Here is a 54,268-nt window from a genome sequence, read left to right on the forward strand (position 1 = left end):
GCCTTGCCGCCCCGCAGGCCTGGGACTGGCCCTATATCTCCGAACAGCTCAAGGAGGCGCGCTACGCCTTCAGCGAGCAGGAGCTCAAGCAATACTTCACGGCGCCCAAGGTGCTGGCCGGGCTGTTCAAGATCGTCGAGACGCTGTTCGAGGTCGCCATCCGCCGCGACCAGGCCCCCGTATGGAACGACGCCGTCGAGTTCTACCGCATAGAGCGGAACGGTGCCAATGGCCCCGAACTGGTGGGCCAGTTCTACCTGGACCAGCCCGCGCGCCAAGGCAAACGCGGCGGCGCCTGGATGGACGACGCGCGCACCCGCTGGCTGCGCCCCGATACGGATCGGCTGCAGACCCCCGTGGCGTACCTGGTGTGCAATTTCGCAGGCGGCGTGGAGGGCCGTCCGCCGCTGCTCACGCACGACGACGTGATCACGCTGTTCCACGAGTTCGGCCACGGCCTGCACCACATGCTCACCCAGGTCAACGAACGCGATGTCTCGGGCATCAGCGGCGTGGAATGGGACGCCGTGGAGCTGCCCAGCCAGTTCATGGAGAACTTCTGCTGGGAATGGGAGGTGCTGCGGCACATGACCGCCCATGTCGAGACCGGCGAGCCCCTGCCGCGCGCGCTCTACGACAAGATGATCGCCGCCAAGAACTTTCAGGCCGGCATGCAGACCCTGCGCCAGATCGAGTTCGCGCTGTTCGACATGCTGCTGCACACCGAGCACGACCCGAAGGACGACCCGCTGCCGCTGCTCGAACGCGTGCGCGACGAGGTTGCCGTGCTCAGGCCCCCGGCCTTCAGCCGCACGGCCCACAGCTTCAGTCATATCTTCGCGGGCGGCTACGCCGCCGGCTACTACAGCTACAAATGGGCCGAGGTGCTCTCCGCCGATGCCTACGCGGCCTTCGAGGAAACCGCAGGCGCCGATGGCGAGCCCAGCCTGGAGACCGGCCGGCGCTACCGCCAGAGCATCCTGGAGGCCGGCGGCAGCCGCCCCGCCATGGAGTCCTTCAAGGCCTTCCGCGGGCGCGAGCCCCAACTCGACGCACTGCTGCGCCACCAGGGCATGGCATAGTAAAAAGTGAGCTGCCAGCGCTTGCCAGTCAATGAATTGAGGCTGTTTTCTATCTAACCACCTGATTCAGCAAGCGCTAACAGCTATGATTTTATGGCCCAGGGCCAAGAATAGGAGTGCCTGCATGACCCTCATTCGCCATGCCGCCACGGCGGCCGCCTGCACGCTGCTGGCCCTGGCCGCGCAGGCCCAGCAGGTCTACCGCAGCGTGGGGCCGGACGGCAAGGTCACGTTCTCCGACCGCGCGCCCGCCACTGGCGCCGACGCAACCCAGATCGGCAGCGGCCAGCGCGCCAGCGGCAGCAACGACACCCTGCCCTACCCGCTGCGCCAGATCGCCGCGCGCTTTCCCGTGACGCTGTACACCGGCAGCGACTGCATGCCCTGCAACAGCGCGCGCAACCTGCTCATCAACCGCGGCATACCGTTCACGGAGCGCACCGTGGCCAGCAACGAGGACATCGATGCGCTCAGGCGCCTCAGCGGTGACGCCAGCCTGCCCTTTGGCAGCATAGGCGGCCAGCAGCTCAAGGGATTCTCGGACAGCGAATGGAGCCAGTACCTGGACGCGGCCGGCTACCCCGCGCAGTCTCAGCTGCCCCCCAGCTACCGCCGCCCGCCACCCCAGCCCTTGGTCGCCGTGCCGGCCAAGCCGGCTGTGAGCGCGACTGAAAATGCCGTACCGCCCGCCCCGCCTCCGGCACCGGCCACGGGCCGCACGCCGACCAATCCGGCCGGCATCGTCTTCTGAACTATTTCAGAACGTCAGCGTGCGCACGCCCTGCGCCGTGCCCAGCAGGCACACATGGGCCTTCTGGTGCGCAAACACGCCCACGGTGACCACGCCGGGCCACTGGTTCACCTCGCTCTCGAAGGCCAGCGGCTCGGTGATGGAAAGGCCGCGCACATCCAGGATGTGCTGGCCGTTGTCGGTCACCAGCGGCCGGCCATCCTTCAGGCGCAGCGTGGCCTGCCCGCCCAGGGCTTCGAAGCGGCGCGCGATCTGCGCCGCGGCCATGGGAATCACCTCCACCGGCAGCGGGAAGGCTCCCAGCACCTGGACCAGCTTGGAATCGTCCGCGATGCAGACAAAGCGCCGCGCCAGCGCCGCCACGATCTTCTCGCGCGTGAGCGCCGCACCGCCGCCCTTGACCATGTGGCCGCGGCCGTCGATCTCGTCGGCGCCGTCGATGTAGACCGACAGCGCGTCCACCTCGTTGGCATCGAACACGGGAATGCCCAGCGCCTTGAGCCGGGCGGTGCTGGCCTCGGAGCTGGACACCGCGCCGCGGATGCGCTCCCTCATCGAGGCCAGCGCGTCGATGAATTTGTTCACCGTGGAGCCCGTACCCACGCCCACGATCTCGCCGGGCACGACATATTGCAGCGCGGCCTGGCCTACCAGGGTCTTGAGTTCGTCTTGAGAGAGAGAGTTGGGTGCAGTCATGGGAGAAAATCGCAAGTGAATCTTGAATTATCCCCATGTCCCTACTCCCCTACGCCCTCGCCCGCCCTTTTCTCTTCGGCATGGATGCCGAAGCCGCCCACGAACTGACCATGGACATGCTGGCGCGCGGCCAGCACACCCCCCTGCAATGGGCTTGGTGCAATGAAACCGTAAGCGACCCCATCACACTCGCCGGCCTGCGCTTTCCCAACCGTGTGGGCCTGGCCGCGGGGCTGGACAAGAATGCGCGCTGCATCGACGCGCTGGCCGCCATGGGTTTCGGCTTCGTCGAGGTCGGCACCGTGACCCCCAAGGCCCAGCCGGGCAACCCCAAGCCGCGCATGTTCCGCCTGCCCGCGGCACGCGCCCTCATCAACCGCCTGGGTTTCAACAACGAGGGGCTGGACGCCTTCATCGCCAACGTGCGCCGCTCCCAGGTACGTGCCCAGGGCAAGCCGCTGCTGCTGGGCCTGAACATCGGCAAGAACGCCAGCACGCCCATCGAACAGGCCACGAGCGACTACCTCAGCTGCCTGGAGGGCGTGTACCCGCACGCCGACTATGTGACGGTGAACATCAGCTCGCCCAACACCCAGAACCTGCGCGCCCTGCAAAGCGACGAGGCCCTTGACGCACTGCTGGGCGCGATTGCCGAGCACCGCGAGCGGCTGGCCGGGCGCGAAGGCCGGCGCGTGCCCATCTTCGTGAAGATCGCCCCCGACCTCACCGAGGAGCAGGTCGCCGTGATCGCCGCCACGCTGCAGCGCCACGGCATGGATGGCGTGGTCGCCACCAACACCACCATCACCCGCGACGCCGTGCAGGGCCTGGCCCACGCGGGCGAGGCCGGGGGCCTGAGCGGCGCGCCGGTGCGCGAAGCCAGCAACGCCGTCATCCGCCAACTGCGCGCCGCGCTGGGCCCGGCGTTTCCCATCATCGGCGTGGGCGGCGTCATGAGCGCCGAAGATGCCGTGGGCAAGATCCGCGCGGGGGCCGACGTGGTACAGATCTACACCGGCCTGATCTACGAGGGCCCGGCCCTGGTCGGCCGCGCGGCCCGCGCCATACAGGCCATGCGCTGATACCTGCCCCAAAAACACAAGGGCCGCACATGGCGGCCCTTGGGCAATCAGAGGCAGCAGATCATCCGCGCCGCATGCGCAAGATGGCAGGCAGCACGACACCGGCCCAGCGTATCACGCGATGAGGGCCTGCCAGTGCGGCAACGCCGAGCGCGGCCGCAACCGCCAGTGGATGCAGGCGGGCAAAACTCAAAAGGCGCGCGGGCAGCGGATCGGCAGGGTTCACGCGCCCCTGCGCGGCCGCCGTGGCACGTGCCTGGCGCAGGGCATCGCGCCGTGCACGCAGGCGCTCGCGCTGGGCAAGAATGCGATCCAGCACCTGTTGCTGCTGCGGCGTGGGCGGTGGGGGGGTGGGCATCAGAGCTGCTCCTTGATCACGCGCCAGTCCTGCGCCAGCTCGCGGCGCGTAAGCGCAAAGGCATTGCGCGCCTGGCGCGCCAGGGCCACCAAGGCCACCAGCACGCCGCCGCAGGCCACGAACCACATGCCCGCCAGCACCCAGGCCACCAGCGCACGCTGGGGCGTGTCCCAGAACTGCACCAGCACGGCCGCCGACAGCAGCAGCAGGCTCACCACGGCCAGGGCGCCGAAGACCACCAGCAGCAGCGCCAGCAGCGCCAGGCGGCGCTTGTGGTCGGCCCACTCCAGGCGCGCCAGCTCCATGCGGTCCTCTACCGCCATTGCCCCCTCAGAAACGGCCGCGCGCCAGCGTCCGGCCAAGCCTTGCAGGTTCAGCAGCGAAGTCCAGTTGATGCGCCCCATGGGTGAACTGCCGGCAGGTGGCGCTCAACGGCGCGCCAGCAGAAAGCCCACCAGCGCGCCCACGGCCAGCGCGGCACTGGCCACGCGCCAGGGCTCATCGTGGGCATAGCGGTCTGCTGCGCGGGCGGCATCCTTGGCCTGGTCGGCAGCCTGGTGCGCGGCGCGCACGGTGGCATCGCGCACGGACTGGATGCCATCGTCCAAGCGCTGGCGCAGTTGCTTGATCTCGGGGATGCCGTCCAGATCGCGGCTCGCCAGCAGGCCGCGCAGATCGCCGACGAGCTTCTCAAGCTCGCCCTGGGTAGTGGAGATGGTTTCGGATACGGAGGACATAGACAAGCCTTTCATAGCAGGAAACAACGGCAACACGCCAGCCATGGCGAACATGTAGGCGGACGCTTCATCTTAGCCCAGCCAGTCGGTTTCCCAAATGATTCATGGCCGCAATCTGATGTTTGCCGCGCCATCGGCACGCCCTGCGCTTCACTCGTCCAGCATGTCCCGCACATGCGCGCCAATGGCCAGCGCACTGGTCAGGCCGGGCGATTCGATACCAAACAGGTTGACCAGGCCGGCCACGCCATGCTGGCGCGGCCCTTGGATCAGAAAGTCGGCCGCCGGCTCCTGCGGCCCGTGGATCTTCGGGCGAATGCCCGCATAGCCCGCGGCCAGGGCGCCGTCGCGCAGGCCCGGCCAGTACTTGCGCACCTCGGCATAAAAGGCCGCGCCACGGCTCGCGTCCACCACCAGATCGTCGGGGCCGTCCACCCACTGCACATCCGGCCCGAACTTGGCCTGGCCACCCAGGTCCAGCGTCAGGTGCACGCCCAGCCCGGCGGCCTCGGGCACAGGGTAAATCAGGTGATCAAACGGTGCGCGGCCCGAGAGCGTGAAATAGTTGCCCTTGGCATACGCTGCCTGCGGCACATGGGCGGGATCTAGTCCCGAGAAGCTGCGCGCCAGGTCCGGCGCATACAGGCCGGCCGCATTCACCACCGTGCGGGCGCTGATGCGGGTACCATCCATTGCTTCAAGATAAATAGCATCTGGCGCGCACTGGGCATTGGCCAGGGGCGAATTCAATGCCAAAATGCCGCCGGCATTCTCCAGGTCGCCGAGCAGCGCCAGCATGAGCGCGTGGCTGTCCACAATGCCCGTGCTGGGGGACAGCAGTGCGGCCACGCATTCGAGCTCGGGCTCCAACGCCCTGGCCTCCTCGCGCGTAAGCCACTCAAGGTCATGCACGCCATTGGCGGCCGCACGCTGCCGGATACCCTCGAGTTGCGCCTGCTGCTCGGCCGAGGTGGCCACGATGAGCTTGCCGCAGCGCCGGTGCGGCAGGCCACGCTCGCCGCAATAGCCGTACAGCATGGCCTTGCCCTGCACGCACAGGCGCGCCTTGAGCGAACCCTGGGGGTAGTAAATGCCGGCGTGTATCACCTCGCTGTTGCGCGAACTGGTTTCCGTGCCGATGGCGTTGGCCGCCTCCAGCACCAGCACCTCGCGCCCGGCCAGGGCCAGCGCACGCGCCACGGCCAGGCCCACCACACCTGCGCCGATAACGACGCAATCCACCATGTCGCTCATCGATTCCCCCGTCCAGATTCAAGCAGTGTTACGGATTAGGAAGCAAAAAACCCCTTGCAGGCAAGCCTTGCAAGGGGTTTATCTGGTGGGTGATACATGGATCGAACATGTGACCCCTGCCGTGTGAAGGCAGTGCTCTACCGCTGAGCTAATCACCCTTTGGCAAGACCCTTTGACGGGGCCATGCCACTGGAAAACTGGTGGGTGATACATGGATCGAACATGTGACCCCTGCCGTGTGAAGGCAGTGCTCTACCGCTGAGCTAATCACCCGTGTCGTTATTGCGACAGCCTGCGATTATGGCATAGCTTTTAGGCGGCCTCAGCAAGTTCGCCAAATAGTTTTGCCACCGCTGGATTTGTCGATCTGCGCAAGCAGGTCTTCGTGTTCTGCCAGTTCCTGCTCGTTGGCTGCCAGCACCGGCAATGCCAGGGCGCTCAGGTCCACGGCCGCGACCCTCACGCCGCCCTCGCCCTCGGGAGCATCGTCCATGATCAGCAGCGCATCCTGGCCGCGGGTCAGGTTGATGTAGACGTCGGCGAGCAGTTCGGCGTCCAGCAGGGCGCCATGGAGCTGGCGGCCCGAGTTGTCGACCTCCAGGCGGTCGCACAGCGCGTCCAGCGAGTTGCGCTTGCCCGGGAACATCTCCTTGGCCATGGCCAGGGTGTCGGTGATGCGGTCCACATACGTGGCCAGCGGCGGCAGGCCGACGAGTTCCAGCTCCTTGTTCAGGAAGCCGATGTCAAAGCCCGCGTTGTGGATGATGAGCTCGGCACCCTGCAGGTACTCCAGGATGTCCTTGACGCACTCGGCAAACCTGGGCTTGTCCTTGAGGAACTCGTTGCTGATGCCGTGTACCTTGAGCGCGTCCTCGTGGCTGTCGCGTTCGGGATTGAAGTACAGGTGCAGGTTGTTGCCGCTGAGCTTACGGCTCAGCAACTCCACGCAACCGAGCTCGATGATGCGGTCACCGCCCTCGGCCGACAGGCCCGTGGTTTCGGTGTCCAGCACGATCTGGCGCGTCATACGTGCCCCCACGCTCGGCACTTCGTGTCCTCGCTGCCCCCCAAGGGGGCGCGAGCTTGCTTGGGGCGGCCCGGCGCTGCGCTCATCAGTGATTCTCCCTGGCGTGGTTGATGGTGTACCTGGGGATTTCCACCGTCACGTCGGCCTGCGCCAGGATGGCCTGGCAGGACAGGCGCGACTGCGGCTCCAGGCCCCAGGCGCGGTCGAGCAGGTCTTCCTCCTCCTCCTCGGCCTCGCCCAGCGACGCGAAGCCCTGGCGCACGATGACGTGGCAGGTGGTGCAGGCGCAGCTCATGTCGCAGGCATGCTCGATCATGATGTCGTTGTCCAGCAGCGCCTCGCAGATCGAGGTGCCTGCGGGCGCGGTGATCTCGGCGCCCTCGGGGCAGTATTCGTGGTGGGGCAGGATTTTGATGACGGGCATGGCAGCCTGAAATTTGGAAAAGGAATTTAGAGCGCGCTGACGTTCTTGCCGGCCAGTGCGTCACGTATGCCGCGGTTCATGCGCCGGGCGGCGAAGGCCTCGGTGCCCCTGGCCAGGGCGCCGGTTGCGGCCTCGACGGCGGCGGCATCCTGGCCCGCCTCCAGCACCGCACCCAGCGCCTGCATCAGGGCTTCGATGGCCGTGCGCTCATCGGGCGTGAGCAGGTCGCCATCGGCGTCCAGCGCGCTCTTCGTGGCGATCAGCAGGCGATCGGCATCGACGCATGCCTCCACCAGCGCACGTGCCTGCATGTCCTGCTCGGCCGTGGCAAAGCCGTCCTGCAGCATGCGGGCGATCTGCTCGTCGGAGAGGCCGTAGGAGGGCTTGACGTCGATGCGCGCCTCCACGCCGCTGATCTGCTCGCACGCGCTCACGCTGAGCAGGCCGTCGGCATCCACGGTGAAGGTCACGCGGATGCGCGCCGCGCCCGCAGCCATGGGCGGGATGCCGCGCAGCTCGAAGCGCGCCAGGCTGCGGCAGTCCTGCACCAGGTCGCGCTCGCCCTGCACCACATGCAGGGCCAGGGCCGTCTGCCCGTCCTTGTAGGTGGTGAAGTCTTGCGCCTTGGCCGTGGGAATGGTCTCGTTGCGGCCAACGATGCGCTCCACCAGGCCACCCATGGTCTCCAGCCCCAGCGACAGCGGGATCACGTCGAGCAGCAGCAGGTCGCCGGCGGAGTCGTTGCCGGCCAGCTGGTTGGCCTGGATGGCCGCGCCCAGGGCGACCACCTCGTCGGGGTTCAGGTTGGTCAGGGGCTCGCAGCCGAAGAAATCGGCCACCGCCTCGCGCACCTGGGGCATGCGGGTGGAACCACCCACCAGCACCACGCCCTGCACCTCCTCGCGCCCGATCTGCGCGTCGCGCAACGCGCGGCGCACGGCCGAGAGCGAACGCTGAGTGAGTGCGGCCGTAACCATCGCGAAGTCCGAACGTTTAACGTCAAATCTGGCATTAACACCCGCCAAATCTGCGCTGAAAGCTACAACTTCAGAAGCAGTAAGAGCTTCTTTGCAGGCGCGGGCCGCCAGGCGCACCGCCGCCTTGTCCTCGGGTGTACGCGCCTGCAGGCCCAGTTGCTGCAGCACCCAGTCGGCGAGCAGCGCATCGTAGTCGTCCCCCCCCAGGGCCGAGTCGCCCCCGGTGGCGATGACCTCGAACACGCCCTGGGTGAGGCGCAATATGGAAATGTCGAAGGTGCCGCCACCCAGGTCGTACACGGCGTAGACGCCCTCGGCGGCGTTGTCCAGGCCGTAGGCGATGGCGGCGGCCGTGGGCTCGTTGATCAGGCGCAGCAGGTTCAGGCCGGCCAGGCGCGCCGCGTCCTTGGTGGCCTGGCGCTGCGCATCGTCGAAGTAGGCCGGCACGGTGATGACGGCGCCGTAGATGTCGCTGTCAAAGCTGTCCTCGGCGCGAAAGCGCAGCGTGGCCAGGATCTCGGCGCTGACCTCGACGGGCGACTTCGTGCCCGCGGCCGTGGCCAGGGTCAACATGCCGCCCACGCCCTGGGCAGGAACGAAGTCGTAGGGAAGTTTCTCGTGCCCGGCAATGTCCGCCAGGCCCCGCCCCATGAAGCGCTTGACGGATGCCAGCGTATTCGCCGGGTCCAGCGTCTGCGCCGCGGCGGCCTCGTGCCCGATGTGGCGCGCACCGCCCGCAAGGTAGCGCACGATCGAGGGCAGCAGCACCCTGCCCTGCGCGTCCGGCAGGCATTCGGCCACGCCATTGCGCACCGCGGCCACCAGCGAGTGCGTGGTGCCCAGGTCTATGCCCACGGCAATGCGCCGCTGGTGCGGGTCGGGGGACTGGCCGGGTTCGGAGATCTGCAGAAGCGCCATGGAGTGAGTCAGGGGCAAAGTGGTGAAGGCAATTCGTTATTGTCCCAGTTGCTCGCGGCGCGAATCGATGTCCTGCGCAAATCGCGCAATGAACATGAGGGATCTGACCTCGCGCGCCGCGCCGGCCCAGTCCTGGCGCACATCGATCAGCTCGCCGCAGCGCGCCAGGGCGGCGCTTCGGGCCGCCTGCGTCTCATCGTCCAGGGCGTCGAGCTCGGCCGCGCCGGCTGCCTCGTCCAGCGCCTCGCGCCACTGCATCTGCTGCATCAGAAAGGCCGCGGGCATGGCCGTGTTGTCCTCGGCGCGTATCGGTGCGCCGTGCAGTTCGCACAGGTAGGCGGCGCGCCTGAGCGGGTCCTTCAGCCGCTGGTAGGCCTCGTTGATGCGCACCGACCACTGCATGGCCACGCGCTGCGCGGCCGCGCCCTGGGCGGCGAAGCGGTCGGGGTGGGCCTCGCGCTGCAGGTCCTTCCAGCGCGCATCCAGCGCGGTCCGGTCCTGGGCGAAGCGGCGCGGCACGCCAAAAAGTTCGAAGTCGTCGGATTGGAGGTTCATGGCAATAAAAAACCGCCAGCACGGGCAGCGGTGGCGGTTGGTACGGGGCGCAATGGCAGCCTCAAACGCGGAAGCTCTCTCCACAACCGCAGCGGTCGCGCTCGTTGGGGTTGATGAAGCGAAAGCCCTCGTTCAAGCCCTCGCGCACAAAGTCGAGCTCGGTGCCGTCGATGTAGGCCAGGCTCTTGGGGTCGATCAGCACCTTGACACCGTGGGCCTCGAAGACGATGTCCTCGGGCGCCTGCTCGTCCACATATTCGAGCTTGTAGGCCAGGCCCGAGCAGCCCGTGGTCTTGACGCCCAGGCGCACGCCCACGCCCTTGCCACGGCGGGCCAGGTAGCGGGTTACATGCCGGGCAGCGGCTTCGGTCAGCGTGATGGCCATGGTCGTATCAGGCGGCTTCCACGGCCGCTTCGTGCTTGGCCTTGTAGTCGTTCACGGCGGCCTTGATGGCGTCCTCAGCCAGGATGGAGCAGTGAATCTTCACCGGCGGCAATGCCAGCTCTTCGGCGATCTGGCTGTTCTTCAGCTGCGCCGCCTCGTCCAGCGTCTTGCCCTTGACCCATTCGGTCACCAGCGACGACGAGGCGATGGCCGAGCCGCAGCCATAGGTCTTGAAGCGCGCGTCCTCGATCACGCCGGTGTCGGGGTTCACCTTGATCTGCAGCTTCATCACGTCGCCGCAGGCGGGCGCGCCCACCATGCCGGTACCCACCGAGTCGTCACCCTTGTCGAACGAGCCGACGTTGCGGGGGTTTTCGTAATGGTCGATGACTTTGTCGGAATAGGCCATAATTTACTCCTGTTTTAATAGCTTCCAGCGCTTTATATATAAGGGCTGGAGGCCAATTCAATACATATTCTTAGTGCGCTGCCCATTGGATGGTGCTCAGGTCCACGCCATCCTGGTACATCTCCCACAGCGGGCTGAGTTCGCGCAGCTTGGCCACGTTGTGGCGGATGGTGCTGATCGCGTAGTCGATCTCTTCCTCGGTCGTGAAGCGGCCGATGGTCATGCGCAGGCTGCTGTGGGCCAGCTCGTCGCTGCGGCCCAGGGCGCGCAGCACGTAGCTGGGCTCCAGGCTGGCCGAGGTGCAGGCCGAGCCGCTGGAGACCGCCAGGCCCTTGATGCCCATGATCAGCGACTCGCCCTCGACGTAGTTGAAGCTCATGTTCAGGTTCTGCGGCACACGGTGCTCCAGGCTGCCGTTAATGAACACCTGCTCGATGTCCTTCAGGCCGTCAAGCAGGCGCTGCTGCAGCACGCGGGCCCTGGCGTTCACCTCGTGCATCTCGGCCTTGATGAGGCGGAAGGCCTCGCCCATGCCCACGATCTGATGCGTGGGCAGCGTGCCGGAGCGCATGCCGCGCTCGTGGCCGCCACCGTGCATCTGCGCCTCCAGGCGCACGCGGGGCTTGCGGCGCACATACAGAGCACCCACGCCCTTGGGGCCGTAGGTCTTGTGCGCGGTCATGCTCATCAGGTCGATGGGCAGCTTCTGCATGTCGATCTCGACGCGTCCCGTAGCCTGGGCGGCATCCACATGCAGCAGGATGCCTTTTTCGCGGCAGATCGCGCCAATCGCGGGAATGTCCTGGATCACGCCGATTTCGTTGTTCACGAACAGCACGCTGACCAGGATGGTGTCGGGGCGCAGGGCCGCCTTGAAGGCGTCCAGATCCAGCAGGCCATCGGGCTGCACGTCCATGTAGGTCACCTCAAAGCCCTGGCGCTCCAGTTCGCGCATGGTGTCCAGCACGGCCTTGTGCTCGGTCTTGAGCGTGATGAGGTGCTTGCCCTTGCCCTGGTAGAAGTGCGCGGCGCCCTTGAGCGCCAGGTTGATGGACTCGGTGGCGCCGCTGGTCCAGACGATCTCGCGCGGGTCGGCGCCGATCAGGTCGGCCACATGGCCACGGGCTTTTTCCACGGCCTCTTCGGCCTCCCAGCCCCAGGCATGGCTGCGCGACGCCGGATTGCCGAAATGCTCGCGCAACCACGGAATCATGGCGTCGACGACGCGCTGATCCACAGGGGTCGTGGCACCGTAGTCAAGGTATATGGGGAAATGCGGGGTCATGTCCATGGTTGGCTCAAGTACAAGGCTCTGGCTGACGCGAGTCAGAAATCAAACGGAATAATGCGGTCACGGCCCTGCGCCCTGGCTTGCGCCATCGCCGGGCACTGGGTAAGCAGACTCAGGACTTGGCGAACGCGTTGCCCAAGGCAAACACCGAGTTCGGCGCATTCACGCGGATCGGCTTGACCACCGGGGTGGTGGAAATCGCGCGGCGCGTGACGGGCCGGTCCTCGATCTGCACGCCCTTGGCGAGCTGGTCGTCCACCAGCTTTTGCAGCGTGACCGAATCCAGGAACTCCACCATGCGCTGGTTCAGCGTGGCCCACAGCTCGTGCGTCATGCAGCGGCCGGCCTCGCCCAGGCAGTTTTCCTTGCCGCCGCACTGGGTGGCGTCGATGGGCTCATCGACCGAGACAATGATGTCGGCCACGGTGATATCACCTGCCTTGCGCGCCAGCGTGTAACCCCCACCGGGGCCGCGCGTGGACTCCACCAGTTCATGGCGACGCAGCTTGCCAAACAGCTGCTCCAGATAGGACAGCGAAATTTGCTGGCGCTGGCTGATTGCGGCCAGCGTGACGGGGCCATTATTTTGGCGCAGTGCCAAGTCAATCATGGCAGTGACCGCAAAACGGCCTTTGGTGGTGAGACGCATCGTGAGCTCCTTGTCTAGGTCTAGGCGTGATCGTGATAGAAAAACACCGCAAGGCTGGTTGAACCACGCCCGGGCACCGTCCCCGCCCTTTTCCCTGGGGCATTGCGACCGTGGCCGCCGCTCCAAGGCCCCTGCACGCTATGGGCTTATTAGTTGAGTAGTCAGTGGGAGTATAGCACAAATCCCTAGCGATTTTGTCGGGTAACTAGACTGGCCGGTCGCCTTCTCGCCTGGGCGGTCGCCAAATTGACTCATTCAGGCGCCACATGGTCGCCGCCATGGGCGCCAAAAACCCGGTCCTTCAGCCGCGCCAGCTCATCGCGCACGCGTGCGGCCTGTTCGAACTCCAGGTTGCGCGCATGTTCCAGCATGCGCTTTTCCAGGCGCTTGATCTCGCGCGCGATGTCCTTCTCGGACATCTCGTCGAGCTCGGCACGGCGCGCCGCCTCCTGCTCCAGGCGCAGCGCCTCCTGGCCCGTCTTTTCGCTGTAGACGCCGTCAATCAGGTCTCTTACCTGCTTGACGATGCTGCGCGGCGTGATGCCCTGCTCCTGGTTGTGGGCGATCTGCCGGGCGCGCCGGCGTTCCGTTTCGCCGATGGCCTTCTTCATCGAATCCGTCACGCGGTCGGCATAGAGGATGGCCTTGCCATGCAGGTTGCGCGCCGCCCGGCCTATGGTCTGGATCAGGCTGCGCTCGGCGCGCAAAAAACCTTCCTTGTCGGCATCCAGGATCGCCACCAGCGACACCTCGGGAATGTCCAGGCCTTCCCTCAGCAGGTTGATGCCGACCAGCACGTCGAACGCCCCCAGGCGCAGGTCGCGGATGATTTCCACGCGCTCCACGGTGTCGATGTCCGAGTGCAGGTAGCGCACCTTCACGCCGTTGTCCGAGAGGTAATCGGTGAGCTGCTCGGCCATGCGTTTGGTGAGCGTGGTGATGAGCACGCGCTGACGCTGCTGCGCGCGCAGGCGGATTTCCTGCAGCACATCGTCCACCTGATGCGTGGCCGGGCGCACCTCCACCTCGGGGTCGACCAGGCCCGTGGGGCGCACCACCTGATCGACGACCTGGCCGGAATGTTGCTTCTCGTAGTCCGCCGGCGTGGCCGAAACAAAGATCACCTGGCGCATCCGGCCCTCGAACTCCTCGAACTTGAGCGGCCGGTTATCCAGCGCCGAAGGCAGGCGAAAGCCATACTCCACCAGCGTGGTCTTGCGCGAGCGGTCGCCGTTGTACATGGCGTTGAGCTGGCCGATCATCTGGTGGCTCTCGTCGAGGAACATCAGCGCGTCCGCCGGCAGGTAGTCGGTGAGCGTGGAAGGCGGCTCGCCCGGCGCCGCACCCGAGAGGTGGCGCGAGTAATTCTCGATGCCCTTGCAGTGCCCCACCTCGCTGAGCATCTCCAGGTCGAAGCGCGTGCGCTGCTCCAGGCGCTGGGCCTCGACCAGCTTGCCCTCCTTGGCAAAAAACTCCAGGCGCTCGCGCAGCTCTTCCTTGATGGTCTCCACTGCCCCCAGCACCACGTCGCGCGGCGTCACGTAGTGGCTGCTGGGGTAGACCGTGAAGCGCGGGATCTTCTGCTGTATGCGCCCGGTGAGCGGGTCGAACAGCTGCAGGCTCTCGACCTCGTCGTCGAACAGCTCTATGCGCACGGCAAGCTCGGAATGCTCGGCCGGGAACACGTCGATGGTGTCGCCGCGCACGCGGAACTTGCCGCGCGTGAAGTCCTGGTCGTTGCGCTGGTATTGCATGCGGATCAGCTGGGCGATCGCCTCGCGCTGGCCCAGCTTGTCGCCCACGCGCAGCGTCATCACCATGCGGTGGTAGCTCTCGGGGTTGCCAATGCCGTAGATGGCCGAGACGGTGGCGACGATGACCACGTCGCGCCGCTCCAAGAGGCTCTTGGTGCAGCTCAATCGCATCTGCTCGATGTGCTCGTTGATGGCGCTGTCCTTCTCGATGAACAGGTCGCGCTGTGGCACGTAGGCCTCGGGCTGGTAATAGTCGTAGTAGCTGACGAAGTACTCCACCGCGTTCTTCGGGAAGAACTCGCGGAACTCGCTGTAGAGCTGCGCCGCCAGCGTCTTGTTCGGCGCGAACACGATGGCCGGGCGCCCTAAGCGCGCGATCACGTTGGCCATGGTGAAGGTCTTGCCCGAGCCCGTCACGCCCAGCAGGGTCTGGAACACCTCGCCATCCTGCACCCCCTCCACCAGCTTGGCGATGGCGCCCGGCTGGTCGCCAGCGGGCGGATAGGGCTGGAACAGCTGGAACGGTGAACCAGGAAACTGGACGAACTGCCCCTGCGCGGCTGCGGCGGGTTCTGTGCTGACTTCATGCATGGCGGCGGTCAACGGCGCGCACCAGCGGCCGTTAAAATTGCGGGTTGACCCGAAAGCCTACTGCACATGGGGTCACGCCAGCCGATTTCCACCCCAGCCTCCCCTCAAGGACTCTTCATGTCTCTGTTCACCGCCGTCGAAATGGCCCCTCGCGACCCCATCCTGGGTCTGAACGAACAATTCAACGCCGATCCCAACCCCGCCAAGGTCAACCTGGGCGTGGGCGTGTACTTCGACGACAACGGCAAGCTGCCGCTGCTGCAGTGCGTGCAGACCGCCGAGAAGGCCATGATGGACAAGCCCGCGGCGCGCGGCTACCTGCCCATCGACGGCATTGCCGCCTACGACTCGGCCGTCAAGGGCCTGGTCTTCGGCGCCGACTCCGAGCCCGTCACCAGCGGCCGCGTGGCCACCGTGCAGGCCATCGGCGGCACGGGCGGCCTGAAGATCGGCGCCGACTTCCTGAAGAAGGTCAGCCCCGACGCCAAGGTGCTGATCTCCGACCCGAGCTGGGAAAACCACCGCGCGCTGTTCACCAATGCCGGCTTCACGGTCGAGACCTACGCCTACTACGACGCGGTGCAGCGCGGCGTGAACTTCGACGGCATGCTGGCCAGCCTGAATGCCGCCGCCCCCGGCACCATCGTCGTGCTGCACGCCTGCTGCCACAACCCCACGGGCTACGACATCACGCCCGCGCAGTGGGACCAGGTCATCGCCGCCGTCAAGGCGCGCGGCCTGACGCCCTTCCTGGACATGGCCTACCAGGGCTTCGGCAACGGCATTGCCGAGGATGGCGCGGTGATCCAGAAGTTCGTCGCCGCCGGCCTGAGCTTCTTCGTCTCCACCTCGTTCTCCAAGAGCTTCAGTCTCTACGGCGAGCGCGTGGGCGCCCTGTCGGTGCTGTGCGCGGACAAGGAAGAGGCCGCGCGCGTGCTCAGCCAGCTCAAGATCGCCATCCGCACCAACTACTCGAATCCGCCCACGCACGGCGGCGCGGTGGTGGCCGCGGTGCTGAACAACCCCGAGCTGCGCGCCCTGTGGGAAAAGGAACTGGGTGAAATGCGCGTGCGCATCAAGGCCATGCGCCAAAAGCTCGTCGATGGCCTGCAGGCCGCCGGCGTCAAGCAGGACATGGGCTTCATGACGCAGCAGATCGGCATGTTCAGCTACTCGGGCCTGACCAAGGACCAGATGGTGCGCCTGAGGAGCGAGTTCGGCGTGTACGGCACCGACACCGGCCGCATCTGCGTGGCCGCGCTCAACAGCAAGAACATCGACTATGTCTGCCAGTCGATTGCCAAGGTGATCTGAGCGCCGCTGGCGCCCCCAGCAATAAAAAACCGCCCTCGGGCTAATGCCAGTCAGTTAAGAGTTTGCTGGCATTTTCTTTGTGGGGAACTTGCTGCGAGATCGCTTGACCTCACGCGGGAAGCTTCGCCCGCTACGGCGTGCAGGAAGTACGAAGTAGCGTGCCTGTTCAAGCAGCAGTTGCAGGTGTCTCGGCAATGCTCCCGCGCGAGCCAGATGCACGGTGTTGAGTGCGCCAATGATGGCATGCTTGGCTGTGTGGAAGCTGATGCGTACCGGCTCAACCTTCACATGCTGGGCCATCAAGCGCATCCAGCGCCTGAGCAAGGTATGCGCAATCAATACGCCCCAGACCTCCTGTTTGACCAACTCCGGCTGCTTGCTGCGCAGCACGCCTGCGCCCTGTTGCAGCGACTGCTTGATCTCACGAAAGCCAAGTTCAATCTCCCAGCGCTGGCAATACATCTGTGCCAGTTGCGATGCGCCAAAGCGTTCGGAGTCGAGCATCGAGGTGATGAAGCGCCTGCTCTTGCCTTGCACCTCGGTCTGGATCAGGCGCGCTTGCCAGTGGCTTGGCAGTTCGGGGCAAAGTTTCCTGGCACGCTGCGAGATGGGCATGCGGATCAACCAGTCGCCCGCGCCCAGACATTGCACGACTTCATGGCGCAAGTTGTCTCTGGCCCGCATGAGCCAGTGGCGTTGCTCGCCTGCGCCCTGCCAGTCGAGCAGGAATGCCGCAGAGAAGTACGCCCGGTCAAACAAAGTGATGGAGTGATCCAGGCCACGCAGCCCAGCAGCAAGCGTCAGCTCCCCTTGGGTGTAGTCACCCAGTTGTGCATCGAGTAGTTCGTGGCTATCGGTGTCCAGCAGGCACACAGCCCGCACCATGGGCCAGGGCTGGGGACCGTACTGCGTCTGACCACTTCCCAGCACTTGGCGGTTGTCTGCGCTGTTGGGCGCAGACCAGACAACGCCATCGACGGCCAGCACGCGCAAGCGCTCTTCGTGCACGGGATGCGATCTGCCCCAGGCCTGCGTGAGCAGCGCAAACAAGTGCTCCAAGGGTTGCGAGCCCAGCCGCTGGCGAACCTGTACGCTGCTGCTGGGAGCTGGTAACTCTTGCCCCTCAAGGGTCAAGGCCATCTCCTGCACCACCTGCCACATGGGCATGTGGCGAAACAAGGCCAGTCCAATGACCAGCCAGATGGCGTGATCTGCAGGCAGCTTGCGCCGACGTATGGATGCCTTGCCGCTGGCATGCAGTGCTTGCTCGATCCACAGTGGATCAATCAGCGCGCCCAACTCAGTCATCGCGTGAGCGGGCAACCCTGCCCAGCTCTCATCCAAGGAGTTTTGCAGTACGGAAGTCAAACGAAAAAGGGAGCATGACGAACATGCTCCCTTTTTACCCGCCTGTGGCGATCTGCTGTCTTAACTGACTGGCATTAGCCCTCGGGCGGTTTTTTTATATGTTTCCAGCCCCAAACACCCTACTGACAAGCGATGACAGCTATCAATATTGATAGCAACAGCGGCGCCGCGTGGGCCAGGGCCGGGCTCAACGCTGCTTGCGCGGCGGCAGGCCCGTGTGCTGGGTCAGGATCTGGCCGGGCCGAGGCTGGGCACCAGCCTTGCCCGCCGGTTTACCCGCACCGCGCCCGGCAGTCTGCGCCCCGGCCTTGGGCTTGGCCGTGTTGGCACGTGCCTGATCCAGGGCCATGGTCGGGATGACGTGGTACTTGGCCTTGTCCCCCTTGTGGCATTGCCCCGACAGCGGCTGGTAGGTGGGAATGAGGTGGTGCTTGCCGTTGCCGATGAGATCCGCGCGCCCCATGGCCTTGAGGGCGTCGCGCAGCAGCGGCCAGTTGTTCGGATCGTGATAGCGCAGAAAGGCCTTGTGCAGGCGCCGGCGCTTCTCGCCGCGCACCACGTCCACCTTTTCGCCACGTTCATCGCGGTGCACGCCCTTCAGGGTGTTGATGCCGGTGTGGTACATGGCCGTGGCCGTGGCCATGGTGCTGGGGTAGAAGGTCTGCACCTGGTCGGCGCGAAAGCCGTTTTTCTTCAGCCAGATGGCGAGGTTCATCATGTCCTCGTCGCTGGTGCCGGGGTGGGCGGCGATGAAGTACGGGATCAGGAACTGCTTCTTGCCCGCCTCCTGCGTGTACTTCTCGAACATCACCTTGAACTTGTCGTAGTTGCCGATGCCCGGCTTCATCATCTTGGTGAGCGGGCCGGCTTCGGTGTGCTCGGGGGCGATCTTCAGGTAGCCACCCACATGGTGCTGCACCAGTTCCTTGACGTACTCTGGCGACTGGATCGCCAGGTCGTAGCGCAGGCCCGAGCCGATGAGGATCTTCTTGATGCCCTTGATGCCCCGGCCCTTCTTGTAGATGCTGATGAGCGGGTCGTGGTTCGTCGTCAGGTTCTGGCAGATGCCGGGGTAGACACAGCTGGGTTTGCGGCAGGCGGCCTCGATCTCGGGCGTCCGGCAGCCCAGGCGGTACATGTTGGCCGTGGGGCCGCCCAGGTCGGAGATGGTGCCGGTGAAGCCCTGCACCTTGTCGCGCACGTCCTCGATCTCGCGCAGGATGGAGTCCTCGGAGCGGCTCTGGATGATGCGCCCTTCGTGCTCGGTGATGGAGCAGAAGGTGCAGCCGCCAAAGCAGCCGCGCATGATGTTGATGGAGAAGCGGATCACCTCCCAGGCCGGGATCTTGGTGGCGCCGTCATGGCGGCCGTGCTCGTCGGCGTAGCGCGGGTGCGGGCTGCGCGCGTAGGGCAGGTCGAAGATATGGTCCATCTCCGCCGTGGTGAGCGGGATGGGCGGCGGGTTCAGCCACACGTCGCGCGCCGTGGCGCCCTCGCCATGCGCCTGCACCAGGGCGCGGGCGTTGCCGGGGTTGGTCTCCAGGTGCATCACCCGGTTGGCGTGGGCATAGAGCACGGGGTCGCTTTTCACCTGCTCGTAGCTGGGCAGGCGGATGACGGTGCGCTCCGGCGGCGGGCGTTTGCCCTTGCCTTGCAGGGCCGGATTGGGCATGAATTGCAGCGGCTTCTCGCCATTTTTTAATTCATTTTGGCCCGTAGCACCCGTGGAACAAGCGCTGGTAGCTATTGAATTGGAAGCATCTTCCTTGGCGCAGCTGCCGCCCTGCGCGGCTGCCTGCTCGCTGGTGGTCTGGTAGGGGTTGATGTGATCCTCCACCGGGCCGGGCTGGTCCACCGCGGTGGAGTCGAGCTCGAACCAGCCCTCGGGCGCGTGGCGCTGCACGAAGGCCGTGCCGCGCACATCGGTGATGCGCTCCACCGGCTCGCGCGCGGCCAGGCGGTGGGCGATCTCGACCAGGGCGCGCTCGGCGTTGCCGTAGAGCAGCAGGTCGCATTTGCTATCGACCACGATGGAGCGGCGCACCTTGTCGCTCCAGTAGTCGTAATGCGCGATGCGGCGCAGGCTGCCTTCGATGCCACCGAGGACGATGGGCACCTCCTTGTACGCCTCGCGGCAGCGCTGGCTGTAGACGATGGCGGCGCGGTCCGGGCGGCGGTTGCCCTCGGCGCCGGGGGTGTAGGCGTCGTCGCTGCGGATCTTGCGATCGGCCGTGTAGCGGTTGATCATGGAATCCATGTTGCCCGCCGTCACGCCCCAGAACAGGTTCGGCTTGCCCAGCGCCTTGAAGGGCTCCGCGCTCTGCCAGTCGGGCTGGGCGATGATGCCCACGCGAAAGCCCTGCGCCTCCAGGGTGCGGCCGATCACGGCCATGCCGAAGCTCGGGTGGTCCACATAGGCGTCGCCCGTCACCAGCACGATGTCGCAGCTGTCCCAGCCCAGCTGCGCCATCTCCTCGCGGCTCATGGGCAGAAAGGGCGCCGTGCCAAAGCGCTTCGCCCAGAACGGGCGGTAGCTGCTCAGGGGCTTGGCGTGGCGCGGAAAGAAGGAGACATCAACAAGGGCGTTCATTAGCAGGCCTGCGGGGTGGGGCGGGCATTTTAAAAGTTTGCGCGCAAAACGCCCGGCATGCCCTTTGGCCGCCAAGGCCATGGGGTAAGCTCGCCGGCCCCATGCCCTACACCTTGAGCGCCCCGGTCCACAGCGAACTCCTCATCAAGAAGAGCCGCTTCATCGGCTGCGTGCAGCCCATGGCGGACCGCGCCGGCGCGCAGGCGGTGGTGCAGGCGCTGCGCCAGCAGCACCCGGGCGCGGCCCATGTCTGCTGGGCGCTGCTGGCGGGCGGGCAGTCGGCCGCGGTGGACGATGGCGAGCCCGGCGGCACGGCCGGGCGCCCCATGCTGGACGTGCTGCGCCACCAGGACCTGGAAGGCGTGCTGGCCACCGTGGTGCGCTACTTCGGCGGCGTCAAGCTGGGCGCGGGCGGCCTGGTGCGGGCCTACACCGACAGCGTGGCCCAGGCCCTGCTGCAGGTCGAAAAAGTGCCGCTGCAGCGCATGAGCACGCTGGAGTGCAGCGTGCCCTACGCTCTGGAGGGGCTGGTGCGCCGCACCATCGACGGCGCCGGCGCGCAGCTGCTGGAGGTGCGCCACGCCACGCTGGTCACGCTGAGGCTGCGCATGCCCGAGGCGCATGCCGCCGCCTTCATGCACGGGTTGAACGAGGCCGGCCAGGGCCGCGTGGTCTGGGAAGAGCCTGGCTGACAGACTGCGAGGCAACGGTCAAATACCGCTTGATAAACCAGTGCTGCAGCCGATAACGGGGCATCGCTTTAGCTTTACGGAGATCTGCATGGACGTCGCCCTCACCCAATCCATCGTCAGCACCGCCAGCGCCCTGGCCAGCCGCGAGATGGCCGATGCCGTACAGGTCAGCGTGCTGAAGAAAGCCATGGACATGCAGGAGACGGCCGCAGCCACCCTGCTGGCCGCCCTGCCCCAGCCACCCCTGGCGACCGAGGGTGCCCTGGGCACGCAGGTCAACACCTACGCCTGATCTTGCGCGGGCCCCGTCAGCGCAGCCGTGCCGGCGACAGCGCGTCGCGCGTGATGCCCTCCTCCACCAGCTGCGCCGTGAGCGGCTCGTCCAGCGCCAGCTGGCGCGCCAACAGGGCCGCGCCCGCCGCGCTCTGTATGCCGTAGCCGCCCTGCGCCGCCAGCCAGAAGAAGCCGGGCACATGCTCGTCCCAGCCTATGACCAGGTCGCCATCGGCCACGAAGGATCGCAGCCCCGCCCAGGTGTGCGACGGACGCCGGATGTCAAAGCACGCCACCTGCTCGATGCGGTGGATGCCCAGGGCCACGTCCAGCTCCTCGGGCATCACGTCGTGCGGCGCCACCGGGTCGGCGTTGGCGGGCGAGCCCAGCAACTGCCCCGCGTCGGGCTTGAAGTAATAGTCCTCGGCAATGCCTATGACCGCTGGCCAGTCGGCCGCGTGCATGCCTGCCGGCACCGGGAAGGTGAAGGCGGTGCGCCGCCGTGGCTCCAGGCCTATGGGCGGCACGCCGGCCAGGCCGGCGACCACATCGGCCCAGGCGCCGGCGGCATTGACGACGGCGCCCGCGGTGATGACATCACCCGCGGCCAGGGTGACGCGCCAGCCGTCCCCCAGCCGCTGCAGGCCGGTGACCTCGGCGTTGGTACGCAACTCGCCACCGCGCTGACGCAGGCCGCGCAGATAGCCCTGGTGCAGGGCGTGCACGTCGATGTCGGCGGCGCCGGGCTCGCTCATGCCCGCGGCCACGGCCTCGGGGCGCAGGCAGGGCACCAGCGCCAGCATCTCCTCACGCGTGAGGCGGCGCACATGGGGGTTGAGCGGCAGGGCCTCGGCGTAGGCGGCCTCCAGCAGATCGAGTTGATCCGGCCCCGCCAGGTACACCACGCCGCGCGGCCTGAGGATGGGCGAGCCGCCGAACCCGGGCGGCGGCGCGTCATAAAAGGCCCGGCTGGCCCGCGTGAGGGCCCGGATATTGGGCGTGCCATAGGTGGCCGAATACAGCGCCGCCGAGCGCCCCGTGGTGTGGTAGCCGGGCTGGGATTCGCGTTCGAGCAGCAGCACGCGCCGCTGCACGGCCAGCTCCCAGGCCATGGAGGCACCGGCAATGCCCGCGCCGATGATCACGAAGTCGTAGGTTTGCATCGGTGATTCTTCCAGTCAAACTGCCAACGCCCGGCCGCGTTGGACGAAACGCTCGTACTCCTCGTCGGGCACGAACAGGCCACCCGTGGTCCAGACCAGGTGCGTGGCGCGCGGCAGGTGCGCCAGCAACCCCTGGCCCCGCAGCCAGGCCTGCCCAGCATCCGAGCCCGTCAGCATGCCCGGGCCGCTGAAGCCCGCGGCGGCGGACGGCTCGATGCGCTCGCCCGTCGCCTCCAGCACCTGCACCAGCTGGCGCAACAGCGTCTCGTCGCGCACCGTGAGGCAGCCCGACAGCAGCGGCGCCATGAGTTCGGCCGCGGGCAGCGAGGCGCGCGGCACGGCCAGGCCGTCGGCCTCGGTCTGGTTGGAAAGGCCCCAGTCGTACACCGAGGGGTTCCCGCCCTGCCCCGCCATCATCTGCAGCATGAAGCAGGGCGACTGCACGGGCTCGGCAAAGAAGCAGTGCACATGCGGCCCCAGCACATGGCGCAGACCAAAGGTGATGCCCGCCGGCGCGCCGCCCACGCCGCAGGGCAGGTAGACGAACAGCGGGTGCGCGGCATCCACCACGATGCCCGCATCGAGCAGCTGCTGGCGCAAATGCAGGGCGGCGGCGCTGTAGCCGAGCAGCAGGGACAGCGAGCGCTCGTCATCCACAAAATGGCTGTACGGGTCGGCGGCGGCCTGGGCGCGGCCCGCGGCCACCGCGCTCTCATAGTCGCCCGCATGCTCCACCACCTGCACGCCGCGCCGGCGCAGGCGCTCTTTCTTCCATTCCTTGGCTTCCAGCGACATGTGCACCACCGCGCGAAAACCCAGGGCCGAGGCAGCCACGCCAATGCCCAGGCCCAGGTTGCCGGTGGAGCCCACGGCCACGGTGTAGCGCGCAAACAGCGTGCGTGCCGCCGGTTCGGCCAGGGCCAGGTAGTCGGCCGGACAGGCCTGCGCGCTTATCAGCCCATGCTGCACGGCCAGGCCCTCGGCAAACTCCAGCACCTCGTGGATGCCGCCGCGCGCCTTGATCGACCCGGCCACGGGCAGCCGGTGGTCGGCCTTGATCCACAGCCGCCCCTGGCCCGGCGCCAGGCCCAGGGCCTGCTGCAGGCCAGCCGCCGGCAGCAATGGCGACTCGATCACGCCGTTGGATGCCGCAAGCTCTGGAAACAGCCGCGCCAGCAGCGGCGCAAAGCGCGCCAGGCGTGCCGCGGCCGCCTGCGTGTCCTGCGCACCAATGCAGCCACCGGCCACGGGCAGCGCCGCGGGCAGCAGCGCCTGCCGCTGCGGGTTGAGCCACAGGCAGGGCTCGGCCCGGCGCAGCAGCGCGGCCGGCGTGAAGTCTTCGAGACCTTGGTTCATGGCATTGACCGCTTTCAAATCAATAGCTGTTAACGCTTGATATATGGGCGTCAGCGGCCTATTTAATCCTCAATGACCGGTGGTCTTGGAGAACAGCTGCATCACCAGCACGCCGCCCACGATCATGGCCATGCCCACGATGGCCGGCAAGTCCAGCCGCTGCCCGTACAGCAGCCAGCCCACGATGGAGATCAGCACGATGCCCAGCCCCGACCACACCGCGTACACCACGCCCGTGGCCATGTGGTTCATGACCTTGGAGACCAGGTAGAACGCGACGCAATAGCCCAGCACGGCCAGCGTGCTGGGCCACAGGCGCGTGAGCCCCTGCGAGGACTTCAGGGCCGAGGTCGCGACGACCTCCGCTGCAATCGAGATGCCGAGCAGGATGTAGGGGTGCATGGTCGGAGTGCTGGCCGCGCCGCCTCTGGTGGCGATATGAAAACAATAGCTGCTTGCGCTTATTGAGTGGGCGTTACAGCCCTATTTCATTCAAAAACCTCATCCGCCCACGCACACCAGGCGTTGCTCGCCCAGGCCCGTGGCGCCCAGGTGCATCACGTCGCCCGCGCGCAGAAAGCGCGGCTCGGGCTTCTGGCCCAGGCCCACGCCGGCGGGCGTGCCGGTGAGCACCAGGTCGCCCGGCTCCAGCGTCATGAACCGGCTGATGTAGGCCAGCACCGTGGGCACATTGAAGATGAAGTTGCGCGTGTTGCCGTCCTGCATGCGCTGGCCGTTCACGTCCAGCCACAGGGCCATCGCGTGCGGGTCGGGAATCTCGTCCGCCGTCGCCAGCCACGGCCCGATGGGGGCGAAGCTGTCGCAGCCCTTACCCTTGTCCCACTGGCCGCCGCGCTCCATCTGGTAGCTGCGTTCGGACACGTCGTTGGCCAGCACATAGCCCGCCACATGGGCGAGCGCATCGCCCACGGGCACCTGCCGCATGCGCGTGCCGATGACGACGCCCAGCTCCACCTCCCAGTCGGTCTTGAGCGCCTCGGGCGGAATGCGCACCGGGTCATTCGGCCCCGACAGGGCGCTGGTGGCCTTCATGAACAGTATGGGCTCGGCGGGCGCGGGCAGGCCGGCCTCGGCCGCGTGGTCGGCGTAGTTCAGCCCCACGCAGACGATCTTGCCTATGCCGGCCACGGGGCAGCCCAGGCGCGTGCCCGGCTCCACGGCCGGCAGGCGCGTGGCGTCTATGGCCGCCAGCGCGGCCAGCGTGCGCGGGGCGAGCTGCGCCGGGCCGATGTCCGGCAGCAGCATGGACAGGTCGCGCAGCACGCCCTGGGCGTCGATCAGGCCGGCGCGCTCGGCGCCGGCAGGTCCGTGGCGGACGATTTTCATCAGGTGTCTCCCGGTAAGTTGCTTCAGGCCGGCCGATCTTATGCCCCAGGCTCCATCTCACCAGCTGATGGGCGCATCGCATTCGGTGATGGCGGCTGCACGGCAGCCATGGCCCGGTCCGCGTACCATGGCGGGCTTCACCGCGCCTGCCATGTCCACCCCTGTCCTCCACACCACCTCTGCCGACGCACGCCCGCGCCCCCACAGCCTGGGCGAGTTGTTCTGGGCCTTCACCTGGCTGGCGCTGCAGGGCTTTGGCGGCGTGCTGGCGGTGGTGCAGCGCGAGCTGGTGGAGCGCCGGCGCTGGATCACCAACGATGAGTTCGTCGAGGACTGGGCCGCCGCGCAGATACTGCCCGGCCCGAACGTGGTGAACCTGTCCATCATGGTGGGCGACCGCTACTTCGGCCTGCGCGGCGCCCTGGTGGCAGTGGCCGGCATGCTGCTGCTGCCCATGCTGCTGGTGGTGGCCGTGGCCGCGATGTACGCGGCCTTCGCCACCCATCCCATGGTGGCTGGCGCGCTGCGCGGCATGGGCGCCGTCGCCGCCGGGCTGGTGGCGGGCGTGGGCTGCCGGCTGGCGGCCTCGCTCGCCAGGCACCCACTGGGGCCCCTGCCCTGCGGCCTGATCACGGCCATCACCTTCATCGCCATGAGCGTGCTGCGCCTGCCGCTGGCCTGGGTGCTGCCCGTGGTGGGCGGCATGGCCTGCACCCTCACCTGGCGCAAGCTTCCTGCCTGACGCCATGGCCACCGCTCTGACCTTGCATCTTCAGCCCCTGGATTGGCTGAACCTGTTCCTGTATTTTTTGTCGATCTCGCTGCTGGCCGTGGGCGGCGCCATCGCCACGGCACCGGACATGCACCGTTTTCTGGTCGAGCGCCAGGGCTGGCTGACGGAGCTGCAGTTCAACACCTCCATCGTGCTGGCCCAGGCGGCCCCCGGCCCCAACGTGCTGTTCATCGCCCTGCTGGGCTGGAACCTGGGACTGAACACGGGCGGCGGCACGCCACTGGCCTGGGCCTTTGGCGCGCTGGGCGTGCTGGTGTGCATGCTGGGCATCCTGCTGCCCAGCTGCGTGCTGACCTGGGCCGCCACGCGCTGGGCGCACCGCAACCGCGAGCGCCGCTCGGTGCGCGCCTTCAAGCAGGGCATGGCGCCGCTGGTGATCGGCCTGATCCTGGCCACTGCCTGGGTGCTGGCCCGCGCCCAGGGCGATGCGGCGCGGGACTGGCCGCTGTGGCTGCTCTCCGCCGCCACCACGCTGCTGGTGTGGCGCACGCGCCTGCACCTGCTATGGCTGCTGGGCGCGGGGGCCCTGCTAGGCGCGCTGGGCTGGGTCTGACTCGTCCGCTTGCAGCAGCGCGGGCAGCAGCTGCGCCGACGGGCCGCGCAGCACGGCATGGGCAATGCCGTCGAGCTCGCTGGGCGCGGTGTTGATCACCACCACGCGCGCGCCGGCCTGGCGTGCCTGGTGCGCGAGGCCCGCCGCCGGATAGACGGCGCCGGCCGTGCCCACGACCAGCATCACATCGCAGCCCTGTGCGGCCTGCTGCGCTGCCTCCAGCGCGTGCAGCGGCAAGTTTTCGCCAAACCAGACCACGCCGGGGCGCACCAGATTGCCGCAGCCTGGACAGCGCGGCGGGCGGCCCGGCACGGCATGGGCCAGGTCGCAGCAGGGGCGCGGGCGGTCCAGCCAGCGGTTGTCCACAATATTGCCGTGCAGGCACAGCACGCCCGCGCTGCCCGCCTGCAGGTGCAGGCCGTCCACGTTCTGCGTGATCAGCGTGAGCCGGCCTGGATGGCGCCGCGCAAACGCCGCCAGCGCATGGTGGCCGGCATTGGGCTGCACTCCGTGCAGCCGCTCGCGCCGCTCGGCATACCAGTCCCACACGCGCTGCGGGTCACGCCGGAAGGCCTGCTCGGTAGCCAGATCCTCTGGCCGATAGCACGCCCACAGGCCGGTCTGCGCGTCGCGGAAGGTGGGCACGCCCGACTCGGCGCTGACGCCGGCGCCGGTCAGTACGGCAATATGACGCGCCTCCTGCAGCCAGGCGTGGGCCAGGTCAAGAATATGGTGATGGCTGTCGTGCATGGCGGCACATGGTAGCGAAGCCTCGGCCAGCAGGCCCTCGACCATTGCCACCCGCCGCTCGAACGGTTCCATGCCGCTGGCAGCGCGCGCCGCGCGGCGCATGCGGTGCGAAACAGGCCCGGCTCCTGCCGCGCAAAGCGCAGATAGATTGGCACGGCATCGGACATGCGCGACATTCTTACCAGGTTTTACATCGACGCCGCGCACTGCCAGCCGCCGCGCGCGTATACAGGCACAGGCGCATCGTCCACCAAGGAGTTGAAGCATGAGATCCGACAGCTACGTCGACGGCTTTCTGCTGGCCGTACCCAGTGCCAACAAGGAGATCTATCGTCAGCACGCCAGCAGCGCTGCGCAGCTTTTCAAGGAGCACGGCGCGATCGAGTTCATCGAATGCTGGGGCGACGATGTGCCCCAGGGCAAGCTCACCTCCATGCCGATGGCCGTCAAGCTCAAGGATGACGAGACCGTGGTGTTCTCGTGGGTGGTATGGCCCTCACGCCAGGCACGCGATGCCGGAATGAAGGCTGTCATGGACGACCCGCGCTGCCCCAGGGAAATGCCCTTCGACGGCAAGCGGCTGATCTACGGTGGCTTTCGCGTGCTGGTGAGCGCGTAAGTCGATATCCGCAGCGCTCAAGCACAGGTTCGGCGACGCCGGATTCCGTCACGCACCACCTCCAACGCCAGGAGACTCAATTGCAATTCACCCCCTACCTCAATTTCGACGGCAACTGCGCCGAGGCCTTCGCCTTCTACGCCAAGCTGTTCGGCGGCGCCATCGTCCACCAGAGCACCTTTGGCGAGATGCCCGCCACCGAAGGCATGCCACCACTGCCCGAGCCGGCCAGAAATCGCATCATGCATGTGCATCTGCAGCTCAAGGAGCAGTCGCTGATGGGCTCTGACGCCATGCCTGGCGCAGACACCAGCTGCGGCGGCTATCAGGCGCCGCAGGGACTGTGGGTGTCGATCCAGGCCGCCGACGTGGCCGAGGGCCAGCGCCTGTTCGACGCCCTGGCGCAGGGCGGGCAGACCGCGATGCCCTTTGCCGCCACCTTCTGGTCGCCCGGCTTCGGCATGGCGCGCGACCGCTTCGGCACGCCGTGGATGGTGAACGTGGTGGCGCAGGCCTGAGCCCCGACGCATCAATACCCCCGAGGAGGGCCCCATGTCCGACAGAACCGTCCATCTTCACCGTGTGCTGCGTGCCACGCCGGAGAAGGTCTATCGAGCCTTTCTCGAGGCCGACGCCATGGCCAAATGGCTCCCGCCCCATGGCTTCACCTGCCAGGTGCACCATCTGGAGGCCCGTGCCGGAGGCACGTTCCGGATGTCGTTCCGCAACTTCGGCGCCGGCAGCGAACACTCGTTCGGCGGTGAATACCTTGAACTCATTCCGGGCCAACTCATCCGTTACACGGATCAGTTTGACGATCCCAAGCTGCCCGGCGTGCTGGAGGTCACCGTCAGGCTCACGCCGGTGATCTGCGGCACGCAACTGAGCATCACCCAGGCAGGCATTCCGCAGGCCATTCCCCTGGAGATGTGTTACCTGGGCTGGCAGGAATCTCTCTTGCAGCTGGCCGCGCTGGTGGAGCCTGAGATTGCGGGTTGAGGCCCGTTCAAGTACACGTTGCCCCGCAAGGGCGTGGAGACGCCTGATGACAAGGCCCGCAAAGAACACCATCTGCCTCTGGTACCAGCGCGACGCCGAGGAGGCTGCGCGGTTTTACGCCAGCACCTTTCCCGATTCGCGCGTCGGCTCCATCCTGCGCGCGCCCGGCGACTATCCGTCGGGACAGCAGGGCGATGTGCTGACCGTCGAATTCACCGTGCTGGGCATCCCTTGTCTCGGGCTCAATGGCGGGCCCGCTTTCAGGCACAGCGAGGCCTTCTCATTCCAGGTCGCCACCGCCGACCAGGCGGAAACCGATCGCTACTGGAACGCCATCGTCGGCAACGGCGGCCACGAGAGCGAATGCGGCTGGTGCAAGGACAAATGGGGCATTTCCTGGCAGATCACGCCGGTGGCCCTGACCGAAGCGATCGCCGACCCCGATCGCGCTGCCGCCAGGCGTGCGTTCGACACCATGATGCAGATGCGCAAGATCGACATCGCCGCCATCGAAGCGGCGCGCCGCGGGTGAAGTGGGCCGCCATCACGCAGCGCCCGGCCAACCCGCTTACTCCACCACACAGGAGATCGACATGAAGCCCAACCCCGTGGTCTGGTTCGAAATCTACGTACAGGACATGGCGCGTGCGCAGCGCTTTTATGAGACGGTGTTCCGGTGCACGCTGCAGCCGCTGGCAACGCCCACCGGGCTGGACGGCAGCATGCAGCTGCTGGCCTTCCCCGGCGACATGACCAGCATGGGCTCGGGCGGCATGCTGGTGAAAATGGACGGCATGCCGTCGGGCGGCGGCGGCACGCTGGTGTACTTCGCCTGCGATGATTGCGCCGTGGAGCAGGGCCGCGTGGAGGCCGCGGGCGGCCAGGTGTTCAAGCCCAAGTTCTCCATTGCACCGCACGGCCACATTGCCCTGGTGGTGGATACCGAAGGCAACTGCATCGGCCTGCATTCCATGACCTGAGCAAGCCCCATGAGCACCGCACCATCCACCGACAACCGCACGCTTTTCACCGAACGCGTGCTGCCCGCCCCTCCAGCGGCCATCTTCGGTGCCATCGCCAACCCGAATCAACTCGCGCGCTGGTGGGGGCCGAATGGTTTTCACAACAGCATTCAGGCCTTTGACTTTCGCCCCGGCGGGCGCTGGCTGGTGACTCTGCACGGCCCCGACGGGCGCGACTACCCCAACGAGTACCGATTTGCCGACATCGCTGCCAATGAACTCGTGGTGATCGAGCATGTCACCGCGCACTGGTTTGAGCTGAGCATCAGCCTGGCGCCCCAGGATGGCGGCACGCGCGTCGGCTGGCGCCAGACCTTTGCCGACGCCGAAAGCTGCGCGCGCCTGGCGCCCGTATGCACGCCCGGCAACGAGCAAAACCTGGACCGGCTGGCCGCCGTGCTGGCTGCGTCTGGCTGAAACTCAGCCGCGCTGGCGCAGCGCCTCGTACAGGCACACGGCGCTGGCCACCGAGACGTTCAGGCTCTCGACCGCGCCCTGCATGGGGATGCGCACCAGTTCGTCGCAGGTCTTGCGCGTGAGTTGGCGCATCCCCGGGCCCTCGGCGCCCAGCACCAGGGCCACGGGCCCCTTCAGGTCGACCTGGTAGAGATTTTTTTCTGCATCACCGCTGGTGCCTACAACCCAGATGTTGCGTTCCTTCAGCTCGCCCAAGGTTCGTGCCAGGTTGGTCACCATGAAGTAGGGCACGGTCTCGGCCGCGCCGCTGGCCACCTTGGCCACGGTGGCGTTAATGCCCACGGCATGGTCCTTGGGCGCGATCACGGCGTGCGCACCCGCGCCATCGGCCACGCGCAGGCAGGCACCCAGGTTGTGCGGGTCGGTCACGCCGTCAAGCACCAGCAGCAAAGGGTTCTGCACGCCATCTGCCTCCAGCTGGTCGAGCAGGTCATCAAGCGAATGCAGCTGCGCCACGGCCTCGACGCGCGCGGCCACGCCCTGGTGGCCATGGCTGCCGGCCAGCTTGGCCAGGCGCAGGCCGTCGGCCTCGATCAGGCGCACGCCTGCCTCCTTGGCGCGCGCGAGAAACTGGCGCATGCGCGCGTCGCGGCGCGTGGCTTCGTAATACACCTCGATGATGGATTGCGGCGCCGTCTTCAGGCGCACGCCCACGGCATGAAAGCCGAACAGGACTTTGGGGGAGGACATGGGGGCGATTATCCGGGCTTGTGGGCCGGGCTTTTAGAATCGCGCCCACATCACTCCACGAGCCCCCTGGCCACCCGCCATGGCGCAAGCGCCCGGCCTGCCCACTTCGCAGGCGCGCGCGGCTCCTTCCTGACCGTTTATCACCATGATCCTCTCTCCCTTGCTGCGCTGGGCGCAGCGCACCAGCTTGGTCACACAGATCGCGTTCGCCCTGATCCTGGGTGTTCTACTGGCCGTTGCGTGGCCTGCCGCCACGCCCGCCGTGGCGTTCCTTGGCAACCTGTTCATCTCCGCACTCAAGGCGATTGCCCCGGTGCTGGTGTTCGTGCTGGTAATGGCCGCCATCGGCAACCACCGCCCGGGCGAAAACACGCACATGCGCCCTATCCTGCTGCTGTACGCCATTGGCACGCTGGCCGCGGCCGCCGTGGGCGTGGCTGCCAGCATGTGGTTTCCCAGCACCCTGGCCCTAAACACTGCGGCCCAGGGTCAGGCCGCACCAGGGGCGGTCTCCGAGGTGCTGCTCAACGTGGTAAGCAGCATGGTGAGCAATCCCGTGAAGGCACTGCTGGAGGCCAACTACATCGGCATCCTGGCCTGGGCCGTGGCCCTGGGCGTGGCGCTGCGCCATGCCAGCGAATCCACGCGCGAGGTGCTGCAAGACGGCGCACAGGCCGTCACGCGGGTCATCCAGTGGGTGATCCGCTGCGCACCGCTGGGCATCCTGGGCCTGGTGGCTGCCACCTTTGCCGAAGCCGGCATGCAGGCGCTGTGGAGCTATGCCCATCTGCTGGCCGTGCTGCTGGGCTGCATGCTGTTCGTGGCGTTGGTGGTCAACCCCCTGATCGTGTTCCTGACCATCCGCCGCAACCCCTACCCTCTCGTGCTCACCTGCCTGCGCGAGAGCGGCGTGACGGCCTTCTTCACGCGCAGCTCGGCCGCCAACATCCCCATCAACCTGGCCCTGGCCAGGCGTCTGAACCTGAGCGAGGAGACCTACAGCATCGCCATTCCGCTGGGCGCCACGATCAACATGGCGGGCGCGGCGATCACCATCAGCGTGCTGTCGCTAGCCGCCGCCCACACGCTAGGCATCCAGGTCGATGTGCCAACCGCCCTGCTGCTGTGCGTGGTGGCCTCGGTCTGCGCCTGCGGCGCATCGGGCGTGGCAGGTGGCTCGCTGCTCTTGATCCCGCTCGCCTGCAGCCTGTTTGGCATCGGCAACGACGTGGCCATGCAGGTGGTGGGTGTGGGCTTCGTCATCGGCGTGCTGCAGGACTCGGCCGAGACGGCGCTGAACTCGTCCACCGACGTGCTGTTCACGGCGGCGGCCTGCATGGCGCCGCGACGCGCTTAGAGCCTGCGGAATCATTGCAAGCGGCAGTACGCGGCATTGCATGGTTAATATCTAGTTGCAAAATTTGCGGCTTGTGATGTGATGGTGAGAAAAGACAGCTCCCCGCATCGAATCAGGACGGTAGCCGCATGCCCTCACAAACTCTGGAGCAGGTCGATGGCCGCCAGAAGCTGCGCCTTCTGCGCCTGCTGATCGCCGTAGCCGTGTACGTGCCCTGTGCACTGATGCTGGCGATGGTGAGCTGGCAGGGCTTTCTGCCGCCATGGTTCGCCCCCGTCTGGGCGGGAATTTTTGCCGGCACGAATGTCTTTTTCTTTGTGCTGATCAAGAGCGGCATCAACCTCCAGCTACGGGATCCGAGCATGACCATGGGGCAAATGGCGGTCGCCATTGGCGCGGTGGCGTTCATTCTCTACCACGCGGGCGCCATCCGTGGGGGCCTGCTGATGCTGCTGCTGGTGATCCTGCTGTTTGGCGCACTGCGGCTGACGACGGCCGAGCTGCTGCTCATGGGCGCGCTGTCCTCGGCCGCTTATGCCGCCGTCATCATGCTGCTCAGCACCAATCGGCCCGACGAGATAAACCTGCGCGTCGAATGGCTCCAGTGGACCAACCTGACGATCACGCTGGCGGTGTTGTGCCCGCTGGTGGGCTACTTGAGTAACGTCCGGCGCCGCCTGCGGGAATCGCTGCGCATGATCAAGGAAATGGCGCAGCGCGACGCTTTGACCGGCGCGTTCAACCGCCATCACATGAGCGAGGTGCTCGACCGGGAGATCGGCCGCTGCGAACGCGGCGCGCCCGCCTTTCTCGTGCTTATTGCAGACATTGATTACTTCAAGCAGGTCAACGACGCCCATGGCCACCTGGTGGGCGACCAGGTGATCAAGGCGGTCGCCGTCAGTACGCAGGATATTCTGCGCAAGGCCGACTACATGGCCCGTTATGGGGGCGAGGAGTTCGTGCTGATCATCGCCGCCAACGATGTCGCCGAGGCGGGTGCCGCCTGCGAACGCATCAGGACGAACGTGGAGCAACTGCCCATCCCCGAACTGCAGTCGCAGGGCGTGACCATTTCCGTCGGCGGGACCTTCTACCGCCATGGCGACACGCAGGTATCCATCCTCGGCCGCGCGGATGCCGCGCTCTACCGGGCGAAAAACGGCGGGCGCAACCGGACCGAACTGGACGCCGCCGCGCTGGCGGTCACCAACTGAATCGCGGATCGCCCCGCATTTACACCAACCGCCCGGCCTCGATGGTGATGCGCCGGTCGCAGCGCTCGGCAATGGCTCGGTCGTGCGTCACCAGCACCAGGGTCGTGCCCTGTTCGCGGTTGAGTGCGAACATCAGCTCCATGATGGTCTCGCCGGTGGCAAAGTCCAGGCTGCCCGTGGGCTCGTCGGCCAGCAGCACGGCGGGCTCGACCACGAAGGCACGCGCCAGCGCCACGCGCTGCTGCTCGCCACCGGACAGTACCTTGGGGTAATGTGACAAGCGCTGGGCCAGACCCACGCGGCCCAGCATGTCGGCCGCGCGTCGGCGCGCGTCGCGATGGCCGGCCAGCTCCAGCGGCAGCATCACGTTCTCCAGCGCCGTGAGGTTGCCCAGGAGCTGGAAGCTCTGGAACACAAAGCCTACCTTGCGCGCCCGCAGCGCGGCGCGCTCATCCTCGTCCAGGACAAACAAATCCTGCCCCGCCAGATGCACCGTGCCGCGCGTGGGCGTGTCCAGGCCGGCAATGATGGACAGCAGCGTGCTCTTGCCCGAGCCCGAGGCGCCGACAATGGCCACGGTTTCCCGCGCAGCAAGACGGAAATCGATATCGCGCAAAATCTCCAGGGTGCCCGTGGAGTCGGTGACGGACTTGTACACATGCTCCACGGCAATGATGGCGTCTGGCGGCACGCTCGCCTGCACTGGTTTGGCCGCAACGGCAATGGCTTCGGACATGAAAGGCTCTCGGTAGTGATTCCAATGATTAGGCGTGACTTTATCGTGGCCGGCACCCTGGCCCTGCTGAACGCAGCGCCCGCTCTGGCGCGGCAAGGCGCCAAAGCACCTGTGATCCTGGTGGTCGGCGACTCGCTCAGCGCCGAATATGGCTTGGCACGCGGCAGCGGCTGGGTGACGCTGCTGGAGCAACGCCTGGAACGGGAAAAAATCCAGGCCAAGGTGATCAATGCCAGCGTCAGCGGCGATACCACGGCCGGTGGCCGCGCACGCCTGGCCACGCTGCTCCAGGCGCATCAACCGACGCTGGTGGTGCTGGAGCTCGGCAGCAACGACGCCCTGCGCGGCCTGCCCTTGGCCAACACCCAGGACAACCTGGCATGGATGACCGAGCAGTCACAGGCCGCCGGCGCGCGCGTGCTGCTGGTGGGCATGCAGATGCCGCCCAACTACGGAGCCGACTATGGGCGACGCTTTGCCGGCCTGTTCGAAGCCGTGGCCAAGGAGCGCAAGGCAGCGCTTGTGCCCTTCCTGCTCAAGGGGGTGGCCGACGTGCCCAACGCCACGGCGCTGTTCCAGCCCGACCGCATCCACCCGCGTGCCGAGGCTCAGCCGCGCATGCTGGACAACGTCTGGCCCGAACTGCGCAAGCTGCTGTAGTCCTCAGCCAGCGCTCTGGACGCCAGGCTCCACCGGGCCAGGCGGAGCCACCGCTGCACGGTAGGCATGCCAGCTCGCATGCCCCAGTAGCGGCCCCACGACCAACAACCCTGCCCCCCATGCCAAGAGGGAGAGCGCCACCAGCAGCGTGATCAGCGCCCCCCACAGCAGCATCACACCGGGGTTTTCCAGCACCACGCGTATGCTGGCGATGCCGGCCGTGAGCGCATCCGTGTCACGATCCAGGATCATGGGAATGGACACCACCATGCTGGCAAACACCAGGGCTGCGAACACTCCACCCACCATCAGGTAGACGACGACGAACTGCCAGTTCTGCGGATTGAACACCGCCTGCACCACGCCCGTGGTGGAGGGCATGCCGGTGTTGAAGAACACGGCAAACACCACCAGCGACGCCCGCCCCCACAGCAGCTCCAGCACGATGAGCACCAACACCAGCATGGCCATGCTGGCTACATGGCGGTCCCAGCAAGTGATGGATGCCCCCAGATCGGGCGGCAGGCCCGCCTCGCGTCTGCGGCTGGTTTCATACAGCCCCATGGCCAGGAACGGCCCCACGAGCAGACAGCCGCTGGCCAGCGACATGGTGTATTCGGGCTGCGCGCGAAACACCCATCCCAGCACCAGCGCCATGCCCCAGAAGCACAGGCCATAAAACATCGCGATGCCCGGGGCTGCCAGCAGGTCGCGTACCCCGGTGGCAAGCCAGCGAAACGGATCCCTCCACCCCAGGGAGTTGAGCACCAGCGGCGAGGACGGCGGTGCGGAAGGAGTTGGCGCAGAGGAGTCGGTCATGGCGGCTGGTGCGGTGGCGCCACGACAGTGGCGTAGCCAGCACCATAGCCAGCCAGCCGCTTGGCGCACATCAAGGAAACTACCACCCCGCGCCCCATGATGGAGCGCCGCTCAGGCGAAGGCACGCTCCATGGCCTGGGCCAGATCCTGGCGCAGATCCTCCACCGCCTCCAGGCCCACCGAGAAACGCACCACCGTGCCGGCCTTGAGGTGCGGCGTGGCGCGCACGCGCATGCTCGCCAGGTCGTAGGGAACCACCAGGCTCATGGGACCACCCCAGCTGTAGCCCAGCTTGAACAGGCGCAGGCCGTCGCAGAATGCGTCCACCTGCTGGGGCGTGTGGCGCGCATCTATGACCACGCTGAACAGGCCGGCCGCGGCGCCATGGGGGCCGCCCGCGCTGCCGCACAGCGCGCGCCAGTGCTCATGACCGGGCGATCCGGGCAAGGCGGGGTGCAGAACCTGCGCCACCGGGCCCTGCATGCCCATCCATTGCGCCAAATCCCGTGCAGCCACGTCGTGTGCGCGGTAGCGCAGCGCCATGCTGGGAAGGGAGCGCAGCACGGCCTCGACGTCGTTCGCGCCCACGCCCAGGCCCAGGCGCATGTGGGTCAGCTTGACGCGCAGGTGCAGGGCTTCGTCGCGCGTGATGATGCTTCCCATGAGCACGTCACCACCACCGCTGGGGTACTTGGTGAGGGCATGCACGGAAATGTCCACCGCCAGCTGGCCATCGCCCGTCAGGTCGAAGGGCGCAAATGCCAGGCCTGCGCCCCAGGTGTTGTCCAGAACCGTGATCACGCCGCGCGCGCGGCAGATACGCACCTGTTCCAGCAGGTCGGGGAACTCCAGCGTCACCGACCCCGGCGCCTCCAGCCACACCAGCCGTGTCGCATCGGTGATCTTGGCTGCCAGATCCGCAGGATCCAGCGGGTCGTAGACGCGGTGCTGTATGCCGTAGTGGCGCAGCTCCACCTCGGCCAGGGCCTTGTTCGGACCGTAGGCGTTGTCCGGGATCAGAACCTCGTCCCCCTGGCGCAGCAAGGCCAGCGACACAGTGGCAATGGCCGCCAGGCCGCTGGGCACCAGCAGGCATTGCAAACCGCCCTCCAGGGTCGCCAGGCGCTCTTCCAGCTGGTAGGTGGTCGGCGTGCCGTGCAGGCCATAGGTGTAGCTGCTCTTGTCCTTCCACTCGCGCGCGCGCAACGCGGCCACGTTCGGGAAGATGACCGTGGAAGCCTTGTGCACCGCCGGCTGCGGCGCCTCGAAGCCCGCGGGCGGCGTGTAGTCGTGATGGATGAGTCGGGTCGCCAGGTCGGCGGTCGTTGTCTGAGTCATGTATTGATCTTAGAGCGTGTTTACGATTTTTTCATGGTGCCCGTTGCCCCGCAAAGGCGGCAGAACACACGATGCAGCAAGGCTGCGTATCGGACAATCGCCCCATGTCCACACCTTTGCTGCACCGCTGGTTCCCTTTTCTTGCCTGGCCACGCCCAACGGGCCAGCTCCTTCGGGGGGAATTCTGGGCCGGCATGACCGTAGGACTGATGCTGGTGCCCCAGGGCGTGGCCTATGCGGCGCTGGCAGGCATGCCGCTGGTGACGGGCATCTACGCCTCCCTGGTACCGGCACTGGTGGCAGTGCTCTGGAGTTCGTCCACCCGCCTGGGCGTGGGTCCCACGGCGCTCACCAGCCTGCTCATCGGCGCGTCACTGACCGGCATGGCGGAGCCCGGCAGCGCTCAGTGGGTCGCCCTGGCGGCGTGGATGGCCTTGCTGTCAGGCCTGCTGCAGCTGGTACTGGGCACGGTACGCTTTGGCTGGCTGCTCAATTTGGTGACATCGCCCGTGCTGGGTGGCTTCACCCAGGCCGCGGCGCTGCTGATACTGGCCTCGCAGCTGCCCGCGTTGCTGGGCCTGCGCTCAAGCTGGCATGCCCTGGCCGTGAGCCCGTCGCTGCAGCACTTCGATCTCACGGCCCTGGCCTTCGGCTTGGGCAGCTGGGCGTTTCTGGGGCTGCTCAAGCGCTGGCGCTCCGGTTTTCCGGCGGCCATCGTCTTGATTGCCCTGGCAGCCCTGATCAGTTGGGCTATGGGCTACGCCGATGCCCAGGGCGCGGTGATTGGCCACCTGCCCTCGGGCCTGCCGTCCGCATACTGGCCTGGCTGGCTGTCCTGGAATGAACTGGGCGCGCTGGTGATGCCGGTGCTGGTGGTAACCCTGGTCAGCTTCCTGGAAACGGCATCGAGCGCCAAGGTGGAGCATCAGCAGGGCGGTACACGCTGGAACGAGAACCAGGATCTGATTGCCCACGGCCTGGCCAAGATGAGCTCGGGCCTGTGCGGCAGCTTTGCCACCAGCGCCTCGTTCTCGCGCTCGGCCATCAACCTGTACGCGGGCGCCAAGACCGGCTGGGCGACGCTGTTTGCACTCGTGTTGGTGCTGGCAACGCTGCTATGGCTCACCCCTGCGCTCTACCATGTGCCGCAGTCGGTGCTGGCCGCAGTAGTGGTGACGGCCGTCACCAGCCTCATCAAGCCGCGCACCATGTTCAATTTGTGGCGCATCTCGCGCGTCGAAACCGTGATTGGCCTGGCGACCTTTGCCCTAACCCTGGCCACGGCGCCGCGCCTGTACTGGGGCGTGCTGGCGGGCATCGTGATGAACCTGAGCCACTTCCTGTTCCAGCGCCTGCACCCGCGCATCATCGAGGTCGGCCTGCACCCGGACGGCAGCCTGCGCGACCGCCACCTGTGGCAACTTCCACCTCTGGCGCCCCAGGTACTGGCACTGCGCATGGACGCGGAACTGGACTTCGCCTCCGCCAATGCACTGGAACGCCGCGTGGCCGACGAACTGGCCAGCCGGCCCGAAACACACCACCTGTGCCTGTTTGCGCTTTCCATCAACCGCATCGACGTGACGGGGGTGGAGACCTTTATGCGCCTGCGCGCCCTGTTGCAAAGCCACGGCGGGACCCTGCATGTGGCAGGTATCAAACTGCCCGTACAGCGCCGGCTGGAAAATGCCGGGGCCCTGGTGCATGGCCCGAACTTCGTCAGCTACCGCACCGACGCTGAGGCCATTGGCGCGCTCCAGCAGACCTTTTCCAAGCCATAAAATCTACGGGCAATGCGCGACAGCGACCGTATCCAAGCAGGCAGTGCCACAATCCAACTGCTACACTGAAACCAATTGATTCTTTCTTTTTGTGATTGATTCCGCGCCTTCTGCATCCATCCGACTGCGTGACCTACGCCTGGTCACCGCTCACGCGCTGGTGGCACAGTCTCAGGGCTCGGCGCAAGCCTTGCGCACGCAGACACCTCAGCAGTATCTGCAAAGCCTGATCGATGGGCTGTGCGAGCTCTCGCTCAAGGATTCCCTGACCGGCCTACCCAACCGCCGCCATGCAGGCGCCGTGCTTGAGCGCGAGATTGACCGCGTGGCCCGCTCCGGCGAGGCCGCATTGCTGCTGATGCTGGACATCGACCATTTCAAACGGGTCAATGACAACCATGGCCATCTGGCCGGCGACATCGTGCTGCAGTCGGTGGCGCGCACACTCGAAGCATGCGTGCGCCCCATGGACACCGTGGCCCGCTATGGCGGGGAAGAATTCGCCATCGTGCTTCCGGCATGCCAGTTCGGCTTTGGCCGCGTGGTTGCCGAGCGCATGCGCCGCACCATCGAATCCACGCCGATACGCATCTCTCCATCACTGACGCTGGACATCACCGTGAGCATTGGTGGCGCCTTTGCGCTGCAGTGGATTCGCAGCACCACCACGCTATGGATAGACCGCGCCGATGCCGAGCTGTACAAGGCCAAGCTCGCCGGGCGCAATCGTGTCTGCATTGAAGAGCAACCCGACAGCAGCGTCAGCGCAGAGGAGAAGAGTTTGCTGTTTGGCCCCCTATACACTCCATCGGGATGGGGCGATCTGCCCACACCACTAGAGCCATCCACAGGCAGCGCCCATTGAAAGTGAAGCAATGAACGACGCGCCACTCCCTCAACCGACAACCCCAGCAGCTGGCGCACCTGCCTCGGCAGGCGCCGCGACGCCCCCGATTACGGCTCCCGTGGATGCACGCATCATTGCCATCACCAGCGGCAAGGGTGGCGTAGGCAAGACCTTTTTATCGGCCAACCTGGCCGCCGCTCTTACGCGCCGCGGGCACCGCGTGCTGGTGCTGGACGCCGACTTGGGGCTTGCCAACCTGGACGTGGTACTGAACCTGCACCCCAAGGTCACGCTGCATGACGTGTTCACCGGCAAGGCGCAACTGGAGAATGCCGTCATCAAGGCTCCCGGCGGCTTTTCCGTGCTGCTGGCCGGCTCCGGCATGGTCGAGTATTCGCGCCTCACGCCGGAGGTACGCAACGAGCTCTACAACGTCATCCAGACCTTGGCCCCGCGCTTTGACGTGGTGCTGCTCGACACCGGGGCCGGCATCTCCGACGTGGTGCTGTTTTCCGTGTCGCTGGCCCAGGAGGTGCTGATCGTGGCCACGCCCGAGCCCACCTCGCTGACCGATGCCTATGCCGCCATCAAGGTGCTGGCCACCCAGCAAAAGCGCCAGCATGTGCGCCTGGTGGTCAATCAGGCCGCGCGCGCCGGCGATGGCCGCGCCATCACCGGTCAGTTGCAGCAGGTGCTAGACCGCTTCGTGACCACGGACTCGGGCCGTTCCATGCGGCTGATCCACATGGGAGACATTCCCGCCGACACCTCGGTGCGCGAGGCCGTCATGCGGCGCCAGTTGTTGATGCAGCAAATGCCCGGCTGCCCCGCCGCCTTGGCCGTGGCGCAGCTGGCCAACAAGATCGAGTCCACGCTGCTCAAGCCTGCGAGCCAGTGAGCGCGCCTGGCCGCATGAGGCTGCCGCTTGCGCACAGGCGGTAGCCTGCGGTGGCCATGATGGATTCAGCCCACGCGGATGCGAGCGTCGGCAACCTGAAAGCTGATGATGGGCGCGTTGCCCTCGGCAAAGGGCACGCCCAAGGCGATCTCCCCCATACCGTGCAACAGGCAATTTTCGCGGCGCAGCTGCACGGCAACGTCACTGCCCTCAAAACGCACCCAGGTGCCGAAACTGCTGAGGTCGGTGAGGACGAAGGCGCCCTGGCGCCATTGCACGCGCGCATGCACGCGTGAAACCCGTGGATCGGTCAGGCACAGGTCCGAATCCGGCGCACGCCCCAGCTGCACCGACGCCCCGGACGAAGCACGCAGCCGGCTGCCATCGGGTCCAAACAAGTGGATCTCCGCGGCAGCGGGACCGAGATCGTTGAGCTCACTCATCAGATCCGAGTGGGCTGTGTAGTCAGCCTCTTCGTCCTCACGCCATTCCACCTGATACATGACCTGTGGTTCGGCCTTGCCGCGCACCTCCAGATGTCCCAGGCGAATGAAGCTCACACCCGGTGTTGCATGCTGGCTGGCAACGACGGCCTGTGCCGCCCAGACCTCGGTTGCGCCCGCCAGGTCGCACAGGCGTGCCGCCAGGTTCACGGCATCGCCATAGCAGTCGCCATCGACCTCGACCACCTCGCCACTGGCCAGGCCGATGTGAATCTCCACGCGATGCGCCCGTGGCTGTGACTGGAGCCATTGGCGGTGTTCACGCATCAACGCGACCGACGCCGCCAAGGCTTGGCTCGGTTGCTCGAACACACCCAGCACACCGTCGCCCAGTTTCTTGACCACCCGTCCGCCATGCTTATGCACGCAGGCAGCGATGCCCCGTGTCAGCCATGCCACCAACGCCGCGGCCCGTTCATTGCCGAGCACCTCAAACAAGGCCGTGCTGCCGGCGATGTCTGCAAACACCACGGTTTTGCTGAAGTTCGTGCTTGGATACATGCCTATTCTTGCTGTTTGCAACCCCCTGCATCAAGGATGGTGAACGTGGATTGTTACAAAACACCCAGGGAATATCTTATGCAGCTTGGCTGCCCGAAGGGGCTAGAGCATTCCTGCATGGGAGCGATATTGACAAAATTTCACACAAGAGCCGCCGCCTGCCGTGCAGCGCAAGGAGCGGCAAGAAGACTCTGCCCTGCGTGGCACAGAATCTTTTGAGCAAAATAACGGCCAAACGCTTATCCATAAAGCGCAGAAAGCTCACTTAAAAATAGCAATCAATGCGCATGCCCCCAGTAAATCAGCGCATCGCGCCCCTCCACCGACAGCGACACCTCGGCCCCCACGGGCAGCAGCACCTTGGTCGGCACATGGCCGAACGGCAGGTTGGTGAGCACCGGGGCCTTGATCTGCGTGCGCAGCCAGTCCACGACGCTCTGCAGCTTGAAGCCCTTGTCGTGCGGCGCTAACTGGTAGCCGTTGAACTGGCCCAGCACCACGGCCTTTTGCTGGTGCAGGACGCCGGCGTGCAGCAGCTGGGTGAGCAGGCGCTCGATGCGGTAGGGATGTTCGCCCACGTCCTCCAGGAACAGCACGCCGCCCTGGAGCTGCGGGAAATACGGCGTGCCCAGCAGCGAGCACAGCACGGCCAGGTTGCCACCCCAGAGCGGCGCCTTCTTCAGATAGATGTCACGCACGGCGGGGCGGCCGTCGGCCAGGGGCTTTTCGGCGTGCATGCGCCAGCCGCTGCCCTCGCCGTGGCCGGTGAACAAGTCATCCAGGCAGGCGAGCATGATGTCGTCGGGCTCGCCCGCCACGCCCAGGTCGCCCACGAGCGCCGGACCGGCCCAGCTGGTGGCGCCGGTCTGGGCCAGCAGCGCCAGCTGCAAGGCCGTGAAGTCGCTCACACCCACGAAGCGCGTGCCGCGTGCCACGGCCTTGGCCAGGGCCTTGTACTTGATGCCCGGCAGGATGCGCGTGATGCCATAGCCGCCGCGGCTGATGAGCGCCACGTCGGCGCCGCTGGCGGCCGCACGGTGGATGGCGGCCAGGCGCGTGTCGTCGTCACCGGCAAAGCGCGTGTGGCTGGCCAGGGCGTCCGGGTCCACCTCGACCTCGTGGCCCATGGCCTGAAGGCGCTTGATGCCGCGGCGAAAGGCCGCCTTGTCGCGCACGGCGCCTGAAGGGGAATAGATGTAGATGTGCTTGGGGCCGTGATCGTGGCCGCAGTCGTCGAGGTGGTCATGCATAGCGGGCGAAGTATTCCATAGCGCAAAGAGCCGAGGCGGCGCTGGCGTCCCGCACGGTGAAGGCGGGGGCACCATCGTCCAGCATCCAGCGGGCCAGCGCGCGCGGCCCGGCGCGGTGGCCGGCATCGGGGAATGGCGCGCCGTCATCCACCACAGGCTCGAGCACGCGCAGCACGGGCGCATCCAGCAGCGGCAGCGGCGCGCCCGGCTGGGCCACCAGCACCACGCCCCGCAAGGCCAGCCGCTGCGCCAGTTCGGTCAGCACCTGCCGATGCCAGTCCAGCCGGTGCGCGCCCTCCTTCTTGGGCTTGTCGCTCCTGCCAAAGCCGATCAGGTCGGGCGCCACCACGCGGTGGCCCGCCTGCAGGAACACGGGCAGCATGTGCCGCCAGACCCGGCTCCACGCGGGACTGGCGTGCAGCAGCAGCCAGGTGCGCGGCGCATCCCGCGGGCCTTCGTCCAGATAGTGCAGGCGCAGGCCGGCCAGCGCGGGCAGATCGCTGACGTAGTGCGGCGCCCAGGGGTAGTCCGGCAAATTGGCAAACACGCTGTCGGGCGTGCGCAGCGCATCCTGGCGCAGCGGGTGGGCGGCCAGCTGCTGCGTGCGCTGGGCACGGCGGCGCGTGCGGAAAAAATCGCTGAGCAGCGCGCCGCATTCCTCGGCCAGCACGCCGCCCGTCACCTGGGTCTGGTGGTTGAGAAGCGGCTCGGCAAACAGGTTCACCACCGAACCCGCCGCACCGGTCTTGGGGTCGGCCGCGCCGTAGACCACGCGTGGCAGGCGCGCGTGCAGCATGGCGCCGCTGCACATGGCGCAGGGCTCCAGCGTGACGTAGAGCGTGCAGCCGTCGAGCCGATAGTTGGACAGCTGGCGCGCCGCGGCGCGCAGCACGGCCATCTCGGCATGCGCCGTGGGGTCGTGACCGGCTATTGGGGCGTTGCCCCCGGTGGCGATCACCTGGCCGCCGCGCACCAGCACGGCGCCCACGGGCACCTCACCCGCCTGCTGCGCGGCACGCGCCTGGGCCAGGGCCTCACGCATCCAATGGGCATCGTCGGGTTCACTCATGTTTCAATAGCTGCAACCGCTTATTCATGAAGCGTTTCAAGCATTTTTTATTGTGATTCATCGGGCATGGGGCGCGGCTGCTGCATGAGCGCCTCCACCTGCTGCCTGACCTGCTGCTGCACCTGTTGGCCTTGCGCGCGCACCGTGGGGGCCGCGCCGTCCGCGGGCACGGGCTGCTCCTGCACGGCGGGCGGCACGGCCGCGCGCGTGGCGCCCATCTGCCTCTTGGCCAGCACGGCCACAATGGCCAGGGCCAGCAGCAGGCCCACCAGACCGAATCCCATGCGCATGCGTCATTCCTCCCGCGGGTTGTCCGCCATGCCCAGCCGCTGCATCCACGCGGCCAGGGCGCGCTCGTCGGGCGTGCCTTCGCTGTAGCGCGCGTGCATGGCGGCGTGCGCCTCCTTGCGGTGCTGATTGAGCTTGAGCTTGCACTGCAGGCCGAGCACGCGCAGCTCAAAGGCCACGATGCCGGCCAGCATCTTGTGCGCAAACTCCTCGCCCAGCGCGCGCCATTGAGCGGCGTAGGCGCTCTCGTGGTCGCCGATCAGTGCCTTGAGCAGCGCGTCCTTGTCCTGCGCACCATCGATCAGCCTTGCCTGCACACGGCAGTGCACGGCCAGGTAGTTCCAGGTGGGCACGCGCGTCAGATCGGGGTAGACAGCGGGCGACATGTAGGCGTGCGGGCCCTGGAACGTGACCAGCGCCTCGGGGCGCGAGCACAGGTAGCGCCAGTGCGGGTTGGGACGCGCGCAGTGGCCCAGCAGCGCCAGTTCACCATCGCCGCGCTCGTCCACATGCAGCGGCATGGGGGTGACGAAGGGAAAGCCCTCGTCGTCGTTGCTGATCAGGCTGGCGAAGGGGTGCGCGCGCATCAACGCCAGGGCGTGGGCGCGATCCTTGGATTGGAACTGTGGCGGGAGATACATGGCGGATGGCTGGGCAAGGCAAGCGCTGACTGTAGCGGCGATTTCCCGGGTGTGAGCGCGCGCAAGGCCTGGCTGGGATAATTCGCCCCCTATGTCCCTCCTGCCCCACCAGCTCGAACTGCTTTCCCCCGCGCGCGACGCCGACATCGGCATCGAGGCCGTGAACCACGGCGCCGACGCCGTCTACATCGGCGGGCCGGCCTTCGGCGCGCGCGCCACCGCCGGCAACGACATCCGCGACCTGGAGCGGCTCATCGCCCACGCGCACCGCTTCAACAGCCGCATCTTCATCACGCTCAACACCATCCTGCGCGACGACGAGCTCGAAGACGCGCGCCGCATGGCCTGGCAGGTGTACGAGGCCGGGGCCGATGCGCTCATCATCCAGGACATGGGCCTGCTGGAGCTGGACCTGCCGCCGATCCAGCTGCACGCCAGCACCCAGACCGACATCCGCACGCCCGAGAAGGCGCGCTTCCTGCAGGACGCGGGCCTGTCGCAGATCGTGATCGCGCGCGAGCTGGATCTGCAGCAAATCCAGGCCATCCGCGCCGCGACCGACCCGGCGCGCACCACCATCGAGTTTTTCGTGCACGGCGCGCTGTGCGTGGCCTATTCGGGCCAGTGCTTCATCAGCCACGCCCACACCGGCCGCAGCGCCAACCGCGGCGACTGCAACCAGGCCTGCCGCCTGCCCTACGAGGTGCTGGACGGCGCGGGCCGCATCATCGCGCACGAAAAGCATGTGCTGTCGATGAAGGACAACAACCAGTCGGGCAACCTGCGCGCGCTCATCGACGCGGGCGTGCGCAGCTTCAAGATCGAGGGGCGCTACAAGGACCTGGGGTATGTGAAGAACATCACCGCCCACTACCGCAAGCTGCTCGACGAGATCATTGAGGAAGGCGAATTTGCACGCTCTTCGAGCGGCCGCACCACGTTCAGCTTCACGCCCGATCCCGACCAGAACTTCAACCGCGAGTTCACCGACTATTTCGTCAACGGCCGCAAGGATGACATCGGCGCCTTCGACACGCCGAAGACGCCGGGCCGCGCCATCGGCTGGATAACTCAAATTGGAAAAGGGCAAATCGGCGACAACTGGTTCGAGCTGGAGGTGAGCGACAAGGCCACCGAGCTGCACAACGGCGACGGCCTGTGCTACTACGACCTGCAAAAGGAACTGGTGGGCGTGCACATCAACCGCGCCGAATGCGTGGCGCCCAAGAAGGGCATCTGGCGCGTATTTCCCAAGGACGACATTGCCGGCTTCAAGGACTTGCGCAAGGGCCTGGAGGTCAACCGCAACCGCGACATGGACTGGGTGCGCACGCTGGACAAGAAGTCCAGCGAGCGGCGCATAGGCCTGTGGGCGCAGCTTGCCGAGACGGCCGACGGCTTTGCGCTCACGCTCACCGACGAGGACGGCTTCATCGGCAGCGCCGCCATCGTGCAGCCGCACCAGCCGGCCAGCGACGCCACCCGCGCCGAGGCCCAGCTGCGCGAGCAGCTTGGCCGCTTTGGCGCCACGGTCTTCGGCGTGCACGACATCGCCCTGACGCTGAGCCAGCCCTGGTTTGTGCCCGCCTCGGCCCTGAACCAGCTGCGCCGCGCGGCCGTGGCCGCGCTGGAGGACGCACGCGCCAAGGGCTTTGTGCGCCTGCAGCGCGCCCAGCCCGTGGAGCCGCCCGCGCCCTTCCCCGAGGACACCCTGACCTATCTGGCCAACGTCTACAACCACAAGGCGCATGACTTCTACGTGAAGCACGGCGTGAAGGTGATTGACGCGGCCTACGAAAGCAAGGAAGAAGAAGGCGAGGTCAGCCTGATGATCACCAAGCATTGCGTGCGCTACAGCATGAGCCTATGCCCCAAGCAGGCCAAGGGCGTAATCGGCGTCAAGGGCACCATCAAGGCCGAGCCGCTGCAGCTGATCAATGGCAAGGAAAAGCTCAAACTGGTGTTCGACTGCAAGCCCTGCGAGATGCATGTGGTGGGCCGGATGAAAAAGTCCGTCATCCAGCAGCACCAGCGCGAGATGCAGGAAAGGCCGCTGCAGTTCTACCGCACGCGGCCGGTGTAGGCCCGCACCGCCCGGCGTCATCGCGGCCGTGGATTCCCGCCTTCGCGGGAATGACGAAGATTGGCCTTTGCTTGACCGACAATGGCCGGTTGTAACAACCCAACCAAAGGAAGACACCGATGCGCATCGAAACCCTGGCCGTCCACGCCGGCTACTCGCCCGACCCGACCACCAAGTCCGTCGCCGTGCCCATCTACCAGACCGTGGCCTACGCCTTCGACAGCGCGCAGCACGGCGCCGACCTGTTTGACCTGAAGGTGCCGGGCAACATCTACACGCGCATCATGAACCCCACCACCGACGTGCTGGAAAAGCGCGTCGCGGCCCTGGAAGGCGGCATCGCCGCGGTGGCCGTGGCCTCGGGCATGGCGGCCATCACCTACGCCATCCAGGCCATTGCCGAGGCTGGCGACAACATCGTCAGCGCCAGCACCCTGTACGGCGGCACCTACAACCTGTTCGCCCACACCTTCCCGCAGCAGGGCATCGAGGTGCGCTTTGCCGACCCGCGCGACCCGGCCAGCTTCGGCAAGCTGATCGATGCGCGCACCAAGGCGGTGTTCTGCGAGTCCATCGGCAACCCGCTGGGCAATGTGACCGACATCCGGGCCCTGGCCGACGTGGCCCATGCCCACGGCGTGCCGCTGATCGTGGACAACACCGTGCCCAGCCCCTACCTGCTGCGCCCCATCGAGCATGGCGCCGACATCGTGGTGCACGCCCTGACCAAGTACCTGGCCGGCCACGGCAACAGCATGGGCGGCGCCGTCGTCGACAGCGGCAAGTTCCCCTGGGCGGAACATAAAGAGCGCTTCAAGCGCCTGAACGAGCCCGACGTGAGCTACCACGGCGTGGTCTACACCGAGGCCCTAGGCCCTGCCGCCTACATCGGCCGCGTGCGCGTGGTGCCGCTGCGCAACACGGGCGCGGCCATCTCGCCGCACAACGCCTTCCTGATCCTGCAGGGCATAGAGACGCTGGCCCTGCGCATGGACCGCATCTGCGAAAACACGCTGGCGCTGGCCCACTACCTGCAGACCCACCCCAAGGTGGAATGGGTGCGCTACGCCGGCCTGCCGGAGCACCCGGACCACGCGCTGGTGCAGCGCCAGCTGGGCGGCCGCGCCTCGGGCATCCTGTCGTTCAGCCTGAAGCAGGACGGCGGCGACCCGCGCGCCGCCGGTGCGCGCTTCCTGGATGCGCTCAAGCTGTTCACGCGCCTGGTGAACATCGGCGACGCCAAGTCGCTGGCCACGCACCCGGCCTCCACCACGCACCGCCAGCTCAATGCCGCGGAACTGGCCCAGGCCGGCGTGACCGAGGGCATGGTGCGCCTGTCCATTGGCATCGAGCACATCGACGACCTGCGCGCCGATCTGGCGCAGGCGCTGGACGCGGTTTGAGCGATTTTGGGCTCTAGCGCTTGTCCCGCAAGCGCTGGCAGCTATCGTTTCAAGAGTCGCGCGCCAGCCTCAGCCCCGTGAACTGCCAGCGCGCCGCGGCCGGGAAAAAGTTGCGGTAGCTGGCGCGCGCATGACCTGCCGGCGTGGCGCAGGAGCTACCGCGCAGCACATACTGGTTCACCATGAACTTACCGTTGTATTCGCCCACCGCGCCCGGCGCGGGGGCGAAGCCGGGGTATGGCGCGTAGCTGGACTGGGTCCACTGCCAGAGCACGCCAAACATCTGTTGTAGTCCGTCACCCTCGTCGGCGCTGGCAGTCTCCCACTCGGCCTCGGTGGGCAGGCGCGCACCGGCCCAGCGCGCGTAGGCATCGGCCTCGTAGTACGACAGATGCGCCACGGCCTGGTGCGGCGCCAATGGTTGCGCCCCTGCCAGTGTGAATTCGCGCCAGTCCTGCCCCTGCTGGCGCCAATACAAGGGGTGGGCAAGCTGCTGCGCGCGGCACCAGTCCCAGCCCTCGGCCAGCCAGTGCGCGGGCTCGTCGTAGCCGCCCTCGGCCATGAAGGCCAGGTACTCGGCATTCGTGACCAGACGCGTTGCCAGCGCGTAGGGCTGCAGGTAAACGCTGTGGCGCGGCAGCTCGTTGTCGAACGCAAAGTCCGCTCCCTGGTGGCCGATCTGCACCAGACCGCCCCGACAATTGCGCCAGCCGCCGGCGCCCACGGCACCGCCGTCCGGTAGCGCGGGCTCCTCGTGGTACGCGGGCCATAGCGGGTTGCACCACAGCAGGTGCTTGATATCGGTGAGGATCAATTCCTGGTGCTGCTGCTCGTGCTGCAGGCCCAGCTCCAGCAGCGCCGCCACCTCGGCCGACAGACCGCCCTGGGCCAGCAGACGCTGCATGCGCGCGTCCACCTCGGCGCGATAGGCCTGCACCGTGGCCAGCGACGGCCGCGTCAGCAGGCCGCGCTGCGGGCGTGGATGCTGGCGCCCCACGCCCTGGTAGTACGAGTTGAACAGTACGCGGAACGCCGGATCGAAGGGCCTGAACCCGCTCTCATGCCTCTCCAAAATAAAGGTCTCAAAGAACCAGCTGGTATGGGCCAGGTGCCATTTGGCGGGGCTGGCGTCGGGCATGGACTGCACGCAGCAGTCCTCGGCCGACAGCGGCCGGGCCAGGGCCTCGGTGGCGGCGCGCACGGCCGCATAGCGGTGCGCGACATCCGCGCATTGGGCGGCGGGTGAGGACGCAAGGGGGTGCTGGCGCATGGCAAGGCTCCTTCTGGCGCATGCTCAGGCACGCGCATGCACCACGGCATACCAGCCGCGCGCATCCGTCCAACTCTGCACGCTGGCAAAGCCCGCCTGGCGCAGCAGCGCGGTGAAGGCCGGCAATGGGTGCTTGTAGCTGTTTTCGGTATGGATGCGCTCGCCGGCCGCAAAGTCGCGCCCGCCGCCCGTCCAGCGCACGCGCTGCGCTGCGCGGGCCTGCAGGTGCATCTCGATGCGCGAGGCGGCCTGGTTGAAGAGCGCCAGGTGCTGCCATTGCCGCGGATCGAAATCGCTGCCGATCAGGCGGTTCAGGTGCACGAGCACGTTGCGGTTGAAGGCGGCGGTGACGCCCGCCGCATCGTCATAGGCCGCCTCCAGCATGGCCCTGTCCTTTGGCAGGTCGATGCCGATCAAGAGAGCGCCTCCCTCCAGCGCCAGCGCACGCATCTGCACCAGCAGCGCCAGGGCCTGCAGCGGGTCGAAATTACCGATGGACGAGCCGGGGTAGAACACCAGGCGCCGCTGGCGCGGAATATCCGGCGGCAATTGCAGGCCGGCGGTGATGTCGCCAGCCACCGCCCGCGCATCCACCCCCGGCAGCGCCATGCGCAGGCGCTCAATGGCGCCCCGCAGGTAGTCTGCCGAAATATCCACCCCGACAAAATGCGTGGCCCGCAGCCTGCGGCACAGGGCCTGGGCCTTCACGCAGCTGCCGGCACCGGGCTCTATGACCACGCGGCCCGTCCCCACGGCCTCGGCAATGGCGCCGCCATGGCGGCGCATCAGCGCCCGTTCGGTGCGTGTGAGGTAGTACTCGGGCAGGCGGGTGATGGCCTCGAACAACTCGGAACCGCGCTGGTCATAGAAATACTTGGGCGAGATGCTGGCCTGCGGCGCCAGCAGGGCTCCCGTGATCTCGCGCCAACGCGCCAGGGGCTGCAGGTGCAGCGCGGCGGGGCTTGCGGGTAGTTGCGCACCGGGCAACTGACGGGAGGGAATGGCAACAGACATAGCATCGCAGCGTAGGACGGCGCCCCCCGGCTGCGGGTAGGACGGCTGCGCAAATTTGCCTGCCACCTCCTGCCTTGGTCGCTAGCCCGGCAGTCGTGTTTTTGCACGCAAAAGGTGCACCAGCTCCGGCACCAGCCTCTGCGGCCCACCCTCGGCCACGGCTTGGTCAAAGGTGTCGAGCACGGCCTGGGCTATGCCATGGGCTGCGCCAGCGTCTTGCGCCATGGTGGTGTAGTAGTCCATGTCCTTGAGCGCGTTGGACATGAAAAAGTGCAAGCCGCTCGGGTCCTGCTGCAGCAAATAGGGCCGCAGGCGCTCCAGCGCCACGCCACCGCCGCCGCCCTTGGCGAGCACGTCAACCAACACCTGCGGCGCCACGTCCCCTGCCAGGGCGCAGGCCGCGGCCTCGGCGATCAGGGCCACGCTGCCCAGCGACACGTAGTTGTGCAGCAGCTTCATGCGGTGGCCGCTGCCCACGGCGCCGGTGTGGGTGATGTTCTCGGCAAAGCATTGCAGCAGCGGCAGGCATTCCTGCAGCAGCTGCGTGTCGCCGCCCACGAGCAGGTTCAGGCGCCCTTCGGCGGCCTCCCTGGGAGTGCGCGTCATGGGTGCATCCAGGAAGCGCCCACCAACCTCGGCAACCGCGCGCGCCACCGTTTCGGTGGATCCGGGAAGGGCCGTGGAGCAGTCGATCACCACCGTGCCGGGCTGCAGTGCGGCGAGAGCCCCCTGCTCGCCCAGCAACACGGCCTCCACCTGGGGCGAGCCAGTCACGCACAGGATAAGCACCTGCACCCGACGCGCCAGGTCCTGCACCGATGCCGCCGTACCCACGCCCAAGGCGCGCAGTTCGTCCAAGGGCTGGTTGCCGGGGTGCTCCAGCATCGTCAAGGCATGGCCCTTGCGGGCGATGTTCAGTGCAATGCCATGGCCCATCAGGCCGACGCCGACCAAGCCGATGCGGGGAGTGTTCATGGATGGCTCTTTCGCATTGAAGAAAGCTCTTGTCTCCCCTATTCTCAAGCCCGCACCACAGGCTTCTGCCCATGGCAACCCCCCATTGCGATGCCCCACCCCTCAGCGCTGCACTTTGCTTGCCGTGATCGGGTCGGAAAAAACCCGGCACTGCCGGGTTTCCTGCATGGCGGGTATGCAGACGCTCAGGGCGCCAGCACCACCTCCACGCGGCGCGCCTCGGCATTGCTGCCGCTGCCTTGCGTGGCTTCGGGCTTCTTGAGCTCGACCTTGTCTTCGGGCACGCCCAGGGCCTTCAGGGCATCGCCCACGGCCAGGGCGCGTTGCTTGGCCAGCTCGGCATTCAGCGCGGCGTCGCCCGTGGCGTCGTGAAAGCCCGAGACCACGGCCATCTTGCCGCCTTCCAGCACGCCCTTGACCACCTCTGCCAGGGCATCGTTGGCGCCGGCGGCCAGTTCGGCCTTGCCGGTGGCAAAGAAGAACTTCACCACGCCGCCTTCGACCACCACGCTGGCGGCATCCTCGGCCACGGCCGCAGGGGCTGCGGCAGCAGCTGGCGCCTTCGCCGGCGCATGGGCCAGGCCGCGCTTGTAGACCACGACACCCACGACGATGGAGACCACCAGCGCAATCAGGGCAAAAAGGAACCCGAGTGCGAAGCGTTGCTGGCTATCGTCGTCGGAACTGCTGAAGGACATGGTGGAAACTCCCGTGAATAATGGGTGTATTGGACAAAACCCGACGATTGTAGAGTCTTGACATGTCGCCGCTTACCACCCCCCTGCGTGATCCCGCACCCATGCTGGAGCGCACGCTCGATGAATGGGGCGGCCGCAGCGATCTGTGGATTTATGGCTACGGCTCGCTCATCTGGCGCCCCGACTTTGACTTTGCCGAGCGCCGCGCCGCCAGGGTGCACGGCTGGCACCGGGCGCTCAAGATGTGGAGCCGCGTCAACCGCGGCACGCCCGAATGCCCGGGCCTGGTATTTGGCATGCTGCCCGGCGGCAGCTGCCGCGGCATGGTGTTTCGCGTGCCGCAGGGCGATGCGCGCCAGGTCCTGCTCAACCTGTGGCAGCGCGAAATGGTGCTGGGCGTGTACGACCCGCGCTGGCTAGCCTGCCAGACGCCCGAGGGCGCAGTGCGCGCCCTCGCCTTCACCCTGTCGCGTAAGAGCCCCAGCCATACGGGCGTGCTGGCGGATGAGGAATACCGGCGCATATTTGCCCAGGCCAGGGGCATTTACGGGAGCACGCGCGACTATGCCGAGGCCACGCAGGCAGAGCTGTTGCGCCTGGGTATCCGTGACCGCGCACTGGCACGCCTGATCGCCCTGTCCAAGGACAGCGATTGAGCGCGGGCACAATCGAAAGCATGAGCAAAAGCACCCTCTCCTCCTCCATCGCCGACCTGCGCAAGAGCTACGAGCGCGCCGAACTCGGCGAAGATGCCTCCCATCCCGACCCCCTGCAGCAGTTTGACCTATGGCTGCATGAGGCCGTGAACGCCCGGGTGGCCGAGCCCAATGCCATGACCGTAGCCACCGTGGGCAGCGACCTGCGTCCGAGCACGCGCGTGGTGCTCATCAAGGGCTACGACGCACGGGGCATCGTCTGGTACACCAACTACGACAGCCGCAAGGGCCGCCAACTGGCCGGCAACCCCTATGCCGCGCTGCAGTTCCACTGGGTGGAGCTTGAGCGCGTGGTGCGCATCGAAGGCATCGTGGAGAAGGTGAGCGACGAGGAAAGCGACGAGTATTTCCACAGCCGCCCGCTGGATTCGCGCATCGGTGCCTGGGCCAGCCCGCAAAGCCAGGTGATCACCAGCCGCGGCGTGCTGGTGGCCAACGCTGCCAAGTATGGCGCGCAGTTCCTGCTCAAGCCGCCGCGCCCGCCGCACTGGGGCGGCTATCGCCTCAAGCCCGACCAATGGGAGTTCTGGCAGGGCCGCAAGAGCCGCCTGCACGACCGGCTGCGCTACCGGGCGGACGGCGAGGGCTGGGCGCGCGAACGCCTCGCTCCTTAAACGCCGGCTACAGCCACAGCCCCGCCAGCCCGCACAGCGGCACCACCAGCCAGGGCGGCAGGCGCGCCCACTGCAGCGCCGCCAGGGCCGCCAGCGCCAGCGCGAGGTCTGCCGGGGCGTGGATGGTGCTGGTCCAAACCGGGTGGTAGAGCGCGGCCAGCAGCAAGCCGACCACGGCCGCATTCACGCCCGACAGCGCCGCGCGGGCGCGGGCGTCGTGGCGCAGGCGCTCCCAGAACGGCAGGGCACCCACCACCAGCAAAAAAGCCGGCAGGAAGATGGCCAGCAGGCACACCACGGCCCCCAGCCAGCCGCCCGCGCCGTGGCGCGCCGCCGCGCCCAGGAAGGACGCGAAGGTAAAGAGCGGGCCCGGCACCGCCTGCGCCAGACCGTAGCCAGCCAGGAAATCGTCCGCCGCCACCCAGCCGGGCGCCACCAGCTCGGCCTGCAGCAGCGGCAGCACCACATGGCCGCCGCCAAACACCAGGGCGCCGGCGCGGTAGAACGCATCGGTCAGCACCAGCCAGGGCTGCGGCCAGGTGCGCGCGGCCAGCGGCAGCAGCACCAGCAGCGCTGCAAACACCGCCAGCAAGAGCGCACCCGTGCGCGCCCGCATGCCCGTGGGCCTATCGTGCACAGGCGCC

General features: G+C 66.9%; 59 protein-coding genes and 2 tRNA genes (2 of these 61 only partly in view). 24 read left to right on the forward strand and 37 right to left on the reverse strand.

Annotated features, from left to right (window positions below; translation table 11 throughout):
* Together P7644_RS11730 and P7644_RS11735 are read left to right on the forward strand one after the other, a co-directional pair.
* A protein-coding gene (locus P7644_RS11730; protein WP_404299316.1) for a M3 family metallopeptidase crosses the window boundary here: on the forward strand, positions 1–1,082 show its 3' portion. It extends 961 nt beyond the left edge of the window; 1,082 of the gene's 2,043 nt are visible here — the last part of the coding sequence; its start codon lies beyond the left edge, outside the window; it ends in the stop codon at positions 1,080–1,082.
* Between the two features lie 124 nt (positions 1,083–1,206).
* Positions 1,207–1,833 carry a glutaredoxin family protein gene (locus P7644_RS11735; RefSeq protein WP_404299318.1) on the forward strand — a complete coding sequence of 209 codons (627 nt, stop codon included), beginning with the start codon at positions 1,207–1,209 and terminating at the stop codon, positions 1,831–1,833.
* Between the two features lie 6 nt (positions 1,834–1,839).
* Here the strand turns inward: P7644_RS11735 and rpiA are convergent, their stop codons facing one another.
* Complete coding sequence (gene rpiA, locus P7644_RS11740) at positions 1,840–2,529, reverse strand: ribose-5-phosphate isomerase RpiA (RefSeq protein ID WP_404299319.1); 690 nt, start codon at positions 2,527–2,529, stop codon at positions 1,840–1,842.
* A gap of 35 nt (positions 2,530–2,564) precedes the next feature.
* Between rpiA and P7644_RS11745 the strand changes: the two genes are divergently transcribed.
* The gene (locus P7644_RS11745; protein ID WP_404299321.1) at positions 2,565–3,611 is read left to right on the forward strand and encodes a quinone-dependent dihydroorotate dehydrogenase; all 1,047 of its coding nucleotides are present in this window, start codon (positions 2,565–2,567) and stop codon (positions 3,609–3,611) included.
* A 61-nt stretch (positions 3,612–3,672) separates the two neighbouring features.
* Here P7644_RS11745 and P7644_RS11750 read toward each other — a convergent pair whose 3' ends face one another.
* The 15 genes from P7644_RS11750 to uvrB all read right to left on the reverse strand — a co-directional run bounded on the left by P7644_RS11750 (position 3,673) and on the right by uvrB (position 14,940).
* Positions 3,673–3,969, reverse strand: coding sequence for a hypothetical protein (locus P7644_RS11750; RefSeq protein ID WP_404299323.1), 297 nt, complete (start codon positions 3,967–3,969; stop codon positions 3,673–3,675).
* On the reverse strand, positions 3,969–4,364 hold the full coding sequence (locus tag P7644_RS11755; RefSeq protein ID WP_404303188.1) for a phage holin family protein: 396 nt from the start codon (positions 4,362–4,364) through the stop codon (positions 3,969–3,971). The genes P7644_RS11750 and P7644_RS11755 overlap by 1 nt, the downstream gene beginning before the upstream one ends.
* A gap of 33 nt (positions 4,365–4,397) precedes the next feature.
* Positions 4,398–4,706: a YqjD family protein gene (locus P7644_RS11760; protein ID WP_404299325.1), complete on the reverse strand. Its 309-nt coding sequence runs from the start codon at positions 4,704–4,706 to the stop codon at positions 4,398–4,400.
* Between the two features lie 150 nt (positions 4,707–4,856).
* The gene (locus P7644_RS11765) at positions 4,857–5,960 is read right to left on the reverse strand and encodes an NAD(P)/FAD-dependent oxidoreductase (protein WP_404299327.1); all 1,104 of its coding nucleotides are present in this window, start codon (positions 5,958–5,960) and stop codon (positions 4,857–4,859) included.
* A gap of 83 nt (positions 5,961–6,043) precedes the next feature.
* Positions 6,044–6,118: transfer RNA gene (locus P7644_RS11770), tRNA-Val, on the reverse strand.
* 40 nt (positions 6,119–6,158) lie between these two features.
* Positions 6,159–6,233: transfer RNA gene (locus P7644_RS11775), tRNA-Val, on the reverse strand.
* 49 nt (positions 6,234–6,282) lie between these two features.
* Entirely contained in the window at positions 6,283–6,987 is a 705-nt protein-coding gene (gene dnaQ / locus P7644_RS11780; protein ID WP_404299329.1) for a DNA polymerase III subunit epsilon, read from the reverse strand.
* A gap of 85 nt (positions 6,988–7,072) precedes the next feature.
* Positions 7,073–7,411, reverse strand: a complete 339-nt coding sequence (gene fdx / locus P7644_RS11785; protein ID WP_404299331.1) for an ISC system 2Fe-2S type ferredoxin — start codon at positions 7,409–7,411, stop codon at positions 7,073–7,075.
* 26 nt (positions 7,412–7,437) lie between these two features.
* Positions 7,438–9,306 (reverse strand): Fe-S protein assembly chaperone HscA, encoded by a 1,869-nt coding sequence (gene hscA / locus P7644_RS11790; protein ID WP_404299332.1) that lies wholly within the window; start codon positions 9,304–9,306, stop codon positions 7,438–7,440.
* A 36-nt stretch (positions 9,307–9,342) separates the two neighbouring features.
* Positions 9,343–9,861: a Fe-S protein assembly co-chaperone HscB gene (hscB, locus tag P7644_RS11795; protein WP_404299334.1), complete on the reverse strand. Its 519-nt coding sequence runs from the start codon at positions 9,859–9,861 to the stop codon at positions 9,343–9,345.
* Positions 9,862–9,922: 61 nt separating this feature from the next.
* The gene (iscA, locus tag P7644_RS11800) at positions 9,923–10,246 is read right to left on the reverse strand and encodes an iron-sulfur cluster assembly protein IscA (protein WP_404299335.1); all 324 of its coding nucleotides are present in this window, start codon (positions 10,244–10,246) and stop codon (positions 9,923–9,925) included.
* Positions 10,247–10,253: 7 nt separating this feature from the next.
* Positions 10,254–10,655 carry a Fe-S cluster assembly scaffold IscU gene (iscU, locus tag P7644_RS11805; protein ID WP_404299337.1) on the reverse strand — a complete coding sequence of 134 codons (402 nt, stop codon included), beginning with the start codon at positions 10,653–10,655 and terminating at the stop codon, positions 10,254–10,256.
* A 70-nt stretch (positions 10,656–10,725) separates the two neighbouring features.
* Positions 10,726–11,946 (reverse strand): IscS subfamily cysteine desulfurase, encoded by a 1,221-nt coding sequence (locus P7644_RS11810; protein WP_404299339.1) that lies wholly within the window; start codon positions 11,944–11,946, stop codon positions 10,726–10,728.
* A gap of 112 nt (positions 11,947–12,058) precedes the next feature.
* Positions 12,059–12,595 carry a Fe-S cluster assembly transcriptional regulator IscR gene (iscR, locus tag P7644_RS11815; protein ID WP_404299341.1) on the reverse strand — a complete coding sequence of 179 codons (537 nt, stop codon included), beginning with the start codon at positions 12,593–12,595 and terminating at the stop codon, positions 12,059–12,061.
* A 251-nt stretch (positions 12,596–12,846) separates the two neighbouring features.
* Positions 12,847–14,940, reverse strand: coding sequence for an excinuclease ABC subunit UvrB (gene uvrB / locus P7644_RS11820; RefSeq protein ID WP_404299343.1), 2,094 nt, complete (start codon positions 14,938–14,940; stop codon positions 12,847–12,849).
* Between the two features lie 117 nt (positions 14,941–15,057).
* Here uvrB and P7644_RS11825 point away from each other — a divergent pair, with 117 nt between their 5' ends.
* Complete coding sequence (locus tag P7644_RS11825; RefSeq protein WP_404299345.1) at positions 15,058–16,254, forward strand: amino acid aminotransferase; 1,197 nt, start codon at positions 15,058–15,060, stop codon at positions 16,252–16,254.
* Between the two features lie 54 nt (positions 16,255–16,308).
* On the opposite strand, the gene P7644_RS11830 is transcribed toward P7644_RS11825, so the two are convergent.
* A complete protein-coding gene (locus tag P7644_RS11830; protein WP_404299347.1) occupies positions 16,309–17,562 on the reverse strand; it encodes an IS4 family transposase in 1,254 nt (417 codons plus the stop codon).
* 247 nt (positions 17,563–17,809) lie between these two features.
* Entirely contained in the window at positions 17,810–20,212 is a 2,403-nt protein-coding gene (locus P7644_RS11835; protein WP_404299349.1) for a YgiQ family radical SAM protein, read from the reverse strand.
* A gap of 101 nt (positions 20,213–20,313) precedes the next feature.
* Here P7644_RS11835 and P7644_RS11840 point away from each other — a divergent pair, with 101 nt between their 5' ends.
* Both P7644_RS11840 and P7644_RS11845 read left to right on the forward strand, forming a co-directional pair.
* Entirely contained in the window at positions 20,314–20,904 is a 591-nt protein-coding gene (locus P7644_RS11840; RefSeq protein WP_404299351.1) for an IMPACT family protein, read from the forward strand.
* Between the two features lie 88 nt (positions 20,905–20,992).
* Positions 20,993–21,196, forward strand: a complete 204-nt coding sequence (locus tag P7644_RS11845) for a putative motility protein (RefSeq protein WP_404299353.1) — start codon at positions 20,993–20,995, stop codon at positions 21,194–21,196.
* A 16-nt stretch (positions 21,197–21,212) separates the two neighbouring features.
* Here P7644_RS11845 and P7644_RS11850 read toward each other — a convergent pair whose 3' ends face one another.
* The 4 genes from P7644_RS11850 to P7644_RS11865 form a co-directional block, all read right to left on the reverse strand.
* The gene (locus tag P7644_RS11850; RefSeq protein ID WP_404299355.1) at positions 21,213–22,340 is read right to left on the reverse strand and encodes an NAD(P)/FAD-dependent oxidoreductase; all 1,128 of its coding nucleotides are present in this window, start codon (positions 22,338–22,340) and stop codon (positions 21,213–21,215) included.
* A gap of 15 nt (positions 22,341–22,355) precedes the next feature.
* Positions 22,356–23,696: a D-serine ammonia-lyase gene (locus P7644_RS11855; RefSeq protein WP_404299357.1), complete on the reverse strand. Its 1,341-nt coding sequence runs from the start codon at positions 23,694–23,696 to the stop codon at positions 22,356–22,358.
* 69 nt (positions 23,697–23,765) lie between these two features.
* Positions 23,766–24,098, reverse strand: a complete 333-nt coding sequence (locus P7644_RS11860) for an SMR family transporter (protein WP_404299359.1) — start codon at positions 24,096–24,098, stop codon at positions 23,766–23,768.
* A 99-nt stretch (positions 24,099–24,197) separates the two neighbouring features.
* Positions 24,198–25,043, reverse strand: a complete 846-nt coding sequence (locus P7644_RS11865) for a fumarylacetoacetate hydrolase family protein (protein ID WP_404299361.1) — start codon at positions 25,041–25,043, stop codon at positions 24,198–24,200.
* Positions 25,044–25,194: 151 nt separating this feature from the next.
* Between P7644_RS11865 and P7644_RS11870 the strand changes: the two genes are divergently transcribed.
* Together P7644_RS11870 and P7644_RS11875 are read left to right on the forward strand one after the other, a co-directional pair.
* Positions 25,195–25,785, forward strand: a complete 591-nt coding sequence (locus P7644_RS11870) for a chromate transporter (protein WP_404299363.1) — start codon at positions 25,195–25,197, stop codon at positions 25,783–25,785.
* 4 nt (positions 25,786–25,789) lie between these two features.
* A complete protein-coding gene (locus P7644_RS11875; protein WP_404299365.1) occupies positions 25,790–26,389 on the forward strand; it encodes a chromate transporter in 600 nt (199 codons plus the stop codon).
* On the opposite strand, the gene P7644_RS11880 is transcribed toward P7644_RS11875, so the two are convergent.
* Complete coding sequence (locus P7644_RS11880; protein ID WP_404303189.1) at positions 26,366–27,139, reverse strand: SIR2 family NAD-dependent protein deacylase; 774 nt, start codon at positions 27,137–27,139, stop codon at positions 26,366–26,368. The two genes, P7644_RS11875 and P7644_RS11880, sit on opposite strands and share 24 nt — an antisense overlap.
* Positions 27,140–27,404: 265 nt before the next feature.
* Between P7644_RS11880 and P7644_RS11885 the strand changes: the two genes are divergently transcribed.
* From P7644_RS11885 to P7644_RS11910, 6 genes are all read left to right on the forward strand, one after another.
* Positions 27,405–27,758: a DUF1428 domain-containing protein gene (locus P7644_RS11885; protein WP_404299367.1), complete on the forward strand. Its 354-nt coding sequence runs from the start codon at positions 27,405–27,407 to the stop codon at positions 27,756–27,758.
* 80 nt (positions 27,759–27,838) lie between these two features.
* On the forward strand, positions 27,839–28,276 hold the full coding sequence (locus tag P7644_RS11890; RefSeq protein ID WP_404299369.1) for a VOC family protein: 438 nt from the start codon (positions 27,839–27,841) through the stop codon (positions 28,274–28,276).
* A gap of 34 nt (positions 28,277–28,310) precedes the next feature.
* Complete coding sequence (locus P7644_RS11895) at positions 28,311–28,757, forward strand: SRPBCC family protein (protein ID WP_404299371.1); 447 nt, start codon at positions 28,311–28,313, stop codon at positions 28,755–28,757.
* A gap of 46 nt (positions 28,758–28,803) precedes the next feature.
* Complete coding sequence (locus tag P7644_RS11900; RefSeq protein ID WP_404299373.1) at positions 28,804–29,289, forward strand: VOC family protein; 486 nt, start codon at positions 28,804–28,806, stop codon at positions 29,287–29,289.
* A gap of 61 nt (positions 29,290–29,350) precedes the next feature.
* The gene (locus tag P7644_RS11905; RefSeq protein ID WP_404299375.1) at positions 29,351–29,737 is read left to right on the forward strand and encodes a VOC family protein; all 387 of its coding nucleotides are present in this window, start codon (positions 29,351–29,353) and stop codon (positions 29,735–29,737) included.
* 9 nt (positions 29,738–29,746) lie between these two features.
* The gene (locus tag P7644_RS11910) at positions 29,747–30,196 is read left to right on the forward strand and encodes an SRPBCC family protein (protein WP_404299377.1); all 450 of its coding nucleotides are present in this window, start codon (positions 29,747–29,749) and stop codon (positions 30,194–30,196) included.
* Positions 30,197–30,199: 3 nt separating this feature from the next.
* Here P7644_RS11910 and rlmB read toward each other — a convergent pair whose 3' ends face one another.
* A complete protein-coding gene (gene rlmB / locus P7644_RS11915) occupies positions 30,200–30,946 on the reverse strand; it encodes a 23S rRNA (guanosine(2251)-2'-O)-methyltransferase RlmB (RefSeq protein ID WP_404299379.1) in 747 nt (248 codons plus the stop codon).
* A gap of 145 nt (positions 30,947–31,091) precedes the next feature.
* Between rlmB and sstT the strand changes: the two genes are divergently transcribed.
* Positions 31,092–32,303 (forward strand): serine/threonine transporter SstT, encoded by a 1,212-nt coding sequence (gene sstT / locus P7644_RS11920; RefSeq protein WP_404299381.1) that lies wholly within the window; start codon positions 31,092–31,094, stop codon positions 32,301–32,303.
* A gap of 128 nt (positions 32,304–32,431) precedes the next feature.
* Entirely contained in the window at positions 32,432–33,520 is a 1,089-nt protein-coding gene (locus tag P7644_RS11925; RefSeq protein WP_404299383.1) for a GGDEF domain-containing protein, read from the forward strand.
* A 19-nt stretch (positions 33,521–33,539) separates the two neighbouring features.
* On the opposite strand, the gene P7644_RS11930 is transcribed toward P7644_RS11925, so the two are convergent.
* Positions 33,540–34,256 carry an ABC transporter ATP-binding protein gene (locus P7644_RS11930; RefSeq protein ID WP_404299385.1) on the reverse strand — a complete coding sequence of 239 codons (717 nt, stop codon included), beginning with the start codon at positions 34,254–34,256 and terminating at the stop codon, positions 33,540–33,542.
* A 24-nt stretch (positions 34,257–34,280) separates the two neighbouring features.
* Here P7644_RS11930 and P7644_RS11935 point away from each other — a divergent pair, with 24 nt between their 5' ends.
* The gene (locus P7644_RS11935; RefSeq protein WP_404299387.1) at positions 34,281–34,916 is read left to right on the forward strand and encodes an arylesterase; all 636 of its coding nucleotides are present in this window, start codon (positions 34,281–34,283) and stop codon (positions 34,914–34,916) included.
* Positions 34,917–34,919: 3 nt separating this feature from the next.
* On the opposite strand, the gene P7644_RS11940 is transcribed toward P7644_RS11935, so the two are convergent.
* Together P7644_RS11940 and P7644_RS11945 are read right to left on the reverse strand one after the other, a co-directional pair.
* Positions 34,920–35,735 (reverse strand): DUF2189 domain-containing protein, encoded by an 816-nt coding sequence (locus P7644_RS11940; RefSeq protein ID WP_404299389.1) that lies wholly within the window; start codon positions 35,733–35,735, stop codon positions 34,920–34,922.
* 111 nt (positions 35,736–35,846) lie between these two features.
* Positions 35,847–37,073, reverse strand: coding sequence for a PLP-dependent transferase (locus P7644_RS11945; RefSeq protein ID WP_404299391.1), 1,227 nt, complete (start codon positions 37,071–37,073; stop codon positions 35,847–35,849).
* 104 nt (positions 37,074–37,177) lie between these two features.
* Here P7644_RS11945 and P7644_RS11950 point away from each other — a divergent pair, with 104 nt between their 5' ends.
* The 3 genes from P7644_RS11950 (at position 37,178) to P7644_RS11960 (ending at position 40,599) form a co-directional block, all read left to right on the forward strand.
* A complete protein-coding gene (locus tag P7644_RS11950) occupies positions 37,178–38,854 on the forward strand; it encodes a SulP family inorganic anion transporter (protein ID WP_404299393.1) in 1,677 nt (558 codons plus the stop codon).
* 91 nt (positions 38,855–38,945) lie between these two features.
* On the forward strand, positions 38,946–39,719 hold the full coding sequence (locus P7644_RS11955; RefSeq protein WP_404299395.1) for a GGDEF domain-containing protein: 774 nt from the start codon (positions 38,946–38,948) through the stop codon (positions 39,717–39,719).
* Between the two features lie 10 nt (positions 39,720–39,729).
* The gene (locus P7644_RS11960) at positions 39,730–40,599 is read left to right on the forward strand and encodes a MinD/ParA family protein (protein ID WP_404299397.1); all 870 of its coding nucleotides are present in this window, start codon (positions 39,730–39,732) and stop codon (positions 40,597–40,599) included.
* Positions 40,600–40,664: 65 nt separating this feature from the next.
* Here the strand turns inward: P7644_RS11960 and P7644_RS11965 are convergent, their stop codons facing one another.
* From P7644_RS11965 to P7644_RS11985, 5 genes are all read right to left on the reverse strand, one after another.
* Positions 40,665–41,603 carry an FHA domain-containing protein gene (locus tag P7644_RS11965; protein WP_404299398.1) on the reverse strand — a complete coding sequence of 313 codons (939 nt, stop codon included), beginning with the start codon at positions 41,601–41,603 and terminating at the stop codon, positions 40,665–40,667.
* A gap of 278 nt (positions 41,604–41,881) precedes the next feature.
* Positions 41,882–42,853, reverse strand: a complete 972-nt coding sequence (locus P7644_RS11970; RefSeq protein ID WP_404299400.1) for an LD-carboxypeptidase — start codon at positions 42,851–42,853, stop codon at positions 41,882–41,884.
* On the reverse strand, positions 42,846–43,922 hold the full coding sequence (gene tadA / locus P7644_RS11975) for a tRNA adenosine(34) deaminase TadA (protein WP_404299402.1): 1,077 nt from the start codon (positions 43,920–43,922) through the stop codon (positions 42,846–42,848). The genes P7644_RS11970 and tadA overlap by 8 nt, the downstream gene beginning before the upstream one ends.
* Before the next feature lie 47 nt (positions 43,923–43,969).
* The gene (locus P7644_RS11980; protein ID WP_404299404.1) at positions 43,970–44,212 is read right to left on the reverse strand and encodes a hypothetical protein; all 243 of its coding nucleotides are present in this window, start codon (positions 44,210–44,212) and stop codon (positions 43,970–43,972) included.
* Between the two features lie 3 nt (positions 44,213–44,215).
* Positions 44,216–44,851, reverse strand: coding sequence for an FMN-binding negative transcriptional regulator (locus tag P7644_RS11985; RefSeq protein WP_404299406.1), 636 nt, complete (start codon positions 44,849–44,851; stop codon positions 44,216–44,218).
* 91 nt (positions 44,852–44,942) lie between these two features.
* Here P7644_RS11985 and P7644_RS11990 point away from each other — a divergent pair, with 91 nt between their 5' ends.
* Together P7644_RS11990 and P7644_RS11995 are read left to right on the forward strand one after the other, a co-directional pair.
* Complete coding sequence (locus P7644_RS11990; RefSeq protein WP_404299407.1) at positions 44,943–46,934, forward strand: U32 family peptidase; 1,992 nt, start codon at positions 44,943–44,945, stop codon at positions 46,932–46,934.
* A 119-nt stretch (positions 46,935–47,053) separates the two neighbouring features.
* The gene (locus P7644_RS11995) at positions 47,054–48,337 is read left to right on the forward strand and encodes an O-acetylhomoserine aminocarboxypropyltransferase/cysteine synthase family protein (protein WP_404299409.1); all 1,284 of its coding nucleotides are present in this window, start codon (positions 47,054–47,056) and stop codon (positions 48,335–48,337) included.
* 49 nt (positions 48,338–48,386) lie between these two features.
* Here the strand turns inward: P7644_RS11995 and egtB are convergent, their stop codons facing one another.
* The 4 genes from egtB to P7644_RS12015 form a co-directional block, all read right to left on the reverse strand.
* Entirely contained in the window at positions 48,387–49,607 is a 1,221-nt protein-coding gene (egtB, locus tag P7644_RS12000; protein ID WP_404299411.1) for an ergothioneine biosynthesis protein EgtB, read from the reverse strand.
* A gap of 24 nt (positions 49,608–49,631) precedes the next feature.
* On the reverse strand, positions 49,632–50,621 hold the full coding sequence (gene egtD / locus P7644_RS12005) for an L-histidine N(alpha)-methyltransferase (protein WP_404299413.1): 990 nt from the start codon (positions 50,619–50,621) through the stop codon (positions 49,632–49,634).
* 81 nt (positions 50,622–50,702) lie between these two features.
* Positions 50,703–51,596, reverse strand: coding sequence for an NAD(P)-dependent oxidoreductase (locus tag P7644_RS12010; protein ID WP_404299415.1), 894 nt, complete (start codon positions 51,594–51,596; stop codon positions 50,703–50,705).
* Positions 51,597–51,781: 185 nt separating this feature from the next.
* Positions 51,782–52,294: an OmpA family protein gene (locus tag P7644_RS12015; RefSeq protein ID WP_404299417.1), complete on the reverse strand. Its 513-nt coding sequence runs from the start codon at positions 52,292–52,294 to the stop codon at positions 51,782–51,784.
* Positions 52,295–52,356: 62 nt separating this feature from the next.
* Here P7644_RS12015 and P7644_RS12020 point away from each other — a divergent pair, with 62 nt between their 5' ends.
* A complete protein-coding gene (locus P7644_RS12020) occupies positions 52,357–52,950 on the forward strand; it encodes a gamma-glutamylcyclotransferase (RefSeq protein ID WP_404299419.1) in 594 nt (197 codons plus the stop codon).
* Between the two features lie 20 nt (positions 52,951–52,970).
* Positions 52,971–53,624, forward strand: a complete 654-nt coding sequence (gene pdxH / locus P7644_RS12025; RefSeq protein ID WP_404299421.1) for a pyridoxamine 5'-phosphate oxidase — start codon at positions 52,971–52,973, stop codon at positions 53,622–53,624.
* Positions 53,625–53,631: 7 nt separating this feature from the next.
* Here the strand turns inward: pdxH and chrA are convergent, their stop codons facing one another.
* Positions 53,632–54,268: the 3' portion of a chromate efflux transporter gene (gene chrA / locus P7644_RS12030; protein WP_404299423.1), read on the reverse strand. It continues 587 nt past the right edge of the window; only the last 637 of its 1,224 coding nucleotides appear in the window; its start codon lies off the right edge, out of view; the stop codon is at positions 53,632–53,634.

This window comes from Alicycliphilus denitrificans, from assembly GCF_044792555.1.
Classification (GTDB): Bacteria; Pseudomonadota; Gammaproteobacteria; order Burkholderiales; family Burkholderiaceae_C; genus Alicycliphilus; species Alicycliphilus denitrificans_A.

Excerpts from the sequence above, each read along its gene's own strand:
- P7644_RS11735 (WP_404299318.1), top strand. The coding sequence starts at position 1,207 with ATGACCCTCATTCGCCATGCCGCCACGGCGGCCGCCTGCACGCTGCTG.
- rpiA (WP_404299319.1), bottom strand. The coding sequence starts at position 2,529 with ATGACTGCACCCAACTCTCTCTCTCAAGACGAACTCAAGACCCTGGTA.
- P7644_RS11745 (WP_404299321.1), top strand. The coding sequence starts at position 2,565 with ATGTCCCTACTCCCCTACGCCCTCGCCCGCCCTTTTCTCTTCGGCATG.
- P7644_RS11750 (WP_404299323.1), bottom strand. The coding sequence starts at position 3,969 with ATGCCCACCCCCCCACCGCCCACGCCGCAGCAGCAACAGGTGCTGGAT.
- P7644_RS11760 (WP_404299325.1), bottom strand. The coding sequence starts at position 4,706 with ATGTCCTCCGTATCCGAAACCATCTCCACTACCCAGGGCGAGCTTGAG.
- P7644_RS11765 (WP_404299327.1), bottom strand. The coding sequence starts at position 5,960 with ATGAGCGACATGGTGGATTGCGTCGTTATCGGCGCAGGTGTGGTGGGC.
- dnaQ (WP_404299329.1), bottom strand. The coding sequence starts at position 6,987 with ATGACGCGCCAGATCGTGCTGGACACCGAAACCACGGGCCTGTCGGCC.
- fdx (WP_404299331.1), bottom strand. The coding sequence starts at position 7,411 with ATGCCCGTCATCAAAATCCTGCCCCACCACGAATACTGCCCCGAGGGC.
- hscA (WP_404299332.1), bottom strand. The coding sequence starts at position 9,306 with ATGGCGCTTCTGCAGATCTCCGAACCCGGCCAGTCCCCCGACCCGCAC.
- hscB (WP_404299334.1), bottom strand. The coding sequence starts at position 9,861 with ATGAACCTCCAATCCGACGACTTCGAACTTTTTGGCGTGCCGCGCCGC.
- iscA (WP_404299335.1), bottom strand. The coding sequence starts at position 10,246 with ATGGCCATCACGCTGACCGAAGCCGCTGCCCGGCATGTAACCCGCTAC.
- iscU (WP_404299337.1), bottom strand. The coding sequence starts at position 10,655 with ATGGCCTATTCCGACAAAGTCATCGACCATTACGAAAACCCCCGCAAC.
- P7644_RS11810 (WP_404299339.1), bottom strand. The coding sequence starts at position 11,946 with ATGGACATGACCCCGCATTTCCCCATATACCTTGACTACGGTGCCACG.
- iscR (WP_404299341.1), bottom strand. The coding sequence starts at position 12,595 with ATGCGTCTCACCACCAAAGGCCGTTTTGCGGTCACTGCCATGATTGAC.
- uvrB (WP_404299343.1), bottom strand. The coding sequence starts at position 14,940 with ATGCATGAAGTCAGCACAGAACCCGCCGCAGCCGCGCAGGGGCAGTTC.
- P7644_RS11825 (WP_404299345.1), top strand. The coding sequence starts at position 15,058 with ATGTCTCTGTTCACCGCCGTCGAAATGGCCCCTCGCGACCCCATCCTG.
- P7644_RS11830 (WP_404299347.1), bottom strand. The coding sequence starts at position 17,562 with ATGACTGAGTTGGGCGCGCTGATTGATCCACTGTGGATCGAGCAAGCA.
- P7644_RS11835 (WP_404299349.1), bottom strand. The coding sequence starts at position 20,212 with ATGAACGCCCTTGTTGATGTCTCCTTCTTTCCGCGCCACGCCAAGCCC.
- P7644_RS11840 (WP_404299351.1), top strand. The coding sequence starts at position 20,314 with ATGCCCTACACCTTGAGCGCCCCGGTCCACAGCGAACTCCTCATCAAG.
- P7644_RS11845 (WP_404299353.1), top strand. The coding sequence starts at position 20,993 with ATGGACGTCGCCCTCACCCAATCCATCGTCAGCACCGCCAGCGCCCTG.
- P7644_RS11850 (WP_404299355.1), bottom strand. The coding sequence starts at position 22,340 with ATGCAAACCTACGACTTCGTGATCATCGGCGCGGGCATTGCCGGTGCC.
- P7644_RS11855 (WP_404299357.1), bottom strand. The coding sequence starts at position 23,696 with ATGAACCAAGGTCTCGAAGACTTCACGCCGGCCGCGCTGCTGCGCCGG.
- P7644_RS11860 (WP_404299359.1), bottom strand. The coding sequence starts at position 24,098 with ATGCACCCCTACATCCTGCTCGGCATCTCGATTGCAGCGGAGGTCGTC.
- P7644_RS11865 (WP_404299361.1), bottom strand. The coding sequence starts at position 25,043 with ATGAAAATCGTCCGCCACGGACCTGCCGGCGCCGAGCGCGCCGGCCTG.
- P7644_RS11870 (WP_404299363.1), top strand. The coding sequence starts at position 25,195 with ATGTCCACCCCTGTCCTCCACACCACCTCTGCCGACGCACGCCCGCGC.
- P7644_RS11875 (WP_404299365.1), top strand. The coding sequence starts at position 25,790 with ATGGCCACCGCTCTGACCTTGCATCTTCAGCCCCTGGATTGGCTGAAC.
- P7644_RS11880 (WP_404303189.1), bottom strand. The coding sequence starts at position 27,139 with ATGCACGACAGCCATCACCATATTCTTGACCTGGCCCACGCCTGGCTG.
- P7644_RS11885 (WP_404299367.1), top strand. The coding sequence starts at position 27,405 with ATGAGATCCGACAGCTACGTCGACGGCTTTCTGCTGGCCGTACCCAGT.
- P7644_RS11895 (WP_404299371.1), top strand. The coding sequence starts at position 28,311 with ATGTCCGACAGAACCGTCCATCTTCACCGTGTGCTGCGTGCCACGCCG.
- P7644_RS11900 (WP_404299373.1), top strand. The coding sequence starts at position 28,804 with ATGACAAGGCCCGCAAAGAACACCATCTGCCTCTGGTACCAGCGCGAC.
- P7644_RS11905 (WP_404299375.1), top strand. The coding sequence starts at position 29,351 with ATGAAGCCCAACCCCGTGGTCTGGTTCGAAATCTACGTACAGGACATG.
- P7644_RS11910 (WP_404299377.1), top strand. The coding sequence starts at position 29,747 with ATGAGCACCGCACCATCCACCGACAACCGCACGCTTTTCACCGAACGC.
- rlmB (WP_404299379.1), bottom strand. The coding sequence starts at position 30,946 with ATGTCCTCCCCCAAAGTCCTGTTCGGCTTTCATGCCGTGGGCGTGCGC.
- sstT (WP_404299381.1), top strand. The coding sequence starts at position 31,092 with ATGATCCTCTCTCCCTTGCTGCGCTGGGCGCAGCGCACCAGCTTGGTC.
- P7644_RS11925 (WP_404299383.1), top strand. The coding sequence starts at position 32,432 with ATGCCCTCACAAACTCTGGAGCAGGTCGATGGCCGCCAGAAGCTGCGC.
- P7644_RS11930 (WP_404299385.1), bottom strand. The coding sequence starts at position 34,256 with ATGTCCGAAGCCATTGCCGTTGCGGCCAAACCAGTGCAGGCGAGCGTG.
- P7644_RS11935 (WP_404299387.1), top strand. The coding sequence starts at position 34,281 with ATGATTAGGCGTGACTTTATCGTGGCCGGCACCCTGGCCCTGCTGAAC.
- P7644_RS11940 (WP_404299389.1), bottom strand. The coding sequence starts at position 35,735 with ATGACCGACTCCTCTGCGCCAACTCCTTCCGCACCGCCGTCCTCGCCG.
- P7644_RS11945 (WP_404299391.1), bottom strand. The coding sequence starts at position 37,073 with ATGACTCAGACAACGACCGCCGACCTGGCGACCCGACTCATCCATCAC.
- P7644_RS11950 (WP_404299393.1), top strand. The coding sequence starts at position 37,178 with ATGTCCACACCTTTGCTGCACCGCTGGTTCCCTTTTCTTGCCTGGCCA.
- P7644_RS11960 (WP_404299397.1), top strand. The coding sequence starts at position 39,730 with ATGAACGACGCGCCACTCCCTCAACCGACAACCCCAGCAGCTGGCGCA.
- P7644_RS11965 (WP_404299398.1), bottom strand. The coding sequence starts at position 41,603 with ATGTATCCAAGCACGAACTTCAGCAAAACCGTGGTGTTTGCAGACATC.
- P7644_RS11970 (WP_404299400.1), bottom strand. The coding sequence starts at position 42,853 with ATGCATGACCACCTCGACGACTGCGGCCACGATCACGGCCCCAAGCAC.
- tadA (WP_404299402.1), bottom strand. The coding sequence starts at position 43,922 with ATGAGTGAACCCGACGATGCCCATTGGATGCGTGAGGCCCTGGCCCAG.
- P7644_RS11980 (WP_404299404.1), bottom strand. The coding sequence starts at position 44,212 with ATGCGCATGGGATTCGGTCTGGTGGGCCTGCTGCTGGCCCTGGCCATT.
- P7644_RS11985 (WP_404299406.1), bottom strand. The coding sequence starts at position 44,851 with ATGTATCTCCCGCCACAGTTCCAATCCAAGGATCGCGCCCACGCCCTG.
- P7644_RS11990 (WP_404299407.1), top strand. The coding sequence starts at position 44,943 with ATGTCCCTCCTGCCCCACCAGCTCGAACTGCTTTCCCCCGCGCGCGAC.
- P7644_RS11995 (WP_404299409.1), top strand. The coding sequence starts at position 47,054 with ATGCGCATCGAAACCCTGGCCGTCCACGCCGGCTACTCGCCCGACCCG.
- egtB (WP_404299411.1), bottom strand. The coding sequence starts at position 49,607 with ATGCGCCAGCACCCCCTTGCGTCCTCACCCGCCGCCCAATGCGCGGAT.
- egtD (WP_404299413.1), bottom strand. The coding sequence starts at position 50,621 with ATGTCTGTTGCCATTCCCTCCCGTCAGTTGCCCGGTGCGCAACTACCC.
- P7644_RS12010 (WP_404299415.1), bottom strand. The coding sequence starts at position 51,596 with ATGAACACTCCCCGCATCGGCTTGGTCGGCGTCGGCCTGATGGGCCAT.
- P7644_RS12015 (WP_404299417.1), bottom strand. The coding sequence starts at position 52,294 with ATGTCCTTCAGCAGTTCCGACGACGATAGCCAGCAACGCTTCGCACTC.
- P7644_RS12020 (WP_404299419.1), top strand. The coding sequence starts at position 52,357 with ATGTCGCCGCTTACCACCCCCCTGCGTGATCCCGCACCCATGCTGGAG.
- pdxH (WP_404299421.1), top strand. The coding sequence starts at position 52,971 with ATGAGCAAAAGCACCCTCTCCTCCTCCATCGCCGACCTGCGCAAGAGC.